Here is a 56650-nt window from a genome sequence, read left to right on the forward strand (position 1 = left end):
TGTCACCGAACTGCTGCCGCATCGCTGGACGCCCGCCTAAACTTCTGCTCGTAGATTCGGTATCCCGTCAATGTGGGATGGCTGGGCGCTTACATAGAAAATGGCAGGGGACGTGGTCGTCCTCCGGTTGTCAGCACGAGCTTGTTATAGAAATAGGTGCTGCCGTCCTGACAGGTAACACTGCGTGCTCCACGATCAATGGATGCAACGTTTGTGCTGCGAACAAAGTTGATGTCCTGCTCGTGCAGCGTGTTCTCATCGATCACATAAGTCGGGGCTGCTTCACGGCCATTAAGGAGCCCCTTTGACAAAGGTGGACGTTCGTAAGGTGCGTGCGGCTCGTCGCCGATTAGCGTAATGGCTCCCTTAAAGCCTGAATCGCGCAGCGTTTGCGCAACCCATCCGCCTGCCTGACCTGCCCCGACAATGACTATACTCATGATCCTTACCTATGTATGCATTCAGTTGACTGGTTCCCGGCGCAGGTAAATGACGCCTTCTTTGACCTGTACATCGAAACACCGAATAGCTGCCTTGCAAGGGGCACCCACTGCTGCGCCGGTCCGAATATCGAACGTGCCTTCGTGTAGCGGGCATTCGATCAGAAAGTCGTCGACGATCATTCCGTCTGCCAGACTGGCTTCGCCATGCGAACATTTATTGGTCGTTGCAAATACCTTGCCCTCGACTTTGTACAAACAAACTTCAGTGTCTTCGACCTCGGCGGCTAGCGTTCCACCTTCGTCGATCTCTTCAATGTGCGCGACTTTGTCCCATTCATCGACCATTTCCGTCTCCTTATCGTCCTGCAGGCCGCCGGCCGGCGGCCTGCTCGACAGTTCTTCAGTTTGTCATCAAATCGATGTAGTGCTTTTCCATGTGGTGCAGCGCTTCTTCGAGCGGCGACATTGGACCGGACTTGAAAAACTTTGAGCCCGCAGTGTTCTGGAGCGATTCCACCATGACCGCGTCTTCAGCGATAATTTGCTTCACGAATTCGCGGTATTTCTTCAGCTCTTCGTCATAATTGGGAATGGAGAAGGCGGCTTCAGGAAAAAGCAGATAGCAGATGATGCGTGTCTTACTTGGAGAAATTGGCCAGACATGCCACATGCGGACGCTGTCTGCTCGCATCGACAGATTCAGGTTGGGATAGATTCCGGCTTTACAGGCGATGCCTGACGGCGCTTTGGTAGCCCACGGCAGAGTTGGGAATACTTGCTTGCCGCCTTTGGAATGTGGGCGGGCTTCGTAGCTGGTATGCCAGCCTCCATCTTTTTCCAGGTTGAACTTCAGCTTTTCTCCTTTGACGAAGCCGCCGAACGTGCTCGTGTGGATGACGCCGACATGGTAAATATCGATCAGGTTCTCGACTAGAAATTTCCAGTTGCAGGCGACATCGATAACGACTTTATCGGCCATCTTGCACTGGTCAGTCTGGAACCACCACAGGTTGCGCTCGTACGGTTCGATGAAATCTTCAAACGGCACGGGGTTGTCGGAGAAGTTGACGAAGATCCAACCACGCCAGATACGCATTTGCAAGCGGTGTAATGCGCTGCCCTTAAGATCGACCTCACAGGTCTTCATGCCGGGAGCGGATATTAGGGTGCCATCAATGTTGTATAGCCATGCATGATAGGGGCAGCTGAAATCTTGCGCATTGCCGCAGCCGGATGCGACTTCAACGCCGCGATGCAAGCACTGGTTCATGAATACTGAGATCTGGTCCGGGGCAGGGCGGGATATCACGATAGACTCGTTCATGACCTGAAATGTCATGTAATCGCCGACGTTCGGTACTTCCTCGGTGCGTCCAATCGAAAGCCAATGCGTCATGAAAATCTTTTCTTTCTCAAGCGCATAAATGTCTGCAGAGCTGTAGACCTCGCCAGGGAGGTGACGTGCCTGCGAGAGTTTCTTCTTCGTTTCTGTGAACTGCGGCTTCAACCGATCAAACTGGATGACTGCTTCTTGCATCGTGATCTCCATGAGTCGTTAATGTGACTTTGCGACGAAGGGTGGATGCCGCTTAGAAACGCTTGGGTTGCCTGCGGCACATCGGATGGATGTATAGTAGAGTATCGATCGATACATTGATAGATCGATTTATATATCAATGTATTCTCTGTCCTTGCTGCCTCTAGTGAAAGAAGTTATGAAGGTGAAAACGACAAACCATAAGCCAAACATCGGGCGTCGTACTACGAAGACCACTGCGACGCCGCAGGGTCTTCAGGACGCCCCCACGGCACAGCGCCCGCTTGCCCGTCAAATCAACGATGTGGAATATCTGGAGCGTGAAGAGGTACTCGCCTTGTTGGAGATCAAGAAGGAATCGCTGTACACCTACGTGAGCCGTGGCCTGATCAAGACTGCGCCCCATGGCGACAGTCGCCGGCGGTTATATCTGAAATCCGATGTCGAAAAGCTGAAAAGCCGTGCGGCTGACCGCGTTGGGGGGACGACTGGTGCCGCACCTGCCTTGCGCTATGGTGAGCCGATTGTGCAGACATGGGTTTGCGAAATTACGGACGAAGGCCCCCGTTATCGAGGTTATTTGGCGGTAGAGCTGGCGCGGGATGGCCGCACTTTCGAGTCCGTCGCTGAACTGCTTTGGACTGGAATCCAGAGCCCTCGCAACGTGGCGTGGGCAAGCCTGTGCCTCGATCAGGATGAGGCGGTATGGCTGGAGGCGTTGGGCAAAGAACTGTCGCCTTGTCGTGCCACCGACTATCTAGCGATGGCTGCAGCCCGCATGGGCGCTTCCGGCAGGCTCGTCAACGGGAAGACGAACCATAACCCAATCGCGACTGGAACACGCTTGATCCAAGTCTTTTCCGGTATCTCGGGTCTATTGGGGCCGGAGAGACGATTCGCATGCCCGCCCCCAGGACAATTCATCGCCCGGACGCTCGTGCGCGAACTCGGCGGCAATGGCAACGCGGCCGCAGTCGCTGCGGAGAGTGCCATCAATGCCGCACTGGTGCTGTCGGCAGACAATGAATTGACGGCACCGACGTTCGCGGCACGGATCTGCGCATCCACCGGTGCCGATCTGAGCGCCTGCGTGGCAAGCGCCATTCACGTGCAGTCGGGGCCCATGCAGGTGGGCGGCACGGAAGAAGTGGAATGGATGTTTGACAATGTCGCTGCAGGCGCCGACGGCGAACAACTTGCGTTGTCGACCTATCCGACTGCCGACTTGCCTTGCTTTTACCACCCGTTATATGCACGGGATAGGCGCGCAGAACTCATTGTGTCGCTTGCCCGCCAGCTGACTCCGGCTCAGGCGCCGGCAATGCGTGTGCTCGAATTCATTGACCGGATTGATAGAGAAAATGGCCAATACCCGAATCTATACGCGGCATTGGTAACTCTCAGTGTCGCGCTCGGCTTTCCGAAGGGTAGCGCGGCGTTGATTCATACGATCGGTCGCACCGCAGGCTGGATTGCCCATTCGGTAGAGCAGCAGCTCAACGGCGCCATGCTTCGACCGCGCGCGAAGTATATGGGCGCGCGCCGTTAGTCAACGCTGGTCTTGCTCGCGTCCAATGCGATAACAGCTGCAATCGTCTTGCGCAGCCATTGGTTGGCCGGATCGTGGTGGTTGCGCTCATGCCAGAACTGCCGCACCTCCGCCGTAGGCATGTCGAAGGGCAAGGGATACACTTTAAGATTCGCAAGGCCTCGGGCCGTATTTTGTGGGACGCTCGCGATCAAGTCGGTTTCTGCAACCACTTTTGCGGCAATATGGTATTGCGCGACCTCCAACCGGATATTGCGCCGCGCGTGTCGTTGCGAAAGCGCGTTTTCCACCAGTGGCTCGGTATTGCCGGTCCTGACGAATACATGACCCGCAGCCAGATATTGCTCAAGTAGCAAAGCCGCACCGATCACTGGATGATCGGCGCGAGCGATGCATGAATAGCTGTCATCAAACAAGCGCTGCTGATAGTAGCCCGCCTTGAGGAAATCCAAGTTGCCGACAGCTAGATCGGCGGTCCCGCTTTCCATGGCTTGCGCGTATTCGCTGCGCGGCAGACGGATTGCCTGGATCTTTATGCCCGGTGTCGTTGCATATAGTGCCTGGATCAGTTTGGGCAATACGACGGCTTCTCCAATGTCGGACATCAGGAGCGAGAACGTTCGCTCGGAATGCTCCGCGTTGAATCCGAAGGGCTGTGAAAAGCCGTTCTCGAGAGTCTGGAGTGCTTCCAGGACTGGTCCTGCCAAGATATCGGCCAGGGCGGTCGGTACCATTCCACCTCTGGTGCGCACAAAAAGAGGGTCATCGCAACTGCTGCGCAATCGACTGAGGGCGTTGCTCATTGCTGACTGGGTCAGCCCGACTTCGTTAGCCGCCCGCGACACATTACGTTGCCGATATAAGGCCGCGAAAACCGGCAACAGGTTGAGATCAAGCTTATGCAGATTCATTATTCGATTTCAACGATTCGGTCGTCCGGTTTCTGTGAAATATTTACAGCATCAATACTATACCTTTCCAATATCCATTGGACGATATAAACCGGAACTGGGACCATGTTACCAACCAAGCCGAGAACCTCTCGTGCAAGACCCCTGAGAATGTGCAGATGCGTGACGGCCAATGTGACGCTTTGCCGATTAACGTGGAATGGAGTTGTTACATGGAATCTTTGATTGAAGTCCCGGTATTGATTGTGGGAGGCGGGCCGGTGGGTCTGGCCATGGCTATTGAGCTGTCTCACCGGGGGATCGAATGCATGCTGGTGGAGCGCAGCGACGGCACGATCGAGCATCCAAGAACTGGGTTAGTAGCGGTCAGGACAATGGAAGCGTTCCGGCGCTGGGGATTTGCAGAGCGCGTGCGTAATTGTGGTTTTCCCGATGACTACGACCTTTCCATGGTGTTCTGTACCAGTTTGAACGGCCTAGTGCTGGAACGAGAGGCTTATCCCAGCATGAAGGAAGCGCCAACGCCGCCGGAAACTCCGGAAAAAAAGCAGCGCTGTCCGCAGATGTGGCTGCAGCCTATCATGGCGGACGTCGCGTGGGAGAGCCGCGGCGTCAATATCAAATATCGCCACCAGTTCGTATCGTTCGAGGACCAGGGAACCTCCGTGGATACGCAATTGACTGAGCTTGACTCCGGCAAATCCGTGACAGTGCGCAGCCAGTATCTGATTGGTTGTGATGGAGCGGCGAGCAAGGTACGCGAAGCGCTCGACATCGGCATGCAAGGAAAGCTTCTCAGCTATTCGGTCAATATCTTGATGCGCGCTCCTGGTCTGATTAACTATCACAGCATGGGCGAAGGTGAGCGTTATCTGTTCGTCGGTCCCGAAGGAACATGGGGCAACCTGACGGTCGTGGACGGCAACGAGATATGGCGGCTTACTGTATTGGGTTCCGAGCAAAAGCTGGATCTTTCGACATTCGATGCCGATGCCTATGTCAGACGTGCATTCGGCCGCGGCGACATTCCATTCGAGGTACTTTCCGTGGTCCCCTGGCGCCGCAGCGAAATGCTGGCCGACCGTTATCGGGCGGGCCGCGTTCTCCTGGCGGGAGACTCGTTGCACACCATGTCTCCCACCGGTGGCATGGGCATGAACACCGGTATTCAGGAAGTGCTGGATCTTGGCTGGAAGTTGCAGGCCGTCCTCCAAGGATGGGGCGACGATGCGCTCCTCGACAGCTATGAGATCGAGCGCCGCCCGATTGCCCTGCGCAATATCGAATTCTCAAGCGCGAACTTCCGGGCATGGCTGGATGCGCCAGACCCAGCGGCTGTCTGCGACGATACGCCTGAAGGAGAGAGGGTGCGGCGTGAAATCGGCAAGCGCATGCGCGACTCCACCCGGGTGGAATGGGAATCACTCGGATTGCAGATCGGATACCGGTATGAGGATTCTCCGATCTGCGTGCCGGATGGAACGCCGCCTTTGCCCGATGATTACTCCCATTACCAGCCTACGACACGCCCTGGCTCACGCGCGCCGCACGCATGGCTGCCTGATGGTCGCTCGACTCTGGACTTGTTCGGCAAGGACTTCGTACTGGTCGCGTTTTCTTCTGCATCCTGTTCCGACATCGACAAGCTAGCCAAAGCGTTCAGCGAGAAAAAGGTGCCGTTATCCATGGTTAGGCTTGCAGACCCGACCATCGAACAGCTTTATGAACGTTGCCTGGTCCTGGTCCGTCCGGATGGACATGTTGCCTGGCGCGGAAATGCAGTCGTTGATGCGGGGCTAATTGCCGACACCGTTCGTGGAGCCGCCGCACACCGGCACGGAACGGCATTGCAATCCCGCGATGGGGCAAACGCAAACACCGGATCTTTAACGACTGCGGCATAACCGCATGGTTTTACTCGTATTCGGCTAGCCGTCGACCATGCTGCACCTAAGTCGACGTAATAGCTAACACATAAGGAGACGACGATGAAGTTTCGATACGAACAATCCAATGCCAAGGGAAACCCGAAGCGCGTGTCTAGTCTTGTGGCCAGTCTTGTGCTCTGCCTGGCCGCGGTGACACCGGGCAGCCAAGCGCAAACGAACTTCCCTGAAAAGACGGTCAAGCTTATCGTGCCGTTCACTCCCGGCGGCAGCAATGACGTGATTGCCCGGATCGTCGGTGAAAAGCTCAGTCAGTACTGGGGCCAACCGGTAATTGTTGAAAACAAGCCGGGGGCCGGCGGTAACGTCGGTGCCGGTTTCGTGGCCAATAGCGCTGCGGATGGATACACCTTGCTGGTGGCGGCGAATAATGTGTTGACAATAAACCCCAGCCTCTATTCTCGCGTCAACTTCAATCCAGTCAAGGATTTCGCCCCTGTTTCCCTGTTGGGTTCGGTGCCCATGTTGCTCGTCGTGAATCCATCGCTCAAGGTCAACAATGTTAAGGAATTGATCGCCACAGCCAAGACTACGCCCAATGGCGGGCTCAGCTATGCCTCCGCAGGCATAGGCACACCGCATCATCTGGCTGCCGCGATGTTCTCTTCCATGGCAAACGTACCGATGGTTCACGTTCCTTACAAAGGAGCCGGCCCAGCGGTAACTGATGTTCTTAGTGGATTGGTGCCTGTGATGTTCGGCGCCTCCAATACGCTTTTGCCCCATATCAAGACCGGCGGATTCAAAGCCTTGGCAGTGACGGGCAATCAGCGCCTGCCGATGCTGCCCGATGTACCTACCGTCGCGGAATCCGGTCTGCCCGGCTATTATGCGGACATCTGGGTCGGCTTGGTGGCTCCCGCAGGCGTACCTGAACCTATTATTGCCAAGATAAATGCCGATGTGACGCGCGCGCTCAAAGATCCCGCCGCAAGAGCCTCGCTTGCACAGCAGGGCTTAATCCCGGCATTCAATTCGCCTTCCGAATTCTCCGACCTTATCAAGAAGGATCTGGCACGATGGAGCAAGGTTGTTAAGGAGAGCGGAGCGAAGGCGGACTGATCAGCCCGCGCTGTTCACGCCGTTATCAATTCGGCTAAATAGCTTGGCTACTTCAGTGAGCCTCCATGACAGGTGAGTTTGGTCGCTCCGGACCACCATCCACCATCGAATAACAACGTGTGCCGTCTCCATACACACGGCGGCACCTTGCCTCAACTGTACTTCGGACGCCGCTTGTTCGGCGGCCTGACCCACCATCGGAACTCAATGTCAATTTCTTCATCGGCATGAACAGGACGTTCATGCCGGTCGCGGGTTTGCGGCTGTTCCATGTCCAATGGACGGCATCGGAAAACCTATTTCAAACAAACCGATATTAAATCGAGGAGAACCAATGAAAAGAAGTTTGATCGGCATTCCATGCTTACGTAACAGACTCATTGTCTGCGGCATCGCTGCTATCAGTCTGATGTCAGGCCATGTCCTTGCCCAGTCGAACGTGACTGTGTACGGCGTGGTCGATGCGGCGGTGGAATATTCCCGGCAAGGCGATGGCGGAATGACTCGCCTGCAATCGGGCGGCTACCAGGGAAACAGACTCGGTTTCCGGGGAAGTGAAGATCTAGGTGGAGGGGTGAGGGCAGTCTTTAATTTGGAAAACGGTTTTGCGGTCGATAATGGAACATTTACGCAAGGCGGGCGTCTTTTTGGCAGGCAGGCATTCGTTGGCCTGGAAGGGGCTTGGGGAGTGATAACAGCGGGACGGCATCAATCGCCGTATTACTACTCGATGCTGAATCAGGATGCATTTCAGTGGGCCATGAACGGCGGCCTGCTGGCGCTCACCCGGACGTCCGGCGCTGCGCGCGCCACATCACCGTTACTCTCGGTGTATGGCACGCTCGGACGGATAGATAACTCCGTGCTCTATACCTCTCCAGTCGTTGGTGGCCTGTCAGCCCGGCTCATCTATGGATTCGGCGAAGTTGCCGGCGATAGCGCAGCTGGCAGAGCAGCCGGAGCTAGCCTGCGTTATCAAAACGGCCCTCTGGATCTCAATGTTGTCTATATTGAGAACAATGATGCGTTTGACCGCGGTGGTCAAAAAGCGATGAACATAGGCGGCAGCTATGCTTTGGGAAAAGCCAAGGTTTATGCTGGATATCTGCGGGAGACCAGCAGAACAGCGACGTCGGCTGTGGCGGCACTTCCGCAGGAAACCAGATTCGACCTCTACAACATAGGGCTGCGTTTCCAGACGACGGCTAACCTGACACTCATTGGGCAGGTTATACGCCTTCGCGACCGCAGTGAAGGATTGACAATCGACCGCGATGGAACATCCATTGCATTCGGGGGAGAGTACGCGCTCTCCAAACGTACCTTGGTATATGCGTCTGTAGGGTCTATCGAAAATCAGAACGGCTCAAGTTATTCACTCGGAACAGGAACGGCCGCTGGTGGCCCAGTGACCGGCGATCCTCGAGCCAGAGCAGCCAGCATCGGCGTCAGGCATACGTTCTGAAGTCCTATGAAAAGTCCAGAGCTTAAATGGAACTGCCAGGATCTACGCAAGCCGCACAAACAGGTAGCTGGACTTCCAATACTCTACTCGAAAGCGATAGCGCGATGGATGTTGGAATAGTGCTCACCTAAATTCGTTAATTTCGGCTATTTTATGGAATAGCCGAAATTTCTTCATACAAGAGATATCTTTAAGAAGAAGTACGGAACAAGACATCCTAGAGCATTTTCGTGTTGAGGTGCACCATTAAAAGTGGTGAATCTACAGCCGGCCCAAGAAGTCAAACTCTCACTCACGGTGAAGCGGGGGCTGTCATGGCATGGCATCTTGGTCAAGCCTATGGGCAAGATTTACGTGATCGCGTATTGCGGGCCGAGGGCAGTATCCGAGAAGTCGCGGCTCGCTTTGGCGTGAGTCATTCCTACGTGTCGCGAGTGCGCTCCCGACGACGACGCCTCGGCGAAGACACGCCTGGCGTGCAGTGCAGCCACAGGCACCTCAAACTGACCGGCTTCGAACAGGTGCTCATCGACAAGGTCAATGCCGTCAATGATCTCACCCTCAAGCAGCTCTGCGCCTGGCTCGAAGCCGAGCATGGGATGCGGGTCGGTATCTCCACGCTCTGGAAGACGCTGGCTCGACTGGGCATCAGCCTTAAAAAAAGACGCTCCATGCATCCGAGCAAACGCGCCCGGACGTAGCGCAGGCCCGACAGACCTGGCAGGCAGAACAACCTGAACTGGAAGTCGAGCATCTGGTGTTCCTGGATGAAACCTGGGCCAGCACCAATATGACGCCGACCCGAGGACGTTCACCGATTGGCACGCGCTGTCTTGGGCGGACGCCTTATGGCCACTGGAAAACAACAACAGTGGTGTGCGCCTTGCGCTGCGATGGCCTGGTGGCGCCTTGGGTGATCGACGGACCTATCAACGGTCAGACATTCCGCACTTGGGTCGAAGAAGTGTTGGTGCCGGTGCTGCACCCTGGCGATATCGTGGTGTTGGACAATCTGGGCTCACACAAGGTGGCCGGCATCGAAGCGGCAATGGCCGCCGCCGGTGCGCAATTGCGTTACCTGCCGCCCTACAGTCCAGACTTCAATCCTATTGAGCAGGTATTCTCCAAGATGAAAACATCTCTGCGAGCAGCAGCCAAACGCACCATCGAGGACCTCTGGTCGGTCATTGGAGAATTAATGGACGCCTTCGCTCCGGATGAGTGTGAGCGATATATCCGCCATGCCGGCTATGGCAAGTCAACGTGAAAATGCTCTAGGGATAATGTCGCGTTATCGGCATCCGAACAAAATTCAATACTGCTCCGAAACCGTATCCAACGTTCTATCGCAAAGGCGTTAATTTTGAACGCTTTATTTACCAATTTATTGCAATTCGCCAAATAACTGAAAAGCCAGCCGCACGCTTCAATGGCGTATGGAGATGGCCTGTAAGGTTCAGGGGGACGAGTAATAACAATCTGCCATTGTAGAAACGCTGCGGCCAAGGCCTTCGTTGTCACCATAGCCCCTACAGCGTGTTGCATGAATTCATCTGGAATTCGCGATAGGCTTTCTTGTCAAAGAATTGTTGCCATTTATATCTTTGACGGATCATGGCCTCTCCTTATTCTCTGGATTTGCGGCAGAAGATTCTGCAGGCCCACGAACGCGGTATGGGTTCTCAACGTGAAATTGCCGAGTTCTTTGGTGTCAGTTTATCGTTCGTGGAAAAGTTGCTGCAGCGGGTGCGTTGCACCGGCAATGCCGCTGCTAAAAAGCAAGGACGTGGCCCGAGCACGCGCTTGGATGACACCGCACAGGCCCATGTTCGCCTTTTGGTTGAACAGCAGCCCGATATTACGCTGGCTGAATTAGCCGATCAGGTTGACCAGTTGAGCGGCGTGCGTGTGAGCCGGTCAACCCTTTGCCGGTTATTGCAGCGGCTGCGCATGCCGCTTAAAAAAAGACCGTCCATGCATGTGAGAGAGATACCCCGCGAGTCCGTCGGGCCCGTCGCCAATACCGCAGGAAGATAGCCCGCCATTCGTCGCGCCGGTTGAAGTTTATCGACGAGACCGGCTGCAATATTGCCATGACGCGTCGCCGCGGGCGCGCAACACCTGGTGTTCGCGTCGAGGATGCCGTACCAAAGAACTTCGGTCGCAATGTGACTGTGCTGGGAGCGTTGTCCTGCCATGGCCTGGAAGCGGTCATGACCGTCGATAGCGCCACCGATGCCACGGTGTTCCGTACTTATGTCAATCATGTTCTGATACCGACCTTGCGGCCAGGCGATGTCGTGGTGATGGATAACTTGAGTGCACACAAAGTCGCCGGTATTGAACAAGCCATTGAAGGTGTCGGGGCCACCTTAATCTATCTGCCACCTTACTCGCCAGAGTTCTCGCCCATTGAAAACTGCTGGTCCAAGCTTAAGACCAAACTAAGGTAAGCGGTAGTTTCTCCACACTGGATTAAGAATCGATCGCATCAAGGGCGAGCGAGAACGCATCGCGACGATCGCTTTGATCGGCGATGAGCAGATATCGGCAGTTGGATCGCCTGGGTAATTGGCGCGTTCAGTCTACGATGTGGCCGCCCTGGCTTTGAGCTGTTCGGCATAGCGGAACGGAAGCAGGTCTGTGACGTCTGCCTCCGGGGAACGTTGCGGCAACTCGGTGAGCACATGCAGCAGATACTCGTAGGGCTCGACGCCACACGCGCGGCAGGTCAGCATCAGGCTGTACACCATCGCGCTGGCTTTCGCACCGGCCACACTGTCACTGAACAGCCATGATTTCCTTCCGGTACAGAAGGGGCGGATATCCCGCTCGATGACGTTGTTGTCGATCGCGGCTCGCCCATCCGTCACATACCGGCTCAGGTAATCCCACTGGTTGCGCGCATAGGCAATGGCTTTGCCCAGCAGGCTTTTAGGCAGTGTCTGCGGTGCCAGCTCGTCCAGCCATGCCTTGAACGCATCAAGCAGCGGCACGCTGTGCTGTTGGCGCAGCCGGTAGCGGTAGTCCGCGCGCGTTTGACCTGCGGGCACCTGCGCCTTGGCCAGCGTCTCGACCTGATACAGTGCCTGGAAGTACGCCAGCGCCTGCGCCGCCCGGCCGCCGGGCTTTTTCTGTGCCTTGAGCGCCTCCATGAACATGCGTCTGGCATGGGCCAGGCAACCAAACTGCGTCGGCCCCTCCAGCGTGCGCCAGGCGGCGTAGCCATCGGTCATCAACATGCCGTCATAGCCGGCCAGCATGGCCTGCGGATATTGCTGTCCGCGACCCGGCTGGTAGTCGAACAGCACCACCGGTTCGGCGCAGTCCTCGGCACTGCGGTACACCCACATGTACGACGTACTCTGCGCTGCACGGCCCGGCTCCTTAAGCACCTGTACCGTCGTCTCGTCGCCATGGATGAGCGGCTGCGACAGCAACGTCTTGCGCAGCGCATCGACCAGCCGCTGGTAGTGCAGCTCGGCCGGTCGGATGATCCAGTTGGCCAGCGTGCCGCGGCCGACCGCGATCCTGGCACGCGCCAGTACCTCCTCCATCCGGTACAGCGGCGTGCCGTCAACGAACTTGCCGGTGGTGACCGCAGCGAGCATGGACGCACCCGCGTGGCTGCCCGGCAGCGGTTGCGCCGGCATGGGCGCCGTCACGATGGGGGTGCGAACGCCGTGGCGCTCGCAATGGCGGCACGCATACTTCAACCGGGCATGCTGCAGTACCGAGGCCTTGACCTCAATGTGCAGCTGCTCGGTTACTTCCTCACCCATGCGGTGCAGCGCGCCACTGCAGCAGGGGCAGATCTTGCGGTCTTCGGGCAGGTCGTATTCGATGCGCGTACGCGGCAGATTGGCCGGCAAGGGCTTGCGGCCCCGTTTGGCGGGTACAGGCGCATCGGCCGGCGGCAGCCCGGTTTCGGGCAACACGAATGCGTCATCGCCATCCTCATTGTTGGCGTTTGCCTGGGCCGCCTGCTCGGCCTCATCGAACACGCGGTCCTTGAGCTTCTCGCTGCTGGGGGCGAAGCGCTTGCTCTGGGCCAGGCGGAATTGCTCTTCGAGCAGCAGGATGCGTTCGTTCGTAAGCGGTCATTTAACGACGTCTATCCATCGACACTCCATGCTGGGATGATGGTGTCCACCAGTACATGAACCGACCCCCAAACGTTGGACAGAGGTTGACTATAGCAGACCGGCCTGAATTCTAAAATCCACTGGACTCAGACCCCCCAGCTTAAGCTTAATACGATCACTGTTGTAATAGTGGATGTATTCCTTTATGCCTAACTGCAGTTCATCGATATCTCGGATGTCATTGAGATAGAAGTATTCGGCTTTAAGCGTCCCAAAAAAGCTTTCCATTGCTGCGTTGTCGTAGCAATTCCCTTTGCGGGACATGCTCGGCGTTATCTCTTGCTTCTCCAAGCAGCGACGATATTCTGGCATTCGATATTGCCAACCTTGATCTGAGTGAAGTATGGGTTTGCCCGTAGGTTGAACCACACCGGATTTTGTGGAGGCACCAACATTTGAGAGAATGGTGCCATGAACAAGAAACAGATCAAGTTTTCCCCGGAGGTCAGGGAGCGCGCTGTACGCCTGGTGCGCGAGCAGCGTAGCGAACATCCGTCGATGTGGGCGGCAATCGAGACGATTGCACCGATGATCGGCTGCACTGCCCAGACGCTTCTGGATTGGGTCAAGCGTGACGAAATCGACCGTGGCGTGCGCGACGGGGTCAGCACCGACGAGCGGGAACGCATCAAGGCGCTGGAGCGCGAGGTCAAGGAGCTGCGCCGTGCCAATGAAATTCTGAAGGTGGCCAGCGCTTTTTTCGCCCAGGCGGAGCTCGACCGTCGATTCAAATCCTGAAGTCTTTCGTCGATCACCATCGCGATAGGTTCGGGGTCGAGCCGCTCTGCAAGGTTTTGCAGATCGCCCCGTCAGGTTATCGACGTCACGCAGCCCAGCTTCGCGATGCATCCAAGCGCAGTGCCCGCGCCCGGCGCGATGAAGCACTGCAGCCGGAGATCAAGCGGGTCTGGAAGTCCAATATGCAGGTCTACGGCGTGCCGAAGGTCTGGAAGCAGATGAATCGAGAGGGATATGCGGTGGCGCGCTGTACGGTCGCTCGGCTAATGAAATTGCAGGGCCTGCGTGGGGCGGTGCGTGGCAAGCGCATTCGCACGACGATTCCCGACATGGCCGCTGAGCGACCACAGGACCGGGTCAACCGCCAGTTCACGGCGGATCGGCCGAACCAGCTCTGGGTATCGGACTTTACGTATGTCTCGACTTGGCAGGGCTGGCTTTACGTTGCATTCGTCATCGACGTGTTTGCGCGTCGCATCGTTGGTTGGCGTGTGAGTTCATCGATGACCACGGATTTCGTCCTGGACGCACTGGAACAGGCGCTCTACGCCCGGCAACCCGACGACAATGGAACCCTGATACATCACTCTGACAGGGGCGCGCAATATCTCAGCATTCGCTACAGCGAGCGGCTGGCCGAAGCTAAGATCGAACCATCGGTCGGCAGCCGGGGCGACAGTTACGACAATGCGCTGGCTGAAACAATCAACGGCTTGTACAAGGCAGAACTGATTCATCGCCGCGCCCCATGGAAAACCAAGCAATCCGTCGAAGTCGCAACCCTGGAATGGGTGGCATGGTATAACCATCACCGGCTCATGGAACCGCTGGGCTATATCCCGCCCGCCGAAGCTGAGGAAAACTACTACAAGCAACTCAGAACTGCCATCGCCGAACCTGTATTAACTTAAACCAACTAGCCTCCACGATTCCCGGCGTGGTTCAGGTTTTAGCTTTGTGAACGCCTTACGTAACATTGAACCGACCATGTTAAACAATGGGCGTTTAGCCATTTCGTAAGCCACAATCTCACCATTGTAGAGGTCCATAATCGGAGACAGGTATAGCTTCTGATCACCGATCTTGAATTGAGTTACATCCGTCACCCATTTTTCATTAGGCCTCTCTGCTTTGAAATCGCGCTCCAAGATATTTTTAGCGACATGGCCCAGTTGACCTTCGTACTTCCGATATTTCTTTATGCGTACACGTGACTTCAGTTGAAGCATGCCCATCAGACGCTGTACCGCCTTATGATTGATCAGGGTGCCTTCTTGCCGAAGTGCGGCCGTAATACGGCGGTAACCGTACCGTCCCTTGTTTTTCTCGAAGACCGCCTTGATCCTACACTTCACGTTTGCGTACTTATCTTCCTTTTGTAGCGCTTTTTGTTGATAGTAGAACGTACTTCGTGCCAGGCCTGCTATTTTCAACAGATTCGCCAAGGGATAGATCTGCCTTAACTCAAGCACGATTTGCGCTCTTTGCGCAGCATCGTTTGCTTGTTCTCCTGAGCTAAGGCCTCTGATTTTTTTAGGTATGCGTTCTCCATACGGAGTTGATTAACTTCTTCCAACAATTCCTCGCGCGTACGCTTGTCATCGTCGTGAGCTTGTAATTTCTGCTTGTAATTGGACTGCGTTGTCATCGGTCTGTTTCGTCTGCCTGGGCCACGGGAAAGTAGTTCGACGCCACCTTCCTCATATTGGCGCTTCCAATGGCCAATGATGTCAAATTTTCGAATATCAAACAAGGCAGCTGCCTGACGATATGACAAGCGTTCTTCTTCAACACGGCGTAGCACTTCGAGCTTGAATTCTGCACTGTAGAACTCTCGTTTTTTCTCCTTAAGACCTTCCATGCCATGCGCTCGGTACGCCGCAATCCACTGACGTAGCGACGAAACATCCACGTTGTATTGTTTCGCAACGGCTTTTTGCCCGAGCTTTCCAGAACAGTAGCTTCTGACAGCTACCAGCTTCTTCCTGAGCGTGTACTTCCCCATGAATTTCCCCTAAATGATGTCCAACATTTGGGGAGCAGTTCAACGAGTAGTGGGAACCACAGTGTCCAATGAAGCTAAGCGGCCTTCTCGCAAGGGCCGCCCGAATCATCCCATCGATTTCAAGCGCCGCCTCGCGCAGCAAGCATGTGAGGCCGGCATCTCCGTATCCCGCCTGGCCCAGGAGCACGGCATCAATGCCAATATGCTCTTTAAGTGGCGTCGTCACTACCTTGCCGGTTTGTTCGATCAGCCGAGCACAGGTACGTCGTTACTACCTGTGACGCTCATTTCGCCACCTTCCACGGAGGTCGTGGCAGCCAAGACTGCTGCCGACACAGCAACCGATTCCACCAGCGGCATTGAGGTTGTCTTTGCCGACTGTACCGTACGCATTGGCAGTTGCGCTGATACCAAGACATTGCGCGCCGTGCTGGCGCTGTTGCGTCGATGATGGGCCTGCCGGCGGGTACACGCGTGTGGCTGGCAGCCGGGTTCACCGATATGCGCAGTGGCTTCAATGGCCTCGCCGCCAAGGTGCAGACCGCCCTTGCCGAAGACCCTTATTCTGGCCATGTGTTCGTCTTCCGCGGCAAGCGCGGCGACCTTCTCAAGGTGCTGTGGTGGACTGGCGACGGACTGTGTTTGCTGGCCAAGCGCCTTGAGCGTGGACGTTTCGTCTGGCCGCAAGCCACCGAAGGTAGCGTTGCACTGACGCCTGCCCAACTATCCATGCTGCTCGAGGGCATCGACTGGCGCCGTCCCGAGCGCACCCAGCGCCCGCTGTCGGCCTTGTAAACGTCCTCACATCTGCGTAAACTCTCGGCATGTCCTCGCATGCCGACCTTCCCGATGATATCGCCGCGCTCAAGGCCATGATTGCCGAGCGCGATGCGGCCCTGGCTACACAGGACATCGTCGTTTGCGAGTTGCGTGAACAGCTCTCCACTCGCAAGGCCGAGATCGAACATCTGAAGCTGTGGATCGCCAAGCTGCAGCGTATGCAGTTTGGCCGCAAATCCGAGAAGCTCGATCTCCAGATTGCGCAGCTGGAATTGCGCCTGGAAGACTTGCAGGCCGACGAAGGGCAGTCGGCCAGCGCCGCGCAACGTCAGGGACGGCCATTTCGTACACCGCCCCAGCGCAAGCCCTTGCCGCCGCACTTGCCGCGCGAGGAACAACTCCATATGCCAGAACAACAGGACTGTCCATCCTGTGGTGGCAAGCTGACCCAGCTAGGCGAGGATGTGTCCGAGCAGCTGGAGTACGTGCCGGCCAGCTTCCGGGTCATTCGTCATGTCCGTCCCAAGCTCGCCTGCTCGTGCTGTGATTGCATCGTACAGGCTCCTGCACCGAGCCGGCCAATCGAACGCGGTTTGCCAGGCCCAGGCTTGCTCGCTCATGTGCTGGTCGCCAAGTTTAGTGATCACCTACCTCTCTATCGCCAGTCCGCCATCTATGCTCGTGAAGGCGTAGAACTCTCGCGCTCACTGCTGGCCGATTGGGTCGGCGCATGCAGTGACCTGCTGGCTCCGCTGGTCGAAGCCATTGGCCGCCATGTGCGTGCGTCATCCAAGCTGCATGCCGACGACACGCCGCTGCCGGTACTGGCACCGGGCCTGGGCAAGACGAAGACGGCACGGCTGTGGACCTATGTGCGGGATGACCGGCCCAGTGGTTCACAGGATCCTCCAGCGGTATGGTTTGCCTACACGCCGGATCGCAAAGGTGCTCATCCTCAGCAGCACCTCAAGGACTGGAGCGGTGTGCTTCAGGCAGATGGGTTTGCCGGGTTCAATGCTCTTTACGAATCAGGTCAGATCAAGGAGGCAGCCTGTTGGGCGCACGCCAGGCGCAAGTTCTACGAGTTGGAGCAGGCAAGGCCATCGCCGATTACTGGCGAGGCGCTGCGGCGCATTGGCGCGCTATACGCAATCGAGGAAACGATTCGCGGCAAGCATCCCGAAGAACGGCTACAAGTACGGCGGGCCGAGGCCAAGCCATTGCTTGAAGCAATGGAGGTATGGCTGCGCGAGACTGTGTCGACGCTGTCAAGGAAATCAGATACTACGGCGGCGATTCAATATGCGCTCAACCGCTGGGTTGCACTGACGCGCTATTGCGACGATGGAATCATTGAGATGGATAACTCGGCGGCCGAGCGATCGCTGCGCGGAGTGGCCCTGGGTCGCAAGAACTACATGTTCGCCGGCGCCGACTCTGGAGGTGAGCGTGCTGCCGCGATGTACTCGCTCATTGGCACGGCGAAATTGAATGGTGTGGAACCGGAAGCCTATCTGCGCCATGTCCTGGCTCACGTTGCCGACCATCGGATCAACCGCATTGATGACCTGTTGCCTTGGAACGTTGCTGGCAAACTCCCGTCCTTCACCGCAAACGCATAACCCCAACGTCGCCGTCAACCACGGCTCTCAGCCGACGCTTACGCATTACACGACTTGCGCCTGCGAGATTGGCACCAGGTCACGCGCCACTTTAGAGATGGCCACACCGAGCAATGGTGGGCCGCTGAATTGGAATTCATGGGCTACGGTCCCTTCCACGCGGAACGAGCCATATGCGCCACCACTGACAGGCGGACACGGCCAGCCTTGTCGACGTGGTACTTGACGACCAATCTGCCGTCCTATGTGGCTGACTTGGCCGAGGTGGTACGCCTGACCCTGCCTCGTTTCCACGTACAGCAAGTCATGCAGCCATAAGCGTTTCCTCAGCCTGAACCGGAGTGCGATATCCGGTAGAGGAATGAATCCGCTGACGATTGTAATACCCTTCGATCCAGTCCACGATATCCAGCCGTGCCTGGGCTCGCGTTTTGTAATGGGTCTGGTAGATGCATTCAACCTTGAGGGTCTTGAAGAAGCTCTCCATCGGCGCATTATCCCAAGCGTTGGCGCGGCGGCTCATGGAGACTGTCAAGCCCCAGGAGGCAGCCAGCTTCCGGTAAGCCCAACTGGCATATTGACTGCCCTGATCGGAATGTAGAATCAGTCCAGGGGGCGGCTTGCGCTGCCAGCAGGCGCTACGCAGTGCCTGACACACCAAGTCGGCATTGATCCGCTCACTCATTGACCAACCGACGATCCGGCGGCTTGCCAGGTCCAGAATCGCTGCCAGGTACAACCAACCTTCGCCCGTGGCAATGAACGTAATGTCGCTGACCCAAGCCTGATTGGCAGACCAGCCGTCGAAGCGCCGCTCCAGCAGGTTCGGTGCCACTGGCAGACGGTGATCGGAATCGGTGGTCACCCGGTAGGGCCGCTTATAGACTGGACGCAGCCCCTGCCGCTGCAAGCTGCGCCGCACCCGCTCACCGCCAATGCGCTTACCTTGTGCGCGTAACTGGGCCACGATCCTGGGACGGCCGTAGCTGCGGCGGCTTGTTTGGTGAATCGCTGCTACTTCGGCATCGAGCGCGGCATTGGCCTGCGCTCTTGGACTGGGTGGCCGGTTTCTCCACTGGCAATAGCCGCTGCGCGACACCCCAAGAACCCGGCACAGCCGGCTGATACTGTACCCGTCGCGGTGGGCGTCAATCCAGGCGTACTTCACCGCGACCCCTTCGCGAGGTGAGTAGACCTGGGGAATTTCGCCCCAAGCCTCTCCCAGAACCGTACGTGAGACTCTCGCCTCATACGGCTCCCGTTACCCAATCGTCCCCAACGAGTCGCCAGTGGAAGAACCTCCATGGATCAACTTTCTTCATCTTACGCAGCCACTCCACACTACGTTGCTTGCGCCTCGCAAGCGTTTTGTATTTGCGCCGAGACCAATGCTTTAGCTTGCCATCGATATAACGAAACAAGCCGTGCATCGCCACCTGATAGAAGGCCCCATAGTAGTTCCACCACCCCCGGATCGTCGGGTTACATTGCTCAGCAAGTTCAGCCAGCGTCGTCGTGGTACGGCGTGCCCACTGCCACTCTCGCACCCTCGCTCGCATTCGCTTGAGCGCTGCACTACTCACCGCCGGCAGGAAACTGGTAAATCGCCGGTTGTGCTTGCTCTGCGCCCCTCTGGGCCGAAACGTAAAACCCAGGAACGTAAACTGCACGTTCGGATGCTTGCCAGTACGATTACTGTCTTTGCAATACACAATCTTCGATTTCTCTGGATGCATCGTCAATCCGCAGGCTTCCAACCGTGCTGCGATTGCTCGCATAAGCAATTTCGCCTGCGCCTCGCTACGGCAGTGAACCACCGCATCGTCGGCATAGCGCGCAAATGGGCACCCGGGATACTTCCGCTTCATCCAAAGGTCAAATGCATAGTGCATGAACAGGTTCATCAAGATAGGACTGACTACTCCGCCCTGTGGTGTACCCCGCATACGAGGCAATTGTGCCCCCTCTACAGTCTCAAACGGAGCGGTTAGCCACCGTTCGATGTACAACAGGATCCAGCTCTCCTTGATGTGACCTCGTACTGCCTTCATCAGCAAGGCATGATCGATCTGATCAAACGCCGCCTTGATGTCAAACTCAACGACCCAGTCATATTGCCAGCAACGCTTGCGCGTTATCGCAATCGCCTGTTTCGCCGACTTACCCGGCCGGTATCCATAAGAATCGTCATGGAACACCGGATCGAGTATCGGTTCGATCATTTGTTTTACCACCGTCTGGGCTATTCGATCAGACACCGTAGGGATACCCAGCTTTCTTGTGCCACCACTAGCCTTCGGGATCTCTACCTGCTTCACCGCCGGCGGGAAGTACGACCCCGACGACATACGGTTCCACAATTTGTAAAGATTGCCCGATAGATTCTGCTCGAACATGGCGATGGTTTCATCATCCACGCCGGCAGCGCCGCGGTTAGCCTTGACCAGCTGGTACGCCTCCCACACGTCTCGCTTTGCAATGTTGTACGATTTCGCTGAATCCATGCCACTCATCCCAGCCAAGCCAGTTGGCGACATGTCTTCAGCCGGATAACGCTGCCCCTTCGCTCCACCCTCATTACAAGGGCTTCGTCACTACTACGGGCAGCTCCGCCCCTTTCCCCGGCATCGGTATTCTTCCTTATGGTGTCTGCCATTTGTCATTTCCCTTTGCATCCGAGGTAAGGTTCTCACGTTCCATACCAAAGCCTGTATTGAGCTCTTGCCGCCTTTACACCGACTGCCACCGGGCCCGTAAGCAGGTCTCGTCCCGATTCATCCCGCAAAGCGTACTAATCTGCGGTTTTGACAGTACTTTGTAGCACTAACGATGCGTCATCGGTCGGTTCGCTTTCGCTCAACTTCTCAATACTTACCTGCCATCCTGTCCGGATGACGTTTCCACGGTCGCTCACCACCACGTCTTTTGATCGCAGCAGCACCGGGTGGTTTGAAGCCTGCCCCTGCAGGCCGACTCCGGGAGGCCTACTCCCATCTTCAGTACAGCACCGCAAGCTCACGCTTGCGTTCGTGACACACAATACGCCGTTGCCTTTCGGAGAATTTCAATATCAAGTTTGGCACTGGCCAGCTCCTTGCGCAGCCGGCTGTTCTCCGCCTCGAGTTCGCTCACTGGACGCCTGAGTGAGGTGGCTGTATCTGCCTGAACAGGCGGCTGTCCTTTGCGGTGCCTGCGGACCCAGTTACCCAGCGTTGCCACCGGTACGCCAAGTCGACGGGCAGCTTCATGCTGGCCGACAGACTCGGCCAGGCGTGCCGCTTCGGTCTTGAATTCTTCTGTGTACTGTCGTTTCGGTACTGACTTCTCTTCCATCGCATCCTCCGTACAAACAAGAAATTATCAAATTTCCTGCTGTATGTGAAATCGAGGCACGGTCAGCCTGTATGGATTGCGTCATTGGATTGAGCAGAGTTACCGCCAAATGAAGAATGAGTTGGGCTGGGCTGACTTCATGGTGCGTAGTGACTGTGCCATCCGCCGCCACTGGACACTAGTGTGTTGTGCATTTGCGTTTTGCTGGTGGCACGAGGCACGCGAAGTGCATCTGCACGAAGTGGTCGAGTCGACGCGTCAGCGAAAAAAAAATCCGACGATCAAGTGGGCAGATGCGATGTCGCTGGCCGCGCCTGCTGCGCGCGGTAAGAGCGTGGCTGACACCGGTGCTCTGGCTGGAGCGCTTGTGGCCGACCTGCTTCGTCAAGCCCCCGCCGGTCGAGCTCGACGGTCTACACGAATTCCTGCTGGCCGGGTGCGGCATTAACCTCTATCTCCGCCTTTAACAAACTACCGGTAGGTTGAATTTTCTCTCAACCTGGACTGGAATTAGCCGGTCATGTCCAAATTACATATTTGGATAATTTGGTCCGCCGCCTTCGGGCGTGACCCAGACGATATTCTGCGTCGGATCCTTGATGTCGCAAGTCTTGCAGTGCACGCAGTTCTGCGCATTGATCTGCAAGCGGTCCTGACCGGCATCGTTCTGCACATACTCGTACACGCCCGCCGGGCAGTAGCGCTGTTCCGGCCCCGCATACTGCGCCAGGTTGATGTTGACCGGCACGCTCGCATCTTTCAACGTCAGGTGCACCGGCTGCTCTTCCGCGTGGTTGGTGTTCGAGATGAACACCGAGGACAGGCGGTCGAAGGTCAGCTTGCCGTCGGGCTTCGGATAGACGATCGGCTTGAAGTCCGATTCCGGGCGCAGGCATTCGTGGTCGGCGTGCTTGTGACGCAGCGTCCACGGCGCCTTGCCGCGGAACAGCACCTGGTCGATGCCCACCATCAGCGTACCCTTGTACAGGCCCTGCGTCATGAACGGCTTGAAGTTGCGGCCCTTGTACAGTTCTTCATGCAGCCAGGAGGTCTTGAAGGCTTCCGGATAGGCGGTCAGTTCATCCTGCGCGCGTCCGGCGCCCAGTGCCTCGAATGCGGCTTCGGCCGCCATCATGCCGGTCTTCATCGCCGCATGGCTGCCCTTGATGCGCGACGCATTCAGGAAGCCTGCATCGCACCCGATCAGCACCCCGCCCGGGAAGGTCAGCTTCGGCAGCGATTGCAGGCCGCCGGCCGTCAGCGCCCGCGCGCCGTAGGAAATGCGCTTGCCGCCTTCGAAGTACTTGCGGATCTCCGGGTGCGTCTTGTAGCGCTGGAACTCCTCGTACGGCGACAGGTAGGGGTTCTGATAGGCGAGACCCACCACGTAGCCGACCGCGACCTGGTTGTTTTCCAGGTGGTACAGGAAGGAGCCGCCATAGGTGTCGGCATCGAGCGGCCAGCCGGCGGTATGGATCACCAGACCCGGCTTGTGCATCTTGGGGTCGATTTCCCACAGCTCCTTGATGCCGATGGCATAGGTCTGCGGGTCGGCGTCCTTGTTGAGGTGATACTTGGTCATGAGCTGCTTGCCGAGATGGCCGCGCGAGCCTTCGGCAAAGAAGGTGTATTTCGCGTGCAGTTCCATGCCGAGCTGGAAGGCATCGGTCGGATTGCCTTCGCGGTCCACGCCCATGTTGCCGGTGGCCACGCCCTTGACCGAACCGTCATCGTTGTACAGCACCTCGGCGGCCGGGAAGCCGGGGAAGATTTCCACGCCGAGCGATTCGGCCTGCTGGCCGAGCCAGCGCACCACGTTGGCCAGCGAGATCACATAGTTGCCGTGGTTCTGGAAGCAGGCGGGCAGGGCCCAGCCGGGCGTCTTGGTTGCTTTCTTCTCGGTCAGGAAGAGAAATTGGTCTTCGGTGACGGGCGTATTGAGCGGAGCGCCGAGTTCCTTCCAGTTGGGAAACAGCTCGTTCATGGCGATCGGGTCCATGACAGCGCCGGAGAGGATATGGGCACCGACTTCGGAGCCTTTTTCCAGCACGCAGACGGAGACCTCACGGCCCTGTTCGGCGGCCAGTTGCTTGAGTCGTATGGCTGCTGACAGGCCGGCCGGGCCGCCGCCGACGATGACTACGTCGTATTCCATCGCTTCGCGCGGACCGTATTGCTCAACAAGGGAGCTCATACTTATCCGAGCTCGCTGGTCAGTTGCGGAACAACCTCAAACAGGTCGCCGACGATGCCATAATCGGCCACCGAGAAGATCGGCGCTTCCGGATCCTTGTTGATCGCCACGATCGTCTTCGAATCCTTCATGCCGGCCAGGTGCTGGATCGCGCCCGAAATACCCACCGCGATGTACAGCTGCGGCGCCACGATCTTGCCGGTCTGGCCCACCTGCCAGTCGTTCGGCACGAAGCCGGCGTCAACCGCCGCGCGCGAAGCACCCATCGCTGCGCCCAGCTTGTCGGCCAGCGGCTCGAGGATCTTGAAGTTGTCGCCCGAGCCCATGCCGCGGCCGCCGGAGACGATCACCTTGGCAGCGGTCAGTTCGGGACGGTCGGACTTGGCCACTTCGCGCGAGACGAAGGCCGACTTGCCGGAATCGGCTACCGCGGTGATGGTCTCCACTGCGGCGCTGCCGCCTGTGGCAGCCGCATCAAAGCCGGTGCCGCGCACGGTGATCACCTTGACCGGATCGGCCGACTGCACGGTGGCGATCGCATTGCCGGCGTAGATCGGACGCTCGAAGGTGTCGGGCGAGACCACCCTGGTGATTTCCGAGACCTGGCTCACGTCCAGCTTGGCGGCCACGCGCGGCAGGATGTTCTTGCCGTAGGCGGTGGCCGGAGCGAGGATGTGCGAGTAGGAGGAGGCGATGGCCAGCGCCTGCTCGGCGACGTTCTCGGCCAGGCCGTCGGCGAAGTGCGGCGCATCGGCGACCAGCACCTTGGAGACGCCGGCGATTTTCGATGCGGCTTCGGCGGCAGCGCCGCAGTTGGCGCCGGCGACGAGGACATGGACGTCGCCGCCGCAGGCAGCCGCCGCGGTGACGGTATTGAGGGTGCTGCCCTTCAGGGAAGCGTTGTCGTGTTCAGCAATGACGAGTGCGGTCATGATGGAATTCCGTATTTGAAAAGTGAGGTCCTGTTCGCATTCAATGACTCCCTTCTCCCGCCTGCGGGAGAAGGGAGCAGGTCATTAAATGACCTTCGCTTCGTTCCTGAGCTTGGAAACCAGCTCTTCCACGCTCTTGACCACGATGCCGGCCGAGCGCTTCGGCGGCTCCGACACTTTCAGCGTCTTCAGGCGCGGCGCCACATCCACACCCAGGTCAGCCGGCTTGACGGTTTCCAGCGGCTTCTTCTTGGCCTTCATGATGTTGGGCAGCGTCACGTAGCGCGGCTCGTTCAGGCGCAGGTCGGTCGTCACGATCGCCGGCAGCTGCAGCGCCACGGTTTCCAAACCGCCGTCGACTTCACGCGTCACGGTCGCCTTGCCGTCCTCGATGCTGACCTTCGAGGCAAAGGTGGCTTGCGGCCAGCCCAGCAGCGCCGCCAGCATCTGGCCGGTCTGGTTGCAGTCGTCGTCGATGGCCTGCTTGCCGAGGATGATCAGCTGCGGCTGCTCCTTGTCGGCCACGGCTTTTAACAGCTTGGCCACGGCCAGCGGCTGCAGTTCCTCGGCGGTCTCGACCAGGATGCCGCGGTCGGCGCCGATGGCCATGGCGGTGCGCAGGGTTTCCTGGCATTGCGTCAGGCCGGCCGACACGGCCACGATTTCGGTTGCCTTGCCGCCTTCCTTCAGGCGGGTGGCTTCTTCGACGGCAATCTCGTCAAAGGGATTCATCGACATCTTGACGTTGGCGATATCGACGCCGGAGCCGTCAGACTTCACGCGTACCTTGACGTTGTAGTCCACCACGCGTTTGACTGGTACCAATACTTTCATCATTCTCCTTACTAGACAAGTAATCAGGACCGATGCACCTCGGCTGCATCAGCTTAAAAAACAGTAAGCCAATCTATTGGGATAGCGGCAAACCTGAAGCAATCATGTACTTGTAGATTGCTTGCGCCGTTGATCGGCATGTTTTAAGGTTCGAACAACGTTCCCCCACAGCTGACGTAAATCAGGCCAGCACCTTTGCCGGATTCATGAGTCCCTTTGGGTCCAGCGCCTTCTTTAGCGCCTGCATCAGTTTTAGCTCAACGGAGGACTTGTAACGCATTGACTCATCCCTGCGCAGCACGCCCAGTCCATGTTCGGCCGATATCGACCCTCCTCGGCAGACTACCTCATCGTGAACCAAACGGTTCAACTCCTTTTCTAGGAAAAGAAATGAAGCGCCGCCATCAGAATCTGTCAGCGATGAGTAACTTGGCGAAAGGTTGTAATGCAGGTTTCCATCGCCAAGGTGCCCAAAGACTACAAGGCGGACTTGTGGATATTGTTTTCGAATCAACTGATCGGTATGGTTCAGAAAGCCGGGAATTTCCGATATTGGGAGGGAAATGTCATGCTTTATGGTCTTACCTTCGGCAGCCTGAGCCTCTGAGATATTTTCGCGCAATGCCCACAGCGATTCGAACTGCGACAGGGAAGATGACACCACTGCATCAGTAGTAAGTTCTTCTTCAAACGCCAATTCAAATAACGCCTCGATCGCTTCGGCAGCATGTTCTTGGCTAACGGCGTCCGAGAGTTCGAGCAGCACGTACCAAGGCGATGCACTCTCAACCGGTCGCCTCGTGCCCGGCATGTGCCGTAGCACTAGATCAAGACACGTATCAGTAAGTAGTTCAAAGGCCGTTAAGCTTGAACCGACGCGCCGCTGAGCCACTTCCAGCAATCGCACCGCTGCTGCCGGAGAGGGAACGGAAAGGAAGGCCACTGTCTGTGCAGCTGGAATAGGGGAGAGTTTTAGAACAGCACCAGTGATCACGCCGAGCGTTCCCTCAGAACCTATGAACAAATCTCGCAGGTCATAGCCCGTGTTGTCCTTGCGCAGTCCTCTCAAGCCATTCCAAATTTCTCCGTTCGAAGTCACAACTTCCAATCCAAGGCAAAGCTCACGCACGTTCCCATACCGCAATACCTGCACACCTCCGGCATTAGTTGCTAGATTGCCCCCAATCGTGCAAGTGCCTTCTGCAGCAAGACTTAACGGAAAAAGACGATTAGCTTCACGAGCAGCCTCTTGCACCTGAGTAAGCGTACAGCCTGCATCAGCTATGATGGTGTTATTGACCGGATCGACATTTCGTATGCGAGCCATTCGAGTCAGCGATAGCACCAAGGCACGAGCATTTGGTTCGGGTACGGAACCCCCAGAAAGTCCGGTATTTCCGCCTTGGGGCACAACGGCGATGCCATGTTCGTTACACCACCGAAGGACTATGGCGACATCTTCGGCCGACTCTGGCTGAGCCACTGCAATGGCGTCGCCGGTCCAGCGTCGGCGCCAATCAGTCAAGAAGGGGGCCATGGCAGAAGGATCGGAAATTAAGCGGCCCGAAAACGTTGGAAAGGCGGGAGTGGATAAAGCATGGATCATTGGCGTTGCCTCAAAATAAGGGTGGGAAGCTAAGTTTGCCAGCATCATGGGTCGACGATTAACCCCCCGTTTTTACGGAAGGTGAGTAAGATAATGAGTAAGCGCCGAATTGGCATCTGACGAAGTTTGTATGATAATCTGAGTTTATGAGAAATGTCGAATTGAAAATGATCTCTGCGCTGTCGCTTGCTGATCAAGTTGAACATTATGTATTGGGCCAGTTGCGGTCAAAGGAACTGAAGCCAGGAGATGTCTTGCCGCCGGAGTCGGAGCTCGCTATTCGCCTTGGCGTAAGCCGAGCACCTGTCAGAGAGGCAATGGCTCGGTTACGTGCGGCTGGCGTACTCGACACGAAGCCGGGCAGGGGATCGGTCATCTTATCGAGCGCTCCGAATACGGTGCATTTCGCCCCTACCACCCATTCATTGAAGTTCGACGAAAATCTCTTTGAGTTGCGCCTGACAATGGAGTCGGCCGGTACGGCACTCGCCGCTGCAAGACGTACGGAAGAAAACCTCGCCGCCATCCAAACAGCAATGAACAAAATGGAAATCGCTGCCGGTTCAGGTCTGGTGGATTCCGAAGCCGACGTCGCATTTCATCGGGCAGTGGCACAAGCGACGCATAATCCCTACATGATGTCGATACTGGAGTTCATTAGTGAACGATTTGCTGCGTTTGTACAGACCGCCTGGGACAACTCAAAGGTAATAGGCGCAGGTCCGCAACCAGCGATTCAGGAGCATCAGGCCATCCTGGCAGCCATACGGTCAGGAGATCAGGATCGCGCCCGGCTTGCTGCGCTTTCTCACCTTTATGCGTTGAAAGACCGGATGCTGGCGGGGAAGTCGGCGATACAAGAGGCGTCACTTACTGTCCGCGTCAAGAAGTAGCCGGTACAATAAATAGGAGACCAATACCGCCCAAGAGTGCATTTAGCGTTGATATCTTTGACACTTATGCTTGACTGGGCAATGCCCATACCTCACAGAAGGCTTGATAACATCATGCGAGCGGATTCTGTGGATGAAGCCCGTTCTGCTCGACATCGCAGATTAGTCACGCACGCTAAAAGAAGCGCCGCACAAAAATTTCTCTAGTGCACCACGCTGACATATTGTACTTTTCCCACTTTGTATGATAATCTGAACACATGAAGAACTTTGACTCGAAGCTAATCTCTTTGTAACCGCTCGCTGCCCAATGGAAGTTACATCCTTGGGACACTGCGTGAAAGCGAGAATAGTTTGGACGATGTCCTTCAAACGATGCTTAGTTAGTTAAGCGCCACACTCGAGCCGCTTTCTATATACAGGGGGCAGAGCCCCGTGGTGTGATGGGTGGCTAGAAAAGGAAGCCGCCAAAGCAATAGGTAATAACACTTGCGCTACTTCGTTCTCTGGAGGAATGGCTCTGTATGGGTGAGCTAGTTCGACGGACGGGCCACTCACCCAACAAAATCATATGGGAGACAACATGACTGCTACAGCCCCCAATCCTATTATTGCGCCTGTCTGTCCAGGCCCAGACCCGTTGCCTCACGGTCCGCTTAGCTTTACTGTTCCCCCTAAGGCCGTAGATGCACACGCCCATGTGATCGGCCGGCCTCCGGCATACCCTTTCGTTGACGACCGTTCCTACACACCGCCGGAAGCGACCGAACGAAATTACCTAAATATGCTTGATGCGACAGGCATGACGTACGGCGTTCTCGTACAGGTAAGCGTGCACGGCACTGACAACCGCCTGATGCGGCAAACTCTACGGGCCCATCATGAGCGTCTACGGGGCATCGCGGTCATGCCGCTTAGCTTGCCCGAGAACGAATATGTCGCAGCACGCGAGGACGGTGTCGTCGGGCTGCGCCTTAACGTATTGTTCGGCGGCGGCATCGGTTTCGATGCACTTTCCGAGTACGATGCCCTTGCACGGGACATGGGCTGGCACCTTCAGTTTCTCATTAGCGTAAAGGACTTGCCCGCCCTTGCACCGGCGATTAGTAAGCTGCGTGCGCCTTTCGTAGTCGATCATATGGGCCATTTCCCCGCCGAGCGTGGAGTTGATGCACCTGGATTCCGCACGCTTGTAGAACTGATCCGCGACGGCGGTTGGGTCAAACTCTCAGGCGCATACCGTCTGAGCCCGACACTGCCGTACAAAGACACTGTTGCACTGGCACAGGCCCTATTCAACGCAGCGCCCGACCGATGCGTATGGGGATCAGACTGGCCGCACGTCGCCCATTACGGACATATGATGAACGTGGGCGACTTGCTTGAGACGCTAGCGATGTGGCTGCCTTGCGAGTCCGATCGCAACCGAGTGCTAGTGGACAACGCACATCGCCTTTACGGATTTTAATCGCTGCCGTCCCCAGACGGTAGGTATTCAATGCAGTACACAATGGAGAGACGACATGAAAAGATCGATCGGAACAATCTCGGCAGCTTTGATCACTGCATTCATTGCTTGCACTTCAGTGCAGGCTCAACAAAAAACGGTCATTAAAATCGGTTGGACAACCAGCGATGGGGCACAAGACCCATACGCTATTGGTGCCCGCGCATTCAAGGCTGCCGCCGAAGCCAATAGCAAAGGGACACTTGATATTCAGTTATATCCGAACCGGCAGTTGGGGGACGAAAAGCCTATGATTGAGGGACTACGTTTCGGCACAGTGGATGCCGGCATTATCACCAATTCATCAGTTGCCCAAGTCGTGCCGGCGTTCCAGTTGAACGATTTACCTTTTCTGTATAGCAGTGAGGCACAAGCATTCAAGGTTTTGGATGGAAAAGTGGGTGCTCAGATGGCGAAGCAGCTCGAAGCAAAGGGCATTCTGACATTGGGCTACATGGACAGCGGTTTCCGCAGCATAGTCAACAACCGTCAGCCGGTGGCCAAGCCTGAGGATGTTAAGGGCGTCAAGTATCGCGTCATGCTGAGCCCGATTTATATTGACATGTTCAATTCATTGGGTGGTAGCGCAGTGCCAATGGCCTGGGGCGAAACATTTACAGCCATTCAACAGGGAACGATTGATGGCCTTGAGGCGCCGGTCACAGTGCTTGACCAAAGCAAGTTCTTTGAAGTCACGAAGTATCTGTCACTCACTAATCACACATATTCCGTCCTGCAGTTCCTTATGAGTAAGCGCACATTTGACAAGCTGACCCCCGACCAGAAAAGGGCGGTCAAGGAGGCAGCAGCGCAGGCAGTGGCAGAGCAGCGGAAAACGAGTGTCGAGAACACTCAAAAAATTATTGCTTCGTTGCAGGCTAAGGGCGTTAAAGTCAATACGGTGACTGACCGAAGTGCATTCCGTGAACGTGTCAAGCCGGTTTACGAGAAATACCGAGGCAGCATTGGCAACGATCTTCTTGATGCAGCGCTGGCTGAGGTAAAGTAAATTGAAGGCACTCACCAAGGGGTTGGTAAGGCTCAACGATGTGGTTTGCCATACGGTCAAAGGCATAATCGTTCTTCTAGCAGCAGTAATGACAGCAGCAATCTTGTGGCAAGTTTTTATGCGCTATTTCTTTAACCGCCCACCGTCATGGACGGAAGAACTCGCGCTGCTAATGTTCACTTGGACAATGTTGCTAATGATCGCTGTTGGTGTCCGCGAATTTTTTCATGTACGGATGGACTTACTGATTGAGCACTTGCCGTCAGTGGGCAAGGACATCATGAATCGGCTGATATGTTTCGGCATTGCCGGGTTTGGGTGCTACCTTGTCTGGTCGGGGGCCACCTATGTGCACGAAACAATAGGATCTACCTCAGCGGCGATCGGCTACGCCGTCGAATGGTTGTATACCGCAGCGCCGGTCAGCGGTGCGCTGACCGCGTTGTTTGCTTTCGAGCGCCTGCTTGTTGGACTACCGCAGGAGGAAAAGGCATGAGTGTCAGTGCATGGATCTTGACCGCAGGCTTCGCTTTACTAGTATTGCTAGGGTTCCCTTTTAGTTTCGCGATTGGTATCTCAGTCATCGGCGTTCTCTACTTTACGGATATTCCCGCTGTAATGTTGCCGCAGACGATAATCTCCGGAACGCAATCGTTTAGTCTTTTAGGTATTCCATTTTTTATGCTGGCCGGAGAAATCATGTCGGCCGGCGGAATGTCCAAGCGTTTGGTAGCAATGGCTGATGTCTTGGTTCGTCACCTGCCTGGTGGCTTAGGGCATGTAACGATTTTGGCGGCGGTTATTTTCGCCGCAATCTCAGGATCTGCTCCGGCGACAACGGCTGCGATTGGTGCAATCATGATTCCGGCAATGGCTGAGCGCGGCTATTCTAAAGCGTACGCTACCTCACTTGCAGTCAGCGCTGGTGTGCTTGCCCCCCTTATTCCCCCATCAATCGCGTTCGTAATCTGGGGCGTCATTGCTGAGCAATCGATTTCCAAGCTGTTTTTGGCGGGTATTCTGCCAGGCTTGCTAATGGCAGGAGGATTATCGCTGTTGGTGGCCTGGAATGCGCGCGGGAACCATGTAACACGCCTACCACGGGCGACATTTACTGAAGTGTGTACTGCGTTCAGGGAGGGCATTTGGGCACTGTTGGCACCATTCATTGTGCTAGCAGGGATCTATGGTGGCGCTTTCACTCCGACCGAAGCCGCTGCTGTAGCATGTCTCTACAGTCTGTGGGTTGGGGTATTCGTCGAGAAGCGCATCAAGGTTCGAGATTTACCAGAAATCTTCATAAACGGAATGCGAGTTAGCGCAATCGTCATGGCTGTCATGGCCGCATCGAGCGGTTTTAGCGTTCTTATCGCACAGGAGCAGATAGCAACTAAATTGGCCGGAGCACTCGGCGGTGCCATCACTCAGCCTTGGCTAATGCTGCTTGTTCTGAATCTGGTTTTCTTCCTTCTCGCGGCAGTAATGGACGAAGTAGCTATCATGGTGATTCTTGGTCCAATGCTGATAGCAATCGCTAACCAATTTGGAGTTGACCCAATCCACTTCGGCGCGGTCATCGTTACAAATGTAGCAGTGGGGATGGCGGCACCACCGATTGGTTACTGTCTATTCGTGGGGATGGCAATCAGTGGTCAGAAGCTCGGTGAGGTATCACGTGCCATTTGGCCGCAAATATTGGTAATGCTGGCAGTATTACTTCTGACGACTTACATCCCGCAATTCGCGCTTGTGTTCATCAATTAGTTGCGGGAATCGGCATATGGTTATTTATGTATGCCGTAAGCAACCTACATGAACGAAGCGTCGAGTTACACATGGAAAATGAACTGGTAGAAAGTATGAAATGTCTTTCCCGCGTCAAATGAAAGTCCGTGCAAAGCGAGACGTTAAAAGAAGCTTTTAACAACCCTCAGCATAACGTATGTTGCAGCACGTGAGGTAAACAAAGGATTAACTACCTGTTGTGTGGGAAACACCCCTGACATGATATCCATGTTTTATGGATGCAATTGATTTGATGGCTGTAACACGCCCGATTCCAACTGCCTTTATTAGCAGTGAGATTGGCGTGCTTACCAAAGCCCGCTCTATGTATCTGAAGATAGGAAAATAAAGATGACTTATCCGAATACACAACTATTGATCAACGGCCAGTGGCAGGATGCCGCCGACGGCCGCACGCTGGCCGTTCACAATCCCGCCACCGGCCAGGAAATCGGCCGCGTCGCCCATGCCGGCCGCGCCGATCTCGACCGCGCCCTCGAAGCGGCTCAGAAAGGCTTCGAAACCTGGCGCGACATGCTGCCCGCCGAGCGCAGCAAGATCATGCGCCGCGCCGCCGCCTTCATGCGCGAGCGCGCCGAAAACATCGGCCGTGTGCTGACACAGGAACAGGGCAAGCCGCTCGTCGAAGCCAAGGGTGAAGCGCTGGCCGCAGCCGACATCATCGAGTGGTTCGCCGAGGAAGGCTTTCGCGTCTACGGCCGCATCGTGCCGTCACGCACCAACATCGCCATCCGCCAGATGGTGCTCAAAGACCCGGTCGGTCCCGTCGCCGCCTTCACGCCCTGGAACTTCCCGATCAACCAGGTCGTGCGCAAGGTCGGCGCCGCACTGGCCGCCGGCTGCTCGATGCTGGTCAAGGCGCCGGAAGAAACCCCGGCAGGCCCGGCCGCACTGATCCAGGCCTTCGTCGATGCCGGCATTCCGCCCGGCGTGCTGGGCCTGGTCTACGGCAATCCGGCGGAGATTTCCAGCTACCTGATCGCCCATCCCATCATCCGCAAGATCACCTTCACCGGCTCTACGCCGGTGGGCAAGCAGCTCGCCGCACTGGCCGGCCAGCACATGAAGCGCGTGACCATGGAACTGGGCGGACATGCGCCGGTGATCGTGGCCGAGGACGCCGACATTGCGCTGGCAGTCAAGTCGGCCGGTGCGGCCAAGTTCCGCAACGCCGGCCAGGTGTGCATCTCGCCGACGCGCTTCCTGGTGCATGAGAGCATCCGCGGCGAGTTCGAGCAGGCGCTGGTCAAGCATGCGCAGGCGCTGAAGATCGGCGACGGCCTGGCCGAAGGCACGCAGATGGGCCCGCTGGCCAATCCGCGCCGCCTCACCGCGATGGCGGAATTCACCCAGGATGCGATCGAGCGCGGCGCGAAGGTGCTGGCCGGCGGCGTGCGCATCGGCGAGGCCGGCAACTTCTGGCAGCCGACGATCCTGTCGGATGTGCCGGTGGAAGCGAAGGTGTTCAACGACGAGCCGTTCGGCCCGATGGCGGCGATCCGCAGCTTCAACACGCTGGAAGAAGCGATTGCCGAGTCTAACCGTCTGCCGTACGGACTGGCGGGCTATGCGTTCACGCGTTCGCTGAAGAATGCGGATCTGCTGGCGCGCCGGGTGGAAGTGGGCATGCTGTGGGTGAACATGCCGGCGCTGCCGTCGGCGGAATTGCCATTCGGCGGGTTGAAGGATTCGGGCTACGGTTCCGAGGGCGGACCGGAGGCGGTCGAGGCCTACCTGAATGTACGTGCCGTCGCTGTGATGAATGCTTAGAACCGATAATTGCAATTTATGAAGGGTTTTCGAAGGGATCGTTGGTTTTCTCGTTTATTTAGGGCCATCCCTTTGAAGATTTTACATCGCGTTTCACATCGATGTAGGGGATAACCGCAATGCTTAACCAGCCTTGAGCATCAGCGGCACTGGTCGAGTCGATCGCCGCTCTCAAGGCTTCATCAAGTGCCTGACGAGTCCTTGCCTTCGCACTTCTTAGTTTGGTCTTCAGCTTGGACCAGCAGTTTTCAATGGTAGAGAACTCTGGCGAGTAAGGTGGCAGATAGATTAAGGTGGCTCCGACACCTTCAATGGCTTGCTCAATACCGGCGACTGTGTGTGCACTCAAGTTATCCATCACCACGACATCGCCCGGCCGCAAGGTCGGTATCAGAACATGATTGACATAGGTACGGAACACCGTGGCACCGGTGGCACTATCGATGGTCATGACCGCCTCCAGACCTTGGCAGGACAACGCTCCCAGCACAGTCACATTGCGACCGAAGCTCTTTGGTACCGCATCCTTGACGCGAACACCAGGGGTTGCGCGGCTGCCGCGACGCATCATGGCGATATTGCAGCCGGTCTCGTCGATAAACTTCAACCGGCGGGACGAATGGCGGGCTATCTTCCTGCGGTATTGACGACGGGCGCGACGCACTCGCAGAGTATCTCTCTCACATGCATGGACGGTCTTTTTTAAGCGGCATGCGCAGCCGCTGCAATAACCGGCAAAGGGTTGCCGGCCTTACACGCACGCCCGTCAACTGGTCATCGTGATCGGCTAATTCAGCCAGCGTGATATCGGGTTGCCGTTCAACCAGAAGGCGAACATGGGCCTGTGCGGTGTCATCCAAGCGCGTGCTCGGGCTACGTCCTTGCTTTTTAGCAGTGGCATCGCCGGTGTGCCGCGCCCGCTGCAGCAACTTTTCCACAAACGACAGACTGACACCAAAGAACTCGGCAATTTCACGTTGAGAGCCCATACCGCGTTCGTGGGCCTGCAAAATCTTCTGCCGCAAATCCAGAGAGTAAGGAGAGGCCATGAAACGTCAAAGATATGAATGGCAACATTTCTTTGACAAGAAAGCTTCTCATGAATTCCAGATGAATTCATGCAACACGCTGTAGCTTCGCCGCCTCTGCGCGAAATTCGGGCGTATAGGTTCGCAAGTTTGTTTTCTTCATGCATTCTCCCATTTGATGAGGCTAACAAACGAGAGTGTCCACAGAAGTCAGGCCACCTCAATCGTATCGGTGCCGGAGGCGGTGCGCTGATCATCGAAAAGTTCGACGGTGGAGGACAGGAACGTAAGAGCAGCGGTACGGAGTAGCCCCGGGCAGCCGCTGAGGTCGAAATGGACGCAGCTTAAACTAACCGGTTCAATGTCTTGACTGATGGGTCCACTTTAGAAAGCCTTCCCCCAACTACCCGGTGCTATTCGTTCCTTGTGCACGAGTACCGTAAGCGTCGGCTGAGACTTTCAATTACCCACAATTTCTAATGCAAGCTCATATCCGAGTTCAATTTCGTGTAGGCGCGACAGGCCGCGCCAAATGACGATGTTACCTGGCGGCGGATCATGAGTACGTGCGAGATAACCGCCAAGGCAAGCGAGCTTGCATAGATAAATTGATAGATCGACTGATGTGTCTGTTCGCATTTCCGGTCCTTGTACCAGCCGATCGAGCAACGTCAATTCCTGTGTGGTGAACGCCAGCGTCGCAGGCGCTGTACTTACGGTACGCTGTAGCATTGTCATCCAGAAGATGCGCCAACCCAAGATGCAGTACAGCGCAATCAGATTGACTAGCCGCTCGGAGGTACGCAATTTTGATTGCTCGACTTTACAGCCGGATTTCATGATCTTGTGGAAGGTTTCGATCTTCCAGCGCGTGGCATACCACTGTAGCTTCTCGACGGCTTGCGTGCGCGACGTCACGGGCAAGTCTGTGACCAATTTCCACTCGATGCGCTCACGTCCAATGGGCTTGTCGCGTTCGGTCGCATGCAGCACCGTCAAGTTCAGCTCCGGATACTTTGCCTGCTTGCCAATGGGTGGAAGCAAGTGGATGCGCTTGAAGCGCAATTCAAGGGCTGCGGTTGATACATTGCCATGGCGATTGCAGACCTCGACCCGGTGCAAACCACGAACCCGTACCTCGTTCATCTCATCATCGACAGTGTGATCGCCTTCCCCTGCCAAACGGTCAACACACGTACGAAACAGGAAGTGGGTATTGAGAGTTTGTGCCAAGCAGAACAGCTCATAGATATCGCTCTCCCGGTCTGCGACATGAACGCAGCGATCAGCATTGCCCAACAGTGCGGTCGAGCGGCGCAGATTATCTAGCCATCGGAAGCTTTCTTTGGTTTCAATCGGCACCCTTGTCGGATTAATCTTGCGTTTGAGTGCCGTACAACCCTTGAATTCCTTACGACTCCAGAACTTGATTGCAGCCAAACCCAATGGCAAGCCTTCGAGCGTGACGGCCAAACTGGAGTGCATTTGAATGCCGCACTGAGTGCGTGACTTATGCCGTCCATTCTTGTCCTTGCCGCCGTATACTTTATTAGTGATACCAATGGGCTCCTGGTTGTCGCGTTGAAAGGAGAACATGGTCGTGTCATGCAAAATCAAGATGGGACCAGTGGTTGCGTTGAAGCGCTCACGAGTTGCATGGAAATGTCCTTCCAATATCAAGTCCTCGTGAACACGTTCATTGCTAAGAAAGCGATATGCCGCCTTGGTGTTAGCCCAGTCTTGGCATGCCATCGGAATACTATGACCACGATGTTCCCAGAGTTGGGCAGCTAATTCCTCCAGCCGTCTTGCCAGACGGGCGTCAAAGAAGTGATGCCCATCTAGTTCGTCATGCAACCATGCCGGTCCCGGAGCCTTTGCTCTATGTTGCTCCGCGTCCATAGCAACCTCCTGCCTGACTTCCTTCCACCAGGCTAGGTCGTTCAAGCTACCATGTCAAAAGTTGTGGGTAATTGAAAGTCAGAGACGACGCTTACCGAGTACCTGAGCCAACCTGGTTCTCAACGGCGGTAAGTTATGACTTGCGATTGGTATCACTCCTTCTTGTGGGGGGGCGTCTGGCTGCAATCTCCTCTGCAAGCTGCACGAACGCGTTTAATGCAGCAGACGGAGCAGGATCTTTCCATGCAAGAATGAGCTTACTCTTTGGTAGCGCTTCGCGCAGCGGACGGTAGACGACGTTATTCATATGGACTTGTTGAACGGATGCTGGAACAAGCGTCACGCCAAAGCCCGAACTCACAAGTCCCAGCGATGCATAAATTTGGCCCACTTCGAAAAGAGGTGAGGGTGCAAAGCCAGCGTACGCACATAGCTGGCTGATAATCGCATGGTAGTCGGGAGCGACGTCTTTCTTATAGTTAATTACCCGCAGCGGCGCACAATCCGTTATCGAAATCTGCCGTTTCGTTGCCAGAGGATGATCTTTCGCGATCGCGACATAGAAGGGTTCCTCAAGTACTAGCGCAGAATTCAAATCGGCGTCCGGCGGGATCGAGCGCACGAACGCGAGATCAATATCGCCGCGCGTTAGAGCATTGACCTGCTCGGCAGATGTGAACCAACGAAGCTCAACTGTAACGGCCGGAAACCGCTGCTGATATTCGCGAAGCAGCGGAGGCAGGAGTGTATAGGCAATATGCTCAAAGAAGCCAACGGCGATGTGTCCAATTTCGCCGCGCGCTGCACGCTGCGAATCGACGACCGCCGCATCCGTCGCGGAAAGGATGCTCCGTGCACGATCAGCAAACACTTGGCCAGCCGACGTAAGAAATATCCGTCTACCGAGTCGCTTGAACAACTCAATGCCGATTTCTTGCTCCAGTTCACGTATCTGACGGCTGAGCGGAGGTTGCGCGATGTTAAGCCGTTCAGCGGCCTTAGTGAAATTAAGTGTCTGTGCGACGGTGAGGAAGTACCGAAGATGGCGCAGTTCCATACAAAACCTTTTAGGTATTGATAATCAACTTATTATATCTTTTACATTTCGTTTGGTGGCCTCTATGATACCGACATCAACTTACTAAAGGAGATGACCACTATGAAACTCAATGCTTCCCAATTGGCCGCCTACAAACGTGACGGGTTTATCGTGTTGGAGTCGCTTTTCTCGGACGAAGAAGTCAAGGCTATGAAGAGCGACCTAAAGCGGATTCAGCAAATTGACACGGACCATTTGGTTCGTGAGAAAACAGGGGGTATTGCGAAGACCATTTATAAAGTTCATGAACCCGACAGTCCGACGGCTTCGTCTGTTTTTCATGCAGCTACGCGAGCCCCGCGCATGCTTGGACCGGCGCAGCAGCTTCTGGAGGACCCTGATCTTTATATCTATCACACGAAATGCAACCTGAAAACGGCGATCGATGGTTCGGTCTGGCAGTGGCATCAAGACTTTGGAACTTGGCACATTGATGGCGTAAAAGACCCAAGCATGACCACCGCGTTAATCATGCTTGACGAGCCTACCGAGATGGGCGGCTGCCTCTACTTCATTCCGGGCAGCCACAAGCTTGGCTCGCTACAACCGGCGTTCGATGAGGCTACTGGCTACCGTTTTTACGTCGTGCCAAAACCGACGATGCTTGACATTTTGGCCAGCCATCCGCAAGTTGTGCCGATTATCGGTAAGCCTGGCACCGTGGTTTTCTTCGATGCAAACATCGTGCACGCATCGGGTCACAACCTGTCTGGTGAGGACCGTTGGCAAGCGTACGTTGTATACAATCAAGTTAAGAATCGTCCGGGCAATGTGGAGAATCCCCGTCCCGACTACGTTCGGTCGACAAATTTTGCGCCGCTTGCTGTTGGCAGCGATGAGATTCTCAATCAGGAGTCGGTCGTTTGAGACTGTACACTGCGTAGATCAGTTGCGCATGCTGTGACTTCTCAAGCCGATACATGCGGTGAGTCTTGGAGAAGGCTTCACCGCTAGATATTACGGGCGCTGCAAGTGACCTGCAGCAGCCCTTACTTCCGGCCGATACCGTGTCGGCTTTGAACGTCTCCATTTCACGACGTTGAATCACACCGGATTTTGTGGAGGCACCAACATTTGAGAGAATGGTGCCATGAACAAGAAACAGATCAAGTTTTCTCCCGAAGTCAGGGAGCGCGCAGTACGCCTGGTGCGCGAGCAGCGTAGCGAACATCCGTCGATGTGGGCGGCCATCGAGACGATTGCACCGATGATTGGTTGCACCGCCCAGACGCTTCTGGATTGGGTCAAACGTGACGAAATCGACCGTGGAGTGCGTGACGAGGTCGGCACCGACGAGCGGGAGCGCATCAAGGCGCTGGAGCGCGAGGTCAAGGAGCTGCCCCGTGCCAACGAAATTCTGAAGGTGGCCAGCGCTTTTTTCGCCCAGGCGGAGCTCGACCGTCGATTCAAGTCCTGAAGTCTTTCGTCGATCACCATCGCGATAGGTTCGGGGTCGAGCCGCTCTGCAAGGTTCTGCAGATCGCCCCGTCAGGATATCGACGTCACACAGCCCAGCTTCGCGATGCATCCAAGCGCAGTGCCCGCGCCTGACGCGATGAAGCTCAGAGGGTGAAGAATTGACAACGACTGCTTCCTAATGGAGGCCGGCCACAGACGTTGTGTCCTGGGATGGCAGGAGAACTTCCTCCATGGGGTCTTTGGAATGGCAAAAGGGCTATAGTGTGACTAATGGGGAGCAGTGGGGCGGGTCCTATAAGGCTCATTAACCAGCATTGACGCCGTATTCGGGTAAATTCTTGTGTTTTGATCTGTCGTTCCCACTCGGCCAGCTACAGGATGTCCACACTCGACCAGTACGTAAATGCCGCGACCCGTGATAACACCCGCAAGGCCTATCAAGGCACAGTTCGGCACTTCGAAGTCGAATGGGGCAGCTTTTTGCCGACCAGTGCGGAGAGCATCGCCCACTACTTGGTCGACCATACCGAAACGCTGTCGGTCAATACCCTACGCCAGCGTCTGCCGCCCTAGCCCAATGGCATCTCGACCAGGGCTTCCCCAATCCGACTAAAGCAAAGGTGTTCAGGGGTATCCAAGTGCTGTATCCAGCTCTGGAAAAGCGGGCCAAGCCGCTGCAGATCGAGCAGCTGGCTCGAGTGGATCAATGGCCCCAAACCGCGATTGGGGAAAGTAAGTCGAAAAATGACCGTCGCGACGAGATTCGCCACCTGCACAATCGCGCATTGCTGCTACTCGGGATCTGGTGCGGCTTCCACGGCGATGAAATGACCCAGCTACGTGCTGAGCATGTGGAGATTGTGCCTGGACAGGGCATGACCAGTTATTTTCCGGTCACGTAGACTGATCGGCAGATCAAGGAAACGACGTTCAAGGCGCCGGCGCTGCCCCGATTCTGCCCGGTCGAAGCATACCTGGCTTGGGTCAACGCTGCGCAAATCAGCGATGGCGCGTTTTTCCGGAGCTGCGACCGCCTGGGGGCACGTCGGTGATGGTTGACTGCATATCGACAGCCTAGCGCCGCTGTTACGCTCCATCCTGAAGGAAGCGGGTGTTGTATCGCCGGAGCTCTACCGCGGCCGTTCCCTGCGACGTGGGTTCGTGACTTGGGCCAGCGCTAACGGTTGGGAGGTCAAAGCTCTCATGGATTCTGTTGGCTGGAAGGGCGTGCATTCGGCCATGCGCTATGTTGACAGTGCCGATTCGTTTGCTCGGCACCGGAGCAGCGAAATGCTGTAGCTCGAATCCCCGAAATAAGTGGCCAAAGTCGAATTTTAGAATAGCACGCCTCGCTTTTTTGAGGAAAAGTTCGATACTGACCCGGAGAGGTATCGAATAATATTCACTTGACGACATACCTGACAATGAGCCTTATCCATTGTAACGGGAGGGCAAATCGAAGAGACACCACCAATGCAAGGCATCCGAGAAATAATGCCAATTTTTAGGCGATGACGGGACAGTAATGTCAAATATTTGTACCAGAGCATTCCAGTTAATGGTGGTGCTTAATATATGTGCCATAAAGCCTCACGACGTCCGCTGAAATGCTGATAAATTCAGATGAATAAAATAAAAAGACAAAGTACGAAGAAGTAACCTGCAGCATACGGCGTATTCCACCATGCGAGTCTAAACGTGGAGGTTTGGGAGATATTCTGTACCAGACCCAACGTGCCGCTGAAGGGACCAAGCATAAACGTGAGTACGGAACTGCCAATCAGGGTAATGGCAAGCTGTGTCGATGAAATCCCTAGGACTTCAGGACGAAGGGCTTCGCCTAGCAGTGCAATTCCCACTAGGGGGTGAACACCCAAGAACGACACAGCGAGCGTCATGACGGGCATAAGCAAGAGTAGAATTCTGGATCCAATGGCTTCATTCATCTGCAGGAAGAGCACGTTCACCATATGGTCGGTGCCTGACATCACGATTGCAGTTGCCAGAAACCCTGCGCTGAGAAAAACCGCATACTGATCCGCCATATGCGGAAGGCGACCGAAGAACTCCCGGCTACCCTCGAATGCAAAGCGCTTGCCATGTCCAAGCATCATGCACCAAATCAACGCTGCCGGTATTGCGAGCAATGTCACGACAGTCACCAGGCCGACCCGCATCCAGTGTTCGAGTACAACAATAGATAAGAGCAGAACCAGAATTCCTGACACCATTTGCATTAGGTGGGGAAGCGGAGAATGTCGTTCTGAGTCTGGAGCCGTTAGCCCGGCTGCAAGAGCAGGTTCAGCGGAATGAGGTCCATTGCCTTCGATCAACCGGAATATCAGCCAATTCATTCCTAGGCACACGAGGCTCAGCAGCAGTAGCAGCGGGAAGAGCGATAGCCAATCTAGCTGCAGGGATTGTAGTACCACACCGACGATACCCGACACGGGCGTCCAGAAGAGAGGAAGGACATAGCCTGATATAGCAGACACAGTCATGAACCGTTGCTTGCTACCTAACGGAAAATTGTCAACGACCGGCCGCATACTTGCCATCATGATCGGGATGGCAGCCATACTGACGAATGCGCCGCAGATGTAAGCAATGGATGTGGTGATGCAATTGAACGAGAACGTAGTCCTGACACGGCCCAGCATAAGACTTTGTATAGCACCGCTGTATCCACCCAAACGGATTGGAGCAGCCAGCACAGGAAGTACAGCGAACAGGGCAATGAGGTAAGCCATCTGTCCGAAGGCTCCAACGAATTCTCCAAAGCCCAGGCCGGCTCGCCAAAGAAGCAGGCTGCCCCCGGACACGAATACGATTGCAATGGTACGTGCTAGCGGCGCAGCGACCGGCAATGAGATGACAATGGCTAGGAGCGAGGACGCAGACAAAGCCAGCCCGAATATTTGCAGTTTTGTGGTCTTGAAGGCCAAGAAACAAAGAATGACCGCAAGATAGGCTGCAGCGCGCAGATGTTTTAACGGAGTTGACGCAACGCGAGTTTGTGCTGGAGTTGAGGCTTTCATTGCAACCTTGATCTTCACATGACTGTGGAATGGGCGGATTTGGTCATAAGGTTTCGGGGATGTCTCCGGTAAGCAGTCAGCTGCTTGGTCAAGAGGCCAGGTAGGTCTCAATAGCGGCAGCCGGTGCTGAGCCCATGTCGAGGGAAGCACGCCTTGATGTGACCAGTAAGGCGCGCAACTTGGAGCTATCAAAGAAGTGACGAACTCCAACCCGAAGCCTGGTAGTGTTTTAGCGGCGTGCGGGCACCATCACCAGCTTGGGCCGTCAGCTGGTCCGTTATCTCCCTCAACCTGTACCAGCGGAGATGCATGCTAGATCAGCGAGCCAAGCATCCGCCGTACACTCTCAAGCTCGGGCAGCAGCGTATCGATCATGTTGTCGGTTGTTCGCCGCGACGCAGCCGTAGCAAGACTCACGGACGCAAGCGTCTGTCCTGCTGCATTGCGAATGGGAACCGCAATGGAGCGGACGCCAAGTTCCAGTTCCTCATCGTTTAGCGCATAGCCTTGCGCACGGACCCGAGCAAGCTCTTCCATCAGTGCAGGAATCTCGGTAATCGTTTTCGGTGTCAATCGTTGGCGCACCATCCGCTTCAGTCGCTGCAATGCCTCTTCCTCCGGCAATGCAGCCAGCAGCACCCGTCCTGTCGCCGCGCAGTAAGCAGGCAGGCGCGATCCAATCCAGAGCCCGCCTGACAGACTGCGCCTTGCGGCCGCACGCGCTACAAAGACGGCGTCGGATCCGTCTAGGACCGCAAAGGAACTGGGCTCTTGGGTACGTTCGCTCAAGGCCTCGAGAGAGGGCTGAACCAGCTTGGCCAAAGGCGATGCAGCGACATAAGCATGCGCCAGACGCAATAAGCGGGGTGCCGGTCGGAACTGCTTGCCGTCCGTCTCAAGATACCCCAAGCGCTCCAGGGTAATCAGGGAGCGGCGGGCGGACGAGCGGGAATGGCCGGTAATCTTTGCCGCATCACTGATGGTAAGTGGGCCGTTGTTCAATGCGAACGCCTCGATGACCATCAAGCCTTTCTCTAGCCCGGCGACAAACTCTTTGTCGGAATCAGATTCCATATCCACCAAGTAAGGTTATTGATCAGAATGTGCGATATGCGAACATTATATCCAAAAGATTGAGGGCGTCGACCGATATAGGGTAAATTTTGCGCCATCGAGCTTAATCAAGCGCGACCGACCGCAACGGTTGTGGAGACAAGGAGGAGACATGAAACACCCGATATCCAGGTTCATGGCCGGAATCGTATTGGCCACCGGCACCGTATCCGCATTCGCCAATCCGGCTAACGGCTATCCGAAGGCGGCGATCAAGATCATCGTGAATTTCCCGGCAGGCGGTACGGCGGATATCCTGCCGCGCGTCATTGCCCAGAAATTGAGCGATAAGTGGGGCCAGCCGGTTATCGTCGAAAACCGCACCGGTGCTGGCGGAAACATCGGGGCCGACGCCGTTGCCAAAGCAGCGCCAGACGGCTACACCTTGCTTGCAACACCGCCGGCTCCGCTGGCAATCAATCAGTACCTTTACAAGTCGCTGCCCTTCGACGCCACGCGCTTCGAGCCGGTGACGGTGCTTGCAACCGTGCCGAATGTGCTCGCGGTAAGGACCACGCTGCCGGTGAAGACGGCGAATGACTTCGTCGCTTATGCGAAGAAGGAAGGCGGCATGATTACCGTGGCCACGCAGGGAAACGGCACAACGTCGCATCTGACGGCTTCGATGTTCGCGACGCAGGCGGGCACCAAGTTCACGTTCGTACCGTACAAGGGTACCGCGCCGGCACTGACCGATTTGATGGGCGGGCAGGTTGACGTCTTCTTCGACAACATTGCATCGATGTCGAAGTTGCACGAGACCGGCAAGGCCAGAATACTGGCAGTGGCCAGCGCCAAGCGCAGCCCCTTGCTTCCCAATATGCCGACTTTGTCGGAAACGGTGCTTCCAGGATTTAACGCATCGACCTTTTTTGCGATGGCGGCGCCTCCCGGCACACCTGTGGAAATTACGCAGAAGCTCAATGAGGCCATCAAGGACATCCTGAAACAGAAGGACGTGCAGCAGAAATTTCTGGAGCAGGGCGCGGAAATCGTGGGTAACTCACCGGCTGAAATGAATGAGTTCCTTGCAATCGAACGGGCCCGCTGGAAAAAAGTGATCGACAGCGCCGGTGTGACCATGAACTAATGGTATGGCAGACGACAGACAATCAGGAAGGATGAAACAGATGGAAGTGAAATTGCATGACATGCGCGCAAGCAGCGAGATTTGGGAAGCCGGTCTGACGGAAGTCCCGTACTGGGTGTATCAGGACGAGCGCGTGTATCGCCAGGAACAGCAGCGCGTGTTTGGCGGAGCGACATGGAATTACCTTTGCCTTGAAGCCGAAATCCCGAACAACGGTGATTACCGCACCACTTTTGTCGGCGAAGTGCCCGTTATCGTTGTGCGTGACGAGGAGGGCGATGTCTACGCTTTCGAGAACCGCTGCGCGCATCGCGGCGCGCTGATCGCACTGAAGGATAGCGGCAACGAGAAGGACTTCACCTGTGTCTATCATGCGTGGCGCTACGACCTGCAGGGCAACCTCAAAGGCGTCGCATTCGAACAGGGCGTCAACGGAAAGGGTGGCATGCCTCCAGACTTCTGCAAGGAAGAGCATGCGCCGCGCAAATTGCGCACCGCTGTCGTGGCCGGCCTCGTATTCGGCAGCTTCGACGAGGACGTGCCTTCGATTGAGGAATATCTCGGCGATGAGATCATGCAGAAGATAGAGCGTGTGATGCACAAGCCGGTAGAAATTCTCGGCCGCTTCAAGCAGACCATTCCGAACAATTGGAAGCTCTACATCGAGAACGTAAAGGACTCCTATCACGCCAGCCTACTGCATGTCTTCTTCACCACCTTCAAGCTGAACCGTCTGTCCCAGAAAGGCGGCGTGGTGATCAGCGAAACCGGTGCGCATCATATCAGCTGGTCGAAGATCGATCACAAGCCGCAAACCGACAGCGAGTATGCCGCAGAAAAACTGCGTTCGGACATGGAAAGCCTGAAGCTCGCCGACCCTTCCATGTTGGAAGGCTGCGACGAATTCGGCGATGGCGTCACGCTCCAGATCCTGTCGGTCTTTCCCGGCTTCGTGCTGGCGCAGATCCAGAACACACTCGCAATCCGGCAGATACTGCCAACTGGTATCGACAAGACCGTTTTGAACTGGACCTACATCGGCTTCAGGGACGACACGCCTGAACTGCGTCGTATGCGCCTCAAGCAATTGAACCTGACCGGTTCTGCCGGTTTCGTCTCGATGGAGGATGGTGCTGTCGGTGGTTTCGTGCAGCGTGGCATCGCCGGCGCGAGCCGGGAAAAAGCGATCCTGAAAATGGGAGGCGACAGCATCGAAACGCAGGAAAACCGTACCACGGAAGCTTCGGTGCGCGGTTTCTGGAATGCCTACCGCAGCTACATGGAGATCTGAACGCATGAGCACGATCACGCTAGAAAAGCTTTCCGCACTTAATGCTGCATATGCCCGTTGCATCGACAACGACCAGCTTGAACAATGGCCGGCGTTCTTCCAGGAAAAATGCCTCTATCTTATTACCACCGCAGACAATCACGATGCCGGAATGCCGGCCGGCATGGTCTATGCGGATACGCGCGGAATGCTGCAGGACCGAATCGTAGCGATGCGGGAAGCCAATATCTATGAAGAGCAGCGCTACCGTCATATTATCGGTATCCCCTTCGTTGTCGAACACGTCGACACGCTGATATTGGTGGAGACGCCGTTCATCGTGATGCGCATCATGCGGGGCGGCGAGACGACGGTGTTCGCAACCGGACGCTATCTCGACCGCATCGTCGTTGCGGAAGACGGCGGCCTGCAGTTTGCCGAGCGCATCGTGGTGTGTGACAGCACCAACATTGACACATTGCTCGTCATTCCGCTGTAGAGGAACCACGATGAAGCGCATTGCAATTGCAATTGGCGAGCCCAACGGCATCGGTCCGGAGATCGCCGTCAAGGCAGCAGCCGAATTACATGGCACGGTGAAGCTGGTGCTTGTCGGCGACGAGTATCTGGTGCGCCATCATGTGGAGCGGTATGCGCCGCACCTGCGCCCAGCCCCGTTCGAGCAGGGTGGGGCGGCTGGCGGACAGGTGCTGCCATTTATCGATGTGCCGGCGCTGCCGCAGACTGCATTTCGGCCGGGGGAGACGCTTGCCGAAGCGGGTGCGGCCATTGTCAGCTATGTGCGCGCGGCGGTCGGGCTCGCTAAGGACGGCGCAGTCGACGCGGTGATCGGCTGTCCGCATTCAGAAACGGCAATCCATCGCGCCGGTATCCGCTTCTCGGGTTATCCTGGTCTCATCGCGGAGCTGACTGGCACACCCGAAGAACGCGTTTTTCTCCTGCTCGTATCGCCTGAACTGAGAATCGGGCACGTCACGCTGCATGAGCGTCTACACGGCGCGCTCGACCGGATCAACACTCAACTGGTGGTCGATGCCGCCGTAGCAGTCATCGAAGCGACGAAGGCGCTCGGCATCGCGCAACCGAGACTGGGGGTCTTTGGCATCAATCCGCATGCGGGCGAAGACGGTTTGTTCGGCAGCGACGATCAATTGATCAACGTGCCCGCGGTGCAACGCCTGCGTGACATGGGATATTCGGTCGATGGCCCGGTCGGTGCGGACCTGATGCTGTCGCAGCGTGGGCATGATGTGTATCTGGCGATGTACCATGACCAGGGACATATTCCTATCAAGCTGCTGAGTCCGTTGACAGCCAGCGCCTTGTCAGTCGGCGGAGGCATTCTGTTCAGCAGCGTCGGCCATGGCTGCGCATATGACATTGCGGGGAAGGGTATCGCCGATCCCAGCGCGACGATCCGCACCGTGCGCATGCTCGCCGGTATCCTGCAATAGGGTAGGAGCTACGGCAATTTAATCATCAGTAATGAAAGGTCAGCGTCATGTCTCATACGATCCAGCTTGAGGGCCATGGCATCGCGTTCTCTTGCGAACCTGCCAAATCCGTGCTTGATGGCGCGCTCGCTGCAGGCTACGAAATACCGTATTCCTGCCGCAGTGGTATCTGCGGCAGCTGCCGTGGCCGCGTCGTTTCGGGCGCGGTCCAGGGCGGCCTCGGCGGTGGCCTGACCGCGGAAGAGGAAAAGAGCGGTCATGTGCTGCTTTGCCAGGCACATCCTTGCTCCGACGTCTCTGTGGAAGTGCGCGAAGTGCGCAAGATTGACCGCAGTGCGATCAAGACCGTCAAGGCGAAAGTGTACCGGATGACCCGTGTTGCGCCGGACGTCACGATCCTGCAACTGAGATTTCCGGCCGGTACGCGTGTCAAGTTCAAGGCGGGGCAGTATTTGAGCGTCAAGCTTGAGGACGGCAGCTTCCGGCACTACTCTATGGCGAATCCGCCCCACCAGAATGACAGCGTGGAGCTGCATATACGCCATGTGCCCGGCGGAAGCTTCTCGCAGAAGATGGAGCAGGGACTTGCTGTCGGTGACCCGCTTGAAGTGTCAATTCCGTATGGTGACTTTTTCCTGCGTGAGGGCGATCAGGACAACAAACCTACTGTACTGCTGGCGAGCGGTACCGGCTTCGCACCGATCAAATCCATCATCGAGGACGCGATCAAGGCGAAACGCGAACGCAGCATGGTGCTCTATTGGGGGGCACGGCGTCCACAGGATCTTTACAAAATGGATCTTGCGCGTAAATGGGAGAGCCAGCTGCCCTGGTTCCGCTTCGTGCCCGTATTGTCAGATTCGCAGCCGTCGGACAACTGGGCCGGCAGGACCGGCTATGTGCACCAAGCTGTTATGACCGATATCCCTTCGTTAGGTAGTTACGAGGTTTATGCCTGCGGCGCTCCTGCAATGATTAATGCGGCTCGCCATGACTTTGTGCATTCAGGCGGCCTGAATCCAAATGCGTTCTACTGTGATGCCTTTGTATCGACCACAACGTCGGCGAGTGAAACTATACAGGTGCAAATTAAGGCGGCTTAGCAAATAAATAGGTAGGCCGCCATTGAGCCGGTTGCACGATATGGTGTAACTGGCCTAGCCTTCGCGTCTCATGGGGTTACAAATTTCTGTAGGTGTTAAATGCGCTGATTCCTTCTGCATTTCCCCTATTACACTGCTAAACACAGTTATTCATTTGGCACATCACGCTCGCGACAGGGATTTGACGATGGAAAGCAAGGCATCCAAGCAGTAATGTTAACTTTTCAGTCCCGAGCATAATTCGCTAATCCAGTCGAGTGATTATGTCGAAAATTCGGCAGACGTCATCTCCGAATGCCTTGCCAGAGCATCGAAGAGGGCGGCTTTCTTACCTGCTTCCTGTCGGTCGTCTAAAACCTAGCTTAGGCAAGGTTCGGCCAGAAGCTGGCGTTCCATCGGCCAAAGTGACTGACCGCTTATCGCAGCGCTTCCGGACGTTCGACATGCAGACCATCAAAGGAAAGCCCGTCTAAAGCTGCTTCTTCGCGGTCCAGTTCGCCGTTGTCATCCTGGTTCAGCCAAAGCGGAATGAGATTGGCTGAAATGCGATAGGTCTTCTGGGCTTCCCTGCGTCCCAGTTTGCCGTGCTGAATGTCGCTGCATAGTTGCAGCTTGAATTCCTGGCTGTGCCGTCGATATGGTCCTCTCTTGGACTGGCTGTCGGGCATACAGTACGCGAGGAGGGCATCGAGCACGAAATCCGTGTGCATGGAACTGCTCCCCGGCAGCCGACAATGCGACGTGCAAACTCGTCGATCACGAAGGCAACGCACATGAAGCCTTGATACGAACTGGGTGCTCCATGACTTCCCACGAATATTTGGTTGATTTTTTCTTTCTAGCTCTATTTTCTCGAATGTTGGAGCCTCTTCGATTGAACTGACCTCCAAGGTCGTGTTCAACGGTTGAGTCCAACTCTTCGGGGCAGTTCATTCCCGGGGCAGTTCATGAATTCTTGTGCTTTGGGGACGGCATTATCTAAATTAGCAGTAATTGTGAATTAGGCATACATGTTGTTAATGGCAGCGGCAATCGCGATATGGGTTCCAAAAGATTCAAGTGAGCGACTTGCATAATGGATGAAGGCTTTGAAGTTCGGCTAGATGCTGTGCGCCGGCAGCAGGCAGGCGCTCAGCATGATCCATTCACGGCCAGCCTTGCTCAACGGCCTGCCGAAGAAGAGTAGAGTGGCCTATCTACTTTTCGGGAGCTTCGTCATCCGCCAATTCTTCGCCACGAGGCTCGATGATAAGCGGCTTGAGTTCACGGTCGTCAAAATGCACCCGGAACTGCTTGGGCCAATAGTGCCCAATCGCATCGTTCATGAAGTACTTTGGGATTCCCTTGTTGAGATCAATCTCACCGTAGATGATGCCTTCCTCTTCTTGCCCGATCGGCCCTGCGATTACCCGACCGCTTCCACCCTCTATGATGCCGCTCCAGGCTTGGACACGTTGTTGCTCTCGGCTGATTCCCAGCTTTGCAAAAACGTCTTCACCGACAATCAGCTGGCTGCAGACCACATAGGTGTTGTACACAATAGCATGATTGCGGGAGGCGATTTCGGCCATTGACACGTCGGCCAACGTAAAGCCCAACCACGCCGCGACGTGCACCTGTTCGCCCATCGCAGCCAAGGTATATCCAGGAAGCACCATGTTATGTTCTCCGCAGATGAGGCCTCCCAGCTTCCCGATTTCGGTGTCGAACACCTTATGGGTGCTGCCATCCCCATCTCCCCAAACCAACTTTTCCGGGCCGGTTGGTTTGAATTTCCGATGTGTGCCGATGATGACGCCTTCCGGGTCAAAATAAAGAAGGGTGTTATAGATGGACTTGCCAGATCGTTCATTGACACCGATCACCACATAGGCCCCGGCACGGCGCGCCGCCTCGCCTAGCCGGGCGGTCGAATCGCTTGGAATGTCAACTGCGTTCTGAAAGAGTTCGGCAGAGAACCTGCTTGCCTCGCGCATCGGCAGATGCCATGCCCAATAGGGACCGCCGGGTATGAAGGCTTCCGGCAGCACGATCAGCTTCGCGCCGTTCCTACCGGCTTCCTCGATCAATGCGCAGGCCTTTTCGACACTGGCATCCCGGTTCAGGAACACCGGCGCGGCCTGCACCGCGGCTGCCTTGAATACGGGTAATCTGTCGCTCATATTGGTCTCCATTGCTTAGATAGTTAATGCAATTCTGCCGGTAAGCGGCGGTGGGCTTGTTCTTGAATTCCACCGGGAGCAGGATGTTGCCCTCGACGCTACGCCATTCCAGCAAGGCATCGCGCTGGAACACCATGCCGATGTTGTCGGGCGGACCGTTGACCGGCCTCCCTTGGACCGTTAGCTTGCTTGCATTGGTGGTTTCGACCGCGGCCACGCAGCGCAGGAAGGTGCTCTTGCCGCAGCCGGAAGAGCCGAGGATGCTGAAGAACTCGCCCGGCTGCACATCGAGCGAAATCGAATCGAGCGCGAGCACGCCGCGCTCGCCCGGATAGATCTTGCGCAAATCTTGGGCTGCAACGGCGGCTGCATTCATTTTCCACGCGCCTTCGCAGACAGGTCAGGCTTCACCACGCCCGGCTCACGAATTCCTTGGGAACGCGGCCGTGCCTTATCAGGCCGGCGTCGGTCAAAGTCCAGCGCTAACGCGACAACAGCATGGCTACGAATGGAACGCATCATGGAAAATTCCTGTTGGCGATACGCGTTCATTCACTTTTTGACTAACGGACAATTGCTTTGCGCCAAAGGTTGGTAAGCCTGGTCTGCGGGAATGGTCGCCTTCACGGTGTAGTAATCCCATGGCATTTTACTTTCTGCTGGTTTTTTCACCTGAAACAAGTACATGTCGCTAAGCAGCTGGCCATCCACACGTACGGTCCCGTTTTTCGCAAAGAAGTCATTGACCGGCATCTCTTTGACTTTGGCCATCACTGCGCCTGCCTCGTCAGTGCCGGCCGCCTTAATCGCCTTCAGGTAATGCGACACTGCGGAATAGGTCCCCGCCTGAATGGCCGAAGGCATGCGCTTATGCTTTTCGAAGAAGCGCTTGGACCACGCACGGGTCTTATCGTCCAGATTCCAATAAAAAGACTCCGTGAGCTGCATGCCCTGTGCGGCATTGAGTCCGAGGCTGTGAACGTCGGTTACAAAGACGAGTAAACCGACCAATGTCTGGTTCTTGGTAACGCCGAAATCGTTCGCCGCCCTTACGGAGTTGATCAGATCTGCGCCGGCGCTGGCCATGCCAATGACTTTCGCTTTCGACGCTTGCGCCTGGAGCAGAAAAGAGCTGAAATCTGATGCGTTCTGAGGATGCCTTACAGCGCCAAGCACCTTGCCGCCGGCGGCTTTCACCACCTCGGCCGCATCCTTTTCCAGAGAGTGGCCAAAGGTGAAATCTGTGGTTAGGAAATACCAGCTGTCGCCGCCTTGCTTGAGGACGGCCTTGACGGTGCCGTTGGCAAGCGCGTACGTGTTATATACCCATTGCACCGACCGATCATTGCAATCCTCATTCGTAATGCGCGGCGATGCGCTACCGGTAATTAGCGTGACCCGATTCTTTTCCTTCGCGACCCGCATCACTGCCAACGCTGCGCCGCTGTTGACAAGATCGGTGATCATATCGACCTTGGAAACGTCAAACCATTCTCGTGCGCGGTTCGCAGCGATATCAGCCTTGTTCTGGTGATCAGCAGTGACGATCTCCACAGGAGCGCCAAGGACGGTGCCGCCAAAGTCTTCTACCGCCATGCGTGCGGCAAGCACAGAACCGGTCCCGCTATTGTCAGCGTAAGGACCGGACATGTCAGTCAGAACACCAATTTTCACCACTCCATCGGAAATCTTACCTTGCTGAGCCAAAGCGAGCAACGATGTTGAGACTAGTGTCATGCCAAGAACAAGGTGACGCAAACGCTTCATTGGATATCTCCCCAAGGAACAGCATTGATGATGAGTCAGAGGGTAAAACTGTTTCAGAAACAAGATGATGATCTGTTCAGTTTATATAAACATGTTTTTGTGTTGCAAACACAAAACGCTTATTGTGCGCAGTGCGAACATTGCGTACTATTTCCCCATGGGTCCGATCTGTCGGTCTATTCGCAAGCCAAACTCAATGCCGGGCTAGCCGATTAAATGAGCACCCAAGGAAAACTCTCAACTACGAAACCCCCTCTTGCAAAAGCTCGTCAAGGGCTGCCGCCCAATTCTCTTGCGCTCTTGCTCCACCGATTTTTTAAGGCCTGATCCAGCAAACTCATGCGGCTGTCATCCGGGTGCGGGTCCAGTTGTCGAAGTGGTAGCGCACCGTGCTGACTGGCGGGAAGTAGGCTGGCAAGGCGCGCCACGTTGCTGCGTTCTTGAGCAAATACTGGATGGCACAGAAGATATCGTACAAATCAACCCTTCTTGGATTCGTCCGTTTCCGACCGCCTTCCAACATACTGGCGGTAATGCCATGGACTCCCTCCACTTTGCGATACCCGCCGTTTTGACGTTGAAGTGAGAATTCAGGAATGACTAATTATTCACGCAGAAAATTCTCGATGCTCGTAGCGAGAGAGACCGGCGTCTCATCCATTGGATAATGGCCGGCGTTACTCAGTTGCTCCAATACAGCATTCGGATACCACTGCAGATAGGTCTGAGTCATGACTTCCGCCGTCAGTGAAGGGTCGTTTTCTCCAACAATCACTTTTATGGGAATTGGATTGCCTTTGACCTTTTCTGCAAAGTCGGTTTTAGCCCAAGCTTGCAGATAGGTGGCGAAGGCTTCGACAGTGGAGTTCTGCAGCGAGCGCGCTACCATTTTCTCAATCCAATAGCCAGACAAACGCTTCCCGGTCGTCAGGTCGATGATGGCTCGGCGGACTGCTGGATCGGTTGCTGCACTTGAAAAGAAAGTCCAGCGTTGCTCGTCAAAGGGAGAAGCTGATGCTGGAACAGGAGTAATTGCCACCAATTTCCTAATACGGCTTGGAACATCGAGAAGAATCTGCTGAATTACTTTACCACCCATTGAATGTCCGACAAGGCTGAATCGCTCCCAGCCAAGCTTATCGGCGAGCGCGATTGCATCCTCGGAAATTTCTGCGATGGTGTACTTCCCGCTAATCGACTTCGATCCACCATAGCCTCGATAGTCCATGAATGCGTAAGTAAACTCGCGCTGATCAAGCACTTCGCACAAGGGCCGCCAGTCTTCGGCACTACCGAACCAGCCGTGCAATGCGATTACTTTATGGGAGCCGCTACCAATCGTGATGTACGTGTTCGTCATTATTGTTCCTTTTATTACCCACCCTGTCAGCTCAGAGACAGGCGAGGACGTCATGTGGGCGCCACGTTGGTCTGAGCGCCAAGCGGTCGAAGCTCGCTGGTCACAGCATCGTAGCCATAAATCCAGTCCACCGGCAACGGCGGTGGCGGCGGAACAAGTTGATTATTGAGAAATTGCTGACGCGCCTGGAGCTGCATCCTCGCGCCGCGCGGCTGGCGGTCGCGCTCGTATGCTGCCAGCGCTTCGACCGGATTATCGCGACCCTCATCAAGATACCGCGCAATTGCGTAGCCGTCTTCCATGGAAATCGCTCCACCTTGGGCAAGTGTCGGCATCATGGGGTGGGCCGCATCGCCAAGTAGGGCAATGCGGCCGGCAACCCAATGCTCGAGTGGTTGCCGGTCATGAATTCCCCATTTAAACGCCTCCCTAGCGCGCGAAAGGATATGGAGCATGCCCGGATGCCATCCGGCATATGCTTCAAGCATCTCATCAATGTCACTTGGCACAGCCCATGTTTCGTCTGCCCATTCATTTGACACCCGGCCAGCAAAGATGTTTAGCAGTTCTCCTCCGCGAAGCGGATAGAACAGAACATGACCTGTAGGCCCGAGCCAACCTGTATATTCATTGCCCGTGAGACGAATCGGCAATTTGTCGGCGGCATCATGCAGCTCCTGCATCGGCAGGATGATGCGCCAGCAAATCTGATTGGTAAAGCGCGCCTCGCCTTTCCCAAACAGAGCGGCACGTACAACCGAGTGGATGCCATCGGCACCGATGACGATGTCAGCTTCAACCTCGCGTCCATCAGCCAACCGTACGACGGCACCCTGCTGCAAGTTCTCAACAGAGGCACATTCAGCCCCTGTATGGATGGTGTTCTCCGCTACCAGCGAACGCAGAAGACCATGCAGATCGGCACGGTGAGCCATGTAGTATCGGGCACCGAACCGCTCCTGCATCGAGTCACCATATGGTTCCTGCGCCCGTATTGTGCCGTCATCCCACTTTAAGGACAGGCGCATCTGAGGTTCAGCAGCAAGTTTGACGAACTGTGCCTCCAGACCTAAAGCGCGAATGACCTTGACTGCATTTGGCCCGACCTGAAGGCCCGCGCCCACTTCGCCAAGCTGGGCTGCGCGTTCATAGACACTCACTTCGAAACCGCGTTGATGGAGTGCTGCAGCAGCGGTCAAGCCGCCAATACCTGCGCCAACGATGACAACACGCAACGCACGTCCGTTGTTTAGTATCCGCATGATTTTTCCTTTTCCATTACCCATTTCCATGCTTGCCAGAGAAAACTTTTGGTTAGCGGCAATGTTGGTCTGTTGCCGATGCTCTTAATATAATAAATAGTGATACTGAATCGCTTGTACGCATAAGTGGCTGATGCGTCTCTGCTTAATTGTTAGTCAAGCGAGATGTTCGCAGTCTTAATCACTTTTTCCCAACCGACTCTATTCTCATCAAGGAACTTTCGGAATGCAGACGGATCCCCGGAGAAGACATCAACTCCCTGTTCGGTGTACCGTTGCACTGCCGCAGGCTTTCGCATAACCTTATTCACCTCGGAATTCAAAAGGGAGATAATTTGCGCTGGGGTGCCTGCTGGAGCCATCAGACCTAGCCAGCCGACCGCTTGATAGTCCTTGATACCTAATTCGTGCAGAGTGGGCACCTCGGGAAGCACAGCAACACGTTTTACTCCTGTCACAGCGAGTGCCTTGAGCCTTCCCGTACGAAGGTAAGGCAACGCACCTTGCACGTCACTTGCAAGTAAATGGGTTTCGTCGCTCAGTACCGATGTGATCGCGGGTGCATAACCCTTATAGGGGATATGCACCATTTTGGTCGAAGTCCTTTGTGCCATTCCCTCCACCGCCAGATGCGAAAAGCTGCCTAATCCGACCGAGGCGTAACTGATTTTTTCCGGATTCTGCTTAGCATAGCTGACAAGTTCATTAAAATTCTTGACCGGCAAAGAAGGTGGTACCACGATTGCGCCTGGAATAGTCACCGCCAGTGCCACGGGGATCAAGTCCTTGTCTGCATCATAGGGTAACTTCTTATAAAGTGCAGGGTTCGTAGAGACATTTGTCGTAGCCATCAGCAAGGTATAGCCATCTCCAGGAGCTTTTGCCACAAGTTGAGTGCCGATAATTGCGGCCCCTCCGGGGCGGTTCTCCACAATCACTGGTTGCCCTAGGTTATTGGAAAGCTCTGACGCGATCAACCGGGCCGTGCTATCTGCAATGCCTCCAGGAGCAAAAGGTACGACTATTTTTATTGGGCGATCAGGGTACGCACCTTGTGCCGAAGCCGTATTCAATACAAACAAGGGCGCCGCTACTATAAGTAGGGCCTTTCTCAATGTCTTCATCACTGTCTCCTTCTGTAATAGTGGCCTGCTACCGACCGTAGGCACAACCTATGAGCAGGTTGCTGCCATCAAAACCAGTGTCATCATCACACCGATACATCGTCGACGTTATAACGAAACAGCCAGTCATAGCGTTCTCTCACCTTGTCTTCGGCCCATTCGCGGTCGACGTATGCAGCTGCTCCTTCGGACGAGGCAAGTGCACTATTATGAAAACGCTTACCGTTTTCAGTGGAACGCAATACGATACGCGTAGTGCGTTCAATACGGGCTTGCTCGTATCTTTTCAACGCATATTCAATATCGCTTTCGTAGTGCTCAATGCAGCGACTGATAATATAGCCGTCCTCG

Annotated in this window: 52 protein-coding genes, 8 pseudogenes and 2 other annotated features (1 of these 62 cut by a window edge); of the genes and pseudogenes, 30 read left to right on the forward strand and 30 right to left on the reverse strand. The window is 55.8% G+C overall.

Going from position 1 to position 56650, the window contains the following annotated elements; genetic code table 11:
- Positions 1–89: 89 nt before the first annotated feature.
- Genes IGW03_RS23565 through IGW03_RS23575 form a run of 3 tightly spaced genes read right to left on the reverse strand, consistent with a single transcriptional unit; the run spans position 90 to position 1980 of the window.
- The gene (locus IGW03_RS23565) at positions 90–440 is read right to left on the reverse strand and encodes an FAD-dependent oxidoreductase (RefSeq protein ID WP_194724985.1); all 351 of its coding nucleotides are present in this window, start codon (positions 438–440) and stop codon (positions 90–92) included.
- A gap of 21 nt (positions 441–461) precedes the next feature.
- Positions 462–788, reverse strand: a complete 327-nt coding sequence (locus IGW03_RS23570; RefSeq protein WP_194724986.1) for a non-heme iron oxygenase ferredoxin subunit — start codon at positions 786–788, stop codon at positions 462–464.
- A 55-nt stretch (positions 789–843) separates the two neighbouring features.
- Positions 844–1980 carry an aromatic ring-hydroxylating oxygenase subunit alpha gene (locus IGW03_RS23575; protein ID WP_194724987.1) on the reverse strand — a complete coding sequence of 379 codons (1137 nt, stop codon included), beginning with the start codon at positions 1978–1980 and terminating at the stop codon, positions 844–846.
- 178 nt (positions 1981–2158) lie between these two features.
- Here IGW03_RS23575 and IGW03_RS23580 point away from each other — a divergent pair, with 178 nt between their 5' ends.
- A complete protein-coding gene (locus IGW03_RS23580) occupies positions 2159–3529 on the forward strand; it encodes a citrate/2-methylcitrate synthase (protein ID WP_194724988.1) in 1371 nt (456 codons plus the stop codon).
- Here IGW03_RS23580 and IGW03_RS23585 read toward each other — a convergent pair.
- Positions 3526–4440, reverse strand: coding sequence for a LysR family transcriptional regulator (locus IGW03_RS23585; RefSeq protein ID WP_194724989.1), 915 nt, complete (start codon positions 4438–4440; stop codon positions 3526–3528). The two genes, IGW03_RS23580 and IGW03_RS23585, sit on opposite strands and share 4 nt — an antisense overlap.
- Positions 4441–4652: 212 nt before the next feature.
- Between IGW03_RS23585 and IGW03_RS23590 the strand changes: the two genes are divergently transcribed.
- From IGW03_RS23590 to IGW03_RS23615, 7 genes are all read left to right on the forward strand, one after another.
- Complete coding sequence (locus IGW03_RS23590; RefSeq protein WP_194724990.1) at positions 4653–6344, forward strand: FAD-dependent oxidoreductase; 1692 nt, start codon at positions 4653–4655, stop codon at positions 6342–6344.
- Between the two features lie 84 nt (positions 6345–6428).
- On the forward strand, positions 6429–7448 hold the full coding sequence (locus IGW03_RS23595; RefSeq protein ID WP_194724991.1) for a Bug family tripartite tricarboxylate transporter substrate binding protein: 1020 nt from the start codon (positions 6429–6431) through the stop codon (positions 7446–7448).
- A gap of 334 nt (positions 7449–7782) precedes the next feature.
- A complete protein-coding gene (locus IGW03_RS23600; protein WP_194724992.1) occupies positions 7783–8913 on the forward strand; it encodes a porin in 1131 nt (376 codons plus the stop codon).
- A gap of 314 nt (positions 8914–9227) precedes the next feature.
- A complete protein-coding gene (locus tag IGW03_RS38260; protein WP_228536002.1) occupies positions 9228–9614 on the forward strand; it encodes a winged helix-turn-helix domain-containing protein in 387 nt (128 codons plus the stop codon).
- A 38-nt stretch (positions 9615–9652) separates the two neighbouring features.
- Positions 9653–10180: an IS630 family transposase gene (locus IGW03_RS38265; RefSeq protein ID WP_228536010.1), complete on the forward strand. Its 528-nt coding sequence runs from the start codon at positions 9653–9655 to the stop codon at positions 10178–10180.
- Between the two features lie 347 nt (positions 10181–10527).
- Positions 10528–10950, forward strand: coding sequence for a helix-turn-helix domain-containing protein (locus IGW03_RS23610; RefSeq protein ID WP_194724994.1), 423 nt, complete (start codon positions 10528–10530; stop codon positions 10948–10950).
- Complete coding sequence (locus tag IGW03_RS23615) at positions 10947–11366, forward strand: IS630 family transposase (protein ID WP_323745019.1); 420 nt, start codon at positions 10947–10949, stop codon at positions 11364–11366. The genes IGW03_RS23610 and IGW03_RS23615 overlap by 4 nt, the downstream gene beginning before the upstream one ends.
- A gap of 132 nt (positions 11367–11498) precedes the next feature.
- On the opposite strand, the pseudogene tnpC (IGW03_RS23620) reads toward IGW03_RS23615, so the two are convergent.
- Positions 11499–13001 (reverse strand): annotated as a pseudogene (gene tnpC / locus IGW03_RS23620) (IS66 family transposase); the annotation flags it as partial.
- A gap of 105 nt (positions 13002–13106) precedes the next feature.
- Positions 13107–13418, reverse strand: a pseudogene (locus IGW03_RS23625) (IS3 family transposase); the annotation flags it as partial.
- A gap of 51 nt (positions 13419–13469) precedes the next feature.
- Between IGW03_RS23625 and IGW03_RS23630 the strand changes: the two are divergent.
- A protein-coding gene (locus IGW03_RS23630) for an IS3 family transposase (RefSeq protein WP_194724995.1) occupies positions 13470–14707 on the forward strand; the annotation gives its coding sequence in 2 pieces (ribosomal slippage) (positions 13470–13752 and positions 13752–14707; 1239 coding nt in all).
- Positions 13751–13867 (forward strand) — a sequence feature (AL1L pseudoknot). Its footprint overlaps the gene before it by 117 nt.
- On the opposite strand, the gene IGW03_RS23635 is transcribed toward IGW03_RS23630, so the two are convergent.
- Both IGW03_RS23635 and IGW03_RS23640 read right to left on the reverse strand, forming a co-directional pair.
- A complete protein-coding gene (locus IGW03_RS23635) occupies positions 14699–15337 on the reverse strand; it encodes an IS3 family transposase (protein WP_194725042.1) in 639 nt (212 codons plus the stop codon). The genes IGW03_RS23630 and IGW03_RS23635 overlap by 9 nt on opposite strands.
- Positions 15256–15801, reverse strand: coding sequence for a helix-turn-helix domain-containing protein (locus tag IGW03_RS23640; protein WP_194724996.1), 546 nt, complete (start codon positions 15799–15801; stop codon positions 15256–15258). The genes IGW03_RS23635 and IGW03_RS23640 overlap by 82 nt, the downstream gene beginning before the upstream one ends.
- Positions 15802–15862: 61 nt before the next feature.
- Here IGW03_RS23640 and tnpA point away from each other — a divergent pair, with 61 nt between their 5' ends.
- The 4 genes and pseudogenes from tnpA to IGW03_RS39290 form a co-directional block, all read left to right on the forward strand.
- Positions 15863–16252, forward strand: coding sequence for an IS66-like element accessory protein TnpA (gene tnpA / locus IGW03_RS23645; RefSeq protein WP_323745018.1), 390 nt, complete (start codon positions 15863–15865; stop codon positions 16250–16252).
- A 23-nt stretch (positions 16253–16275) separates the two neighbouring features.
- Positions 16276–16596, forward strand: a complete 321-nt coding sequence (gene tnpB / locus IGW03_RS23650; RefSeq protein ID WP_369122956.1) for an IS66 family insertion sequence element accessory protein TnpB — start codon at positions 16276–16278, stop codon at positions 16594–16596.
- A gap of 29 nt (positions 16597–16625) precedes the next feature.
- A complete protein-coding gene (tnpC, locus tag IGW03_RS23655) occupies positions 16626–18203 on the forward strand; it encodes an IS66 family transposase (RefSeq protein ID WP_194724998.1) in 1578 nt (525 codons plus the stop codon).
- A 42-nt stretch (positions 18204–18245) separates the two neighbouring features.
- A pseudogene (locus tag IGW03_RS39290) lies at positions 18246–18506 on the forward strand (IS701 family transposase); the annotation flags it as partial.
- A gap of 1 nt (position 18507) precedes the next feature.
- On the opposite strand, the pseudogene IGW03_RS23660 reads toward IGW03_RS39290, so the two are convergent.
- From IGW03_RS23660 to IGW03_RS23670, 3 genes and pseudogenes are all read right to left on the reverse strand, one after another.
- Positions 18508–19386: pseudogene (locus IGW03_RS23660) on the reverse strand (IS3 family transposase); the annotation flags it as partial.
- 64 nt (positions 19387–19450) lie between these two features.
- The gene (ltrA, locus tag IGW03_RS23665; protein WP_228536004.1) at positions 19451–20707 is read right to left on the reverse strand and encodes a group II intron reverse transcriptase/maturase; all 1257 of its coding nucleotides are present in this window, start codon (positions 20705–20707) and stop codon (positions 19451–19453) included.
- Positions 20708–21254: 547 nt separating this feature from the next.
- Positions 21255–21536, reverse strand: a pseudogene (locus IGW03_RS23670) (transposase); the annotation flags it as partial.
- Positions 21537–21597: 61 nt separating this feature from the next.
- Here IGW03_RS23670 and IGW03_RS39295 point away from each other — a divergent pair.
- Both IGW03_RS39295 and IGW03_RS23675 read left to right on the forward strand, forming a co-directional pair.
- Positions 21598–21757 (forward strand): annotated as a pseudogene (locus IGW03_RS39295) (IS701 family transposase); the annotation flags it as partial.
- A gap of 72 nt (positions 21758–21829) precedes the next feature.
- Positions 21830–22003 carry a hypothetical protein gene (locus IGW03_RS23675; protein WP_194724999.1) on the forward strand — a complete coding sequence of 58 codons (174 nt, stop codon included), beginning with the start codon at positions 21830–21832 and terminating at the stop codon, positions 22001–22003.
- A gap of 62 nt (positions 22004–22065) precedes the next feature.
- On the opposite strand, the gene IGW03_RS23680 is transcribed toward IGW03_RS23675, so the two are convergent.
- The 4 genes from IGW03_RS23680 to IGW03_RS23695 all read right to left on the reverse strand — a co-directional run bounded on the left by IGW03_RS23680 (position 22066) and on the right by IGW03_RS23695 (position 27102).
- Complete coding sequence (locus tag IGW03_RS23680; RefSeq protein ID WP_194725000.1) at positions 22066–23730, reverse strand: electron transfer flavoprotein-ubiquinone oxidoreductase; 1665 nt, start codon at positions 23728–23730, stop codon at positions 22066–22068.
- A gap of 2 nt (positions 23731–23732) precedes the next feature.
- Entirely contained in the window at positions 23733–24662 is a 930-nt protein-coding gene (locus IGW03_RS23685) for an electron transfer flavoprotein subunit alpha/FixB family protein (protein ID WP_194725001.1), read from the reverse strand.
- An 84-nt stretch (positions 24663–24746) separates the two neighbouring features.
- On the reverse strand, positions 24747–25496 hold the full coding sequence (locus IGW03_RS23690; RefSeq protein WP_194725045.1) for an electron transfer flavoprotein subunit beta/FixA family protein: 750 nt from the start codon (positions 25494–25496) through the stop codon (positions 24747–24749).
- 181 nt (positions 25497–25677) lie between these two features.
- Positions 25678–27102, reverse strand: a complete 1425-nt coding sequence (locus IGW03_RS23695) for an FAD-binding oxidoreductase (RefSeq protein ID WP_194725046.1) — start codon at positions 27100–27102, stop codon at positions 25678–25680.
- 146 nt (positions 27103–27248) lie between these two features.
- Here IGW03_RS23695 and IGW03_RS23700 point away from each other — a divergent pair, with 146 nt between their 5' ends.
- The 6 genes from IGW03_RS23700 to IGW03_RS23725 all read left to right on the forward strand — a co-directional run bounded on the left by IGW03_RS23700 (position 27249) and on the right by IGW03_RS23725 (position 34087).
- On the forward strand, positions 27249–27995 hold the full coding sequence (locus tag IGW03_RS23700) for a FadR/GntR family transcriptional regulator (protein WP_194725002.1): 747 nt from the start codon (positions 27249–27251) through the stop codon (positions 27993–27995).
- A gap of 583 nt (positions 27996–28578) precedes the next feature.
- Positions 28579–29463 (forward strand): amidohydrolase family protein, encoded by an 885-nt coding sequence (locus tag IGW03_RS23705; RefSeq protein ID WP_194725003.1) that lies wholly within the window; start codon positions 28579–28581, stop codon positions 29461–29463.
- A 55-nt stretch (positions 29464–29518) separates the two neighbouring features.
- Complete coding sequence (locus IGW03_RS23710) at positions 29519–30511, forward strand: TRAP transporter substrate-binding protein (RefSeq protein WP_194725004.1); 993 nt, start codon at positions 29519–29521, stop codon at positions 30509–30511.
- 1 nt (position 30512) lies between these two features.
- Positions 30513–31007, forward strand: coding sequence for a TRAP transporter small permease (locus IGW03_RS23715; protein WP_194725005.1), 495 nt, complete (start codon positions 30513–30515; stop codon positions 31005–31007).
- Entirely contained in the window at positions 31004–32275 is a 1272-nt protein-coding gene (locus IGW03_RS23720) for a TRAP transporter large permease (protein ID WP_194725006.1), read from the forward strand. The genes IGW03_RS23715 and IGW03_RS23720 overlap by 4 nt, the downstream gene beginning before the upstream one ends.
- Before the next feature lie 372 nt (positions 32276–32647).
- Positions 32648–34087, forward strand: coding sequence for an NAD-dependent succinate-semialdehyde dehydrogenase (locus IGW03_RS23725; protein ID WP_194725007.1), 1440 nt, complete (start codon positions 32648–32650; stop codon positions 34085–34087).
- Between the two features lie 58 nt (positions 34088–34145).
- On the opposite strand, the gene IGW03_RS23730 is transcribed toward IGW03_RS23725, so the two are convergent.
- From IGW03_RS23730 to IGW03_RS23745, 4 genes are all read right to left on the reverse strand, one after another.
- Positions 34146–34751, reverse strand: a complete 606-nt coding sequence (locus IGW03_RS23730; protein ID WP_194725008.1) for an IS630 family transposase — start codon at positions 34749–34751, stop codon at positions 34146–34148.
- Positions 34752–34767: 16 nt separating this feature from the next.
- On the reverse strand, positions 34768–35136 hold the full coding sequence (locus IGW03_RS23735) for a helix-turn-helix domain-containing protein (protein WP_194725009.1): 369 nt from the start codon (positions 35134–35136) through the stop codon (positions 34768–34770).
- A gap of 438 nt (positions 35137–35574) precedes the next feature.
- Positions 35575–37017: an IS4 family transposase gene (locus tag IGW03_RS23740; protein ID WP_194725010.1), complete on the reverse strand. Its 1443-nt coding sequence runs from the start codon at positions 37015–37017 to the stop codon at positions 35575–35577.
- 133 nt (positions 37018–37150) lie between these two features.
- The gene (locus tag IGW03_RS23745; RefSeq protein WP_194725011.1) at positions 37151–38074 is read right to left on the reverse strand and encodes a LysR family transcriptional regulator; all 924 of its coding nucleotides are present in this window, start codon (positions 38072–38074) and stop codon (positions 37151–37153) included.
- Between the two features lie 102 nt (positions 38075–38176).
- Here IGW03_RS23745 and IGW03_RS23750 point away from each other — a divergent pair, with 102 nt between their 5' ends.
- The 4 genes and pseudogenes from IGW03_RS23750 (at position 38177) to IGW03_RS23765 (ending at position 40437) form a co-directional block, all read left to right on the forward strand.
- Positions 38177–38983, forward strand: a complete 807-nt coding sequence (locus tag IGW03_RS23750) for a phytanoyl-CoA dioxygenase family protein (RefSeq protein WP_194725012.1) — start codon at positions 38177–38179, stop codon at positions 38981–38983.
- Between the two features lie 223 nt (positions 38984–39206).
- A pseudogene (locus IGW03_RS23755) lies at positions 39207–39664 on the forward strand (IS3 family transposase); the annotation flags it as partial.
- Positions 39488–39604 (forward strand) — a sequence feature (AL1L pseudoknot). (Overlaps the previous pseudogene by 117 nt.)
- A gap of 249 nt (positions 39665–39913) precedes the next feature.
- Positions 39914–40108: a hypothetical protein gene (locus tag IGW03_RS23760; protein ID WP_194725013.1), complete on the forward strand. Its 195-nt coding sequence runs from the start codon at positions 39914–39916 to the stop codon at positions 40106–40108.
- 65 nt (positions 40109–40173) lie between these two features.
- Positions 40174–40437, forward strand: a complete 264-nt coding sequence (locus IGW03_RS23765) for a site-specific integrase (RefSeq protein ID WP_194725014.1) — start codon at positions 40174–40176, stop codon at positions 40435–40437.
- Positions 40438–41154: 717 nt separating this feature from the next.
- Here the strand turns inward: IGW03_RS23765 and IGW03_RS23770 are convergent.
- Complete coding sequence (locus IGW03_RS23770; RefSeq protein WP_194725015.1) at positions 41155–42573, reverse strand: hypothetical protein; 1419 nt, start codon at positions 42571–42573, stop codon at positions 41155–41157.
- A 312-nt stretch (positions 42574–42885) separates the two neighbouring features.
- Positions 42886–43647, reverse strand: coding sequence for an IclR family transcriptional regulator domain-containing protein (locus IGW03_RS23775; protein ID WP_194725016.1), 762 nt, complete (start codon positions 43645–43647; stop codon positions 42886–42888).
- A gap of 151 nt (positions 43648–43798) precedes the next feature.
- On the opposite strand from IGW03_RS23775, the gene IGW03_RS23780 reads away from it, so the two are divergent.
- The 5 genes from IGW03_RS23780 to IGW03_RS23800 are packed head-to-tail and all read left to right on the forward strand — an operon-like array spanning position 43799 to position 48624.
- Positions 43799–44776, forward strand: coding sequence for a Bug family tripartite tricarboxylate transporter substrate binding protein (locus IGW03_RS23780; protein WP_228536006.1), 978 nt, complete (start codon positions 43799–43801; stop codon positions 44774–44776).
- A gap of 40 nt (positions 44777–44816) precedes the next feature.
- On the forward strand, positions 44817–46067 hold the full coding sequence (locus IGW03_RS23785) for an aromatic ring-hydroxylating oxygenase subunit alpha (protein WP_194725017.1): 1251 nt from the start codon (positions 44817–44819) through the stop codon (positions 46065–46067).
- 4 nt (positions 46068–46071) lie between these two features.
- Entirely contained in the window at positions 46072–46545 is a 474-nt protein-coding gene (locus IGW03_RS23790; protein WP_194725018.1) for an aromatic-ring-hydroxylating dioxygenase subunit beta, read from the forward strand.
- A 10-nt stretch (positions 46546–46555) separates the two neighbouring features.
- Positions 46556–47521, forward strand: coding sequence for a PdxA family dehydrogenase (locus tag IGW03_RS23795; RefSeq protein WP_194725019.1), 966 nt, complete (start codon positions 46556–46558; stop codon positions 47519–47521).
- A 47-nt stretch (positions 47522–47568) separates the two neighbouring features.
- Entirely contained in the window at positions 47569–48624 is a 1056-nt protein-coding gene (locus tag IGW03_RS23800) for a CDP-6-deoxy-delta-3,4-glucoseen reductase (protein WP_194725020.1), read from the forward strand.
- Positions 48625–49278: 654 nt separating this feature from the next.
- Here IGW03_RS23800 and IGW03_RS38270 read toward each other — a convergent pair.
- The 9 genes and pseudogenes from IGW03_RS38270 to IGW03_RS23845 form a co-directional block, all read right to left on the reverse strand.
- A pseudogene (locus IGW03_RS38270) lies at positions 49279–49408 on the reverse strand (IS3 family transposase); the annotation flags it as partial.
- Positions 49409–49820: 412 nt separating this feature from the next.
- Positions 49821–50786, reverse strand: coding sequence for a carbon-nitrogen hydrolase family protein (locus tag IGW03_RS23810; protein WP_194725021.1), 966 nt, complete (start codon positions 50784–50786; stop codon positions 49821–49823).
- Positions 50674–51162 (reverse strand): ATP-binding cassette domain-containing protein, encoded by a 489-nt coding sequence (locus IGW03_RS23815; RefSeq protein WP_194725022.1) that lies wholly within the window; start codon positions 51160–51162, stop codon positions 50674–50676. Before IGW03_RS23815 ends, IGW03_RS23810 begins: the two co-directional genes overlap by 113 nt.
- A gap of 176 nt (positions 51163–51338) precedes the next feature.
- Positions 51339–52553, reverse strand: a complete 1215-nt coding sequence (locus IGW03_RS23820) for an ABC transporter substrate-binding protein (protein WP_194725023.1) — start codon at positions 52551–52553, stop codon at positions 51339–51341.
- Between the two features lie 337 nt (positions 52554–52890).
- Positions 52891–53076, reverse strand: a complete 186-nt coding sequence (locus IGW03_RS39065; protein WP_194725024.1) for a transposase — start codon at positions 53074–53076, stop codon at positions 52891–52893.
- Between the two features lie 81 nt (positions 53077–53157).
- The gene (locus IGW03_RS23830) at positions 53158–53913 is read right to left on the reverse strand and encodes an alpha/beta fold hydrolase (protein ID WP_194725025.1); all 756 of its coding nucleotides are present in this window, start codon (positions 53911–53913) and stop codon (positions 53158–53160) included.
- Positions 53914–53963: 50 nt separating this feature from the next.
- Positions 53964–55205 (reverse strand): FAD-dependent monooxygenase, encoded by a 1242-nt coding sequence (locus IGW03_RS23835; protein WP_194725026.1) that lies wholly within the window; start codon positions 55203–55205, stop codon positions 53964–53966.
- A gap of 122 nt (positions 55206–55327) precedes the next feature.
- Positions 55328–56299 carry a Bug family tripartite tricarboxylate transporter substrate binding protein gene (locus IGW03_RS23840; RefSeq protein ID WP_194725027.1) on the reverse strand — a complete coding sequence of 324 codons (972 nt, stop codon included), beginning with the start codon at positions 56297–56299 and terminating at the stop codon, positions 55328–55330.
- 86 nt (positions 56300–56385) lie between these two features.
- Positions 56386–56650, reverse strand: the 3' portion of a protein-coding gene (locus IGW03_RS23845) for an FAD-dependent monooxygenase (RefSeq protein ID WP_194725028.1). It continues 935 nt past the right edge of the window; 265 of the gene's 1200 nt are visible here — the last part of the coding sequence; its start codon lies off the right edge, out of view; its stop codon occupies positions 56386–56388.

Source organism: Noviherbaspirillum malthae (assembly GCF_015352985.1).
Taxonomy (GTDB): domain Bacteria; phylum Pseudomonadota; class Gammaproteobacteria; order Burkholderiales; family Burkholderiaceae_D; genus Noviherbaspirillum; species Noviherbaspirillum malthae.

What these genes read in the sequence shown, in the direction of transcription:
- IGW03_RS23585 (WP_194724989.1), bottom strand. Translation starts at nt 4,440, where the DNA reads ATGAATCTGCATAAGCTTGATCTCAACCTGTTGCCGGTTTTCGCGGCC.
- IGW03_RS23685 (WP_194725001.1), bottom strand. Translation starts at nt 24,662, where the DNA reads ATGACCGCACTCGTCATTGCTGAACACGACAACGCTTCCCTGAAGGGC.
- IGW03_RS23810 (WP_194725021.1), bottom strand. Translation starts at nt 50,786, where the DNA reads ATGAGCGACAGATTACCCGTATTCAAGGCAGCCGCGGTGCAGGCCGCG.
- tnpC (WP_194724998.1), top strand. Translation starts at nt 16,626, where the DNA reads ATGTCCTCGCATGCCGACCTTCCCGATGATATCGCCGCGCTCAAGGCC.
- IGW03_RS23705 (WP_194725003.1), top strand. Translation starts at nt 28,579, where the DNA reads ATGACTGCTACAGCCCCCAATCCTATTATTGCGCCTGTCTGTCCAGGC.
- IGW03_RS23720 (WP_194725006.1), top strand. Translation starts at nt 31,004, where the DNA reads ATGAGTGTCAGTGCATGGATCTTGACCGCAGGCTTCGCTTTACTAGTA.
- IGW03_RS23690 (WP_194725045.1), bottom strand. Translation starts at nt 25,496, where the DNA reads ATGAAAGTATTGGTACCAGTCAAACGCGTGGTGGACTACAACGTCAAG.
- IGW03_RS39065 (WP_194725024.1), bottom strand. Translation starts at nt 53,076, where the DNA reads ATGTTGGAAGGCGGTCGGAAACGGACGAATCCAAGAAGGGTTGATTTG.
- IGW03_RS23735 (WP_194725009.1), bottom strand. Translation starts at nt 35,136, where the DNA reads ATGGCCTCTCCTTACTCTCTGGATTTGCGGCAGAAGATTTTGCAGGCC.
- IGW03_RS23570 (WP_194724986.1), bottom strand. Translation starts at nt 788, where the DNA reads ATGGTCGATGAATGGGACAAAGTCGCGCACATTGAAGAGATCGACGAA.
- IGW03_RS23820 (WP_194725023.1), bottom strand. Translation starts at nt 52,553, where the DNA reads ATGAAGCGTTTGCGTCACCTTGTTCTTGGCATGACACTAGTCTCAACA.
- IGW03_RS23790 (WP_194725018.1), top strand. Translation starts at nt 46,072, where the DNA reads ATGAGCACGATCACGCTAGAAAAGCTTTCCGCACTTAATGCTGCATAT.
- IGW03_RS23840 (WP_194725027.1), bottom strand. Translation starts at nt 56,299, where the DNA reads ATGAAGACATTGAGAAAGGCCCTACTTATAGTAGCGGCGCCCTTGTTT.
- IGW03_RS23610 (WP_194724994.1), top strand. Translation starts at nt 10,528, where the DNA reads ATGGCCTCTCCTTATTCTCTGGATTTGCGGCAGAAGATTCTGCAGGCC.
- IGW03_RS23680 (WP_194725000.1), bottom strand. Translation starts at nt 23,730, where the DNA reads ATGAGCTCCCTTGTTGAGCAATACGGTCCGCGCGAAGCGATGGAATAC.
- IGW03_RS23600 (WP_194724992.1), top strand. Translation starts at nt 7,783, where the DNA reads ATGAAAAGAAGTTTGATCGGCATTCCATGCTTACGTAACAGACTCATT.
- IGW03_RS23580 (WP_194724988.1), top strand. Translation starts at nt 2,159, where the DNA reads ATGAAGGTGAAAACGACAAACCATAAGCCAAACATCGGGCGTCGTACT.
- IGW03_RS23745 (WP_194725011.1), bottom strand. Translation starts at nt 38,074, where the DNA reads ATGGAACTGCGCCATCTTCGGTACTTCCTCACCGTCGCACAGACACTT.
- IGW03_RS23640 (WP_194724996.1), bottom strand. Translation starts at nt 15,801, where the DNA reads ATGGGGAAGTACACGCTCAGGAAGAAGCTGGTAGCTGTCAGAAGCTAC.
- IGW03_RS23565 (WP_194724985.1), bottom strand. Translation starts at nt 440, where the DNA reads ATGAGTATAGTCATTGTCGGGGCAGGTCAGGCAGGCGGATGGGTTGCG.
- IGW03_RS38260 (WP_228536002.1), top strand. Translation starts at nt 9,228, where the DNA reads ATGGCATGGCATCTTGGTCAAGCCTATGGGCAAGATTTACGTGATCGC.
- IGW03_RS23835 (WP_194725026.1), bottom strand. Translation starts at nt 55,205, where the DNA reads ATGGAAATGGGTAATGGAAAAGGAAAAATCATGCGGATACTAAACAAC.
- IGW03_RS23800 (WP_194725020.1), top strand. Translation starts at nt 47,569, where the DNA reads ATGTCTCATACGATCCAGCTTGAGGGCCATGGCATCGCGTTCTCTTGC.
- IGW03_RS23775 (WP_194725016.1), bottom strand. Translation starts at nt 43,647, where the DNA reads ATGGAATCTGATTCCGACAAAGAGTTTGTCGCCGGGCTAGAGAAAGGC.
- IGW03_RS23575 (WP_194724987.1), bottom strand. Translation starts at nt 1,980, where the DNA reads ATGCAAGAAGCAGTCATCCAGTTTGATCGGTTGAAGCCGCAGTTCACA.
- IGW03_RS23830 (WP_194725025.1), bottom strand. Translation starts at nt 53,913, where the DNA reads ATGACGAACACGTACATCACGATTGGTAGCGGCTCCCATAAAGTAATC.
- IGW03_RS23725 (WP_194725007.1), top strand. Translation starts at nt 32,648, where the DNA reads ATGACTTATCCGAATACACAACTATTGATCAACGGCCAGTGGCAGGAT.
- IGW03_RS23710 (WP_194725004.1), top strand. Translation starts at nt 29,519, where the DNA reads ATGAAAAGATCGATCGGAACAATCTCGGCAGCTTTGATCACTGCATTC.
- IGW03_RS23740 (WP_194725010.1), bottom strand. Translation starts at nt 37,017, where the DNA reads ATGGACGCGGAGCAACATAGAGCAAAGGCTCCGGGACCGGCATGGTTG.
- IGW03_RS23750 (WP_194725012.1), top strand. Translation starts at nt 38,177, where the DNA reads ATGAAACTCAATGCTTCCCAATTGGCCGCCTACAAACGTGACGGGTTT.
- IGW03_RS23695 (WP_194725046.1), bottom strand. Translation starts at nt 27,102, where the DNA reads ATGATCCATGCTTTATCCACTCCCGCCTTTCCAACGTTTTCGGGCCGC.
- IGW03_RS23760 (WP_194725013.1), top strand. Translation starts at nt 39,914, where the DNA reads ATGTCCACACTCGACCAGTACGTAAATGCCGCGACCCGTGATAACACC.
- IGW03_RS23590 (WP_194724990.1), top strand. Translation starts at nt 4,653, where the DNA reads ATGGAATCTTTGATTGAAGTCCCGGTATTGATTGTGGGAGGCGGGCCG.
- ltrA (WP_228536004.1), bottom strand. Translation starts at nt 20,707, where the DNA reads ATGGATTCAGCGAAATCGTACAACATTGCAAAGCGAGACGTGTGGGAG.
- IGW03_RS23700 (WP_194725002.1), top strand. Translation starts at nt 27,249, where the DNA reads ATGAGAAATGTCGAATTGAAAATGATCTCTGCGCTGTCGCTTGCTGAT.
- IGW03_RS23770 (WP_194725015.1), bottom strand. Translation starts at nt 42,573, where the DNA reads ATGAAAGCCTCAACTCCAGCACAAACTCGCGTTGCGTCAACTCCGTTA.
- IGW03_RS23675 (WP_194724999.1), top strand. Translation starts at nt 21,830, where the DNA reads ATGCGATGTCGCTGGCCGCGCCTGCTGCGCGCGGTAAGAGCGTGGCTG.
- IGW03_RS23595 (WP_194724991.1), top strand. Translation starts at nt 6,429, where the DNA reads ATGAAGTTTCGATACGAACAATCCAATGCCAAGGGAAACCCGAAGCGC.
- IGW03_RS23785 (WP_194725017.1), top strand. Translation starts at nt 44,817, where the DNA reads ATGGAAGTGAAATTGCATGACATGCGCGCAAGCAGCGAGATTTGGGAA.
- IGW03_RS23780 (WP_228536006.1), top strand. Translation starts at nt 43,799, where the DNA reads ATGAAACACCCGATATCCAGGTTCATGGCCGGAATCGTATTGGCCACC.
- IGW03_RS23795 (WP_194725019.1), top strand. Translation starts at nt 46,556, where the DNA reads ATGAAGCGCATTGCAATTGCAATTGGCGAGCCCAACGGCATCGGTCCG.
- IGW03_RS23815 (WP_194725022.1), bottom strand. Translation starts at nt 51,162, where the DNA reads ATGAATGCAGCCGCCGTTGCAGCCCAAGATTTGCGCAAGATCTATCCG.